The organism is Alistipes sp. AM16-43, from assembly GCF_003435745.1.
GTDB lineage: Bacteria > Bacteroidota > Bacteroidia > Bacteroidales > Rikenellaceae > Alistipes > Alistipes onderdonkii.
On record NZ_QTUQ01000002.1, the window covers coordinates 610,113 to 667,783 of the forward strand.

The window sequence follows — 57,671 nt, forward strand, 5'->3', positions numbered from 1 at the left end:
CTCCGATGCCCGGTTGCCTATCAAAAATCTACTCCGCACTTTGGCTACAGCAGTTCGGTGCCGCAGGGAAAGACCTGCATGGGGTACGGTTCAGCAACCGTTTCATGCGACAACTATTTTTCCGGCGTTTTATATCCGATCAGCCGGGGCTGCTTGCGGGCCTGCGGGGTTTTGACAGACAGGGCGGCGATTGCCTGATAGATATTGTCCAATTCCTTGCGCATATCTTCCGACAGATCGTTTATGGCTTCGGCGTTGTCCTCGTCGGTACGCTCCAGCAGGGCCAGTTTCGCGCGGATTTCGGCCAGTTCTGCCGTGACGGTCGTCGTCGTAGCGATATAGTTGCGCATGGCGACAAAGGCCCGCATGACAGCGATATTCACCTGAATAGCGGCGTCACTTCTTAATACGCTCGAAAGCATGGATACACCTTGCTCGGTAAAAGCAAAAGGCATATATCTCGTGCCTCCTTTGTTTGAGGTCACAAATTGTGACCTCAAACTGTCTTTCAATGAGTTATACTCATCTATGGTTATTTCAAACATGAAATCCGCGGGGAATCGTTCGATATTACGGCGTACCGCCTGTTTCAAAACTTTTGTTTGAACTTGGTACAGTGGTGCCAGGTCGAAGTCGAGCATCACGCGCTGGCCGCGGATTTCGTAGATTTTATTTTGGATAAGGGTTATATCATTCATAAGTTCGGGTTGTGTGAGGTGGGCGTTTCCGGTTTATCCGGCTTTCTGCCGGGCGTAGTAGTCGATCTGCGCCGTGAAACCCTTTTTCACGGTATCGCAATTCTTTCAATGCTTGTTTTTCAACGTCTTTGCAACCATTTTATCAAAATCCGACACAAAATGCTCGTCCTGTATCGGGCGGAATTTTTCGTATTCGGCCTTTGCGTGGGCCTTTGCGTCGGCACTCGAACGTGTCCCTTTGCCCGTCAAAAGCGTATAGCCATGTAACGAAAGTATTGCATTGACCTGTTCGACCCAGCCCTGCATCGAGATCGGGCGGCCGCGTTTTACGCTTAATTCGGCATTGTCGAGGCAGATGTTTACCAACTGGTTCAACTCGCTCAATTCTTCGCGGGTCATGTAATTCTTAGCGACATAGGTATCGGAAAGCTGAATTTTCCCGCCCTTGCCCACGTCGCGCCACGTTTTCAGGCCCATGTGTTCTTTGCGGCTGTCTGCGCGGTCGATGATGATTTCGGCGGCGGTCTGGCCGATCACGGCATATTCGAGTTTGTTCTGTATCGAGGAATAGAAGTCGAACGTGATCTGCGCCGTCTTGTCATAGTCGTAACTCTGGGCGAAAATGTCGGTAAGTTTCTGGTAGAACATCCTCTCGGACGCCCGGATTTCCCGGATGCGTTCAAGCAGTTCATCGAAATAGCGTTTGCCAAACACCGTTCCTCCTTGTTTCAATCGTTCATCGTCAAGGGCGAAGCCCTTTATCATAAACTCTTTCAGCACCCCCGTCGCCCATTGCCGGAAGCGTGTCGCCTGCAACGAATTGACCCGATAGCCGACCGAAATAATCGCATCGAGGTTGTAGCAGTTCGTCAGGTATTTTTTCCCGTCGTCGGCAGTTATTTCCATTTTGGAAACAACTGCTTTTTCGTCAAGTTCGCGGCTGTCGAAGATATTTTTCAGGTGCTTGCTGATTGCAGGGACTTCCACGCCGAAAATTTGAGCCATTCCTTTCTGGGTCGTCCAAATGGTTTCGGCGTCGGCGTCGGCAATTACCTGTATGCTGGTTTTGCCGTCCTCCGAATTGTAAAACAGAAAATTCGTATAGGCTTCAATTTCATTTGCCATAGTAGCGGTTATTTGTTTTTCTGCCGGGCGTAGTAGTCGATCTGCGCCGTGCAGACCCGTTCCACGATGTCGCGCAGGCGTTCGACTTTCGGCAGCAGCGCGTCGATGTCCTCTTTCGTTATTTCAAAATCGGGATTATAGCGGGATTCGACATAAGCCCGTTCCAAAAGTTTGAAAAGTCGTTCTTCCTCCGGCGTGTCGCGTGGAAACGCTTTGAATATTTCGGTCGTAAACCGCTTGCAGCGATTCATCAATTCAGTAAGTCTGTGTTCTTTGGGGCTATATAAAGTAAATACTAATTCTATTATACGCAAAAGATTTTCTGTGGCTTGATGCAAGTTAAATGAAGCCATTTTATAATTCTTCCTATTATAAGAATCAATATTTAAAAGAATGAACTCAATCGCTTTCGGTTTGAAATTGTCATCATAATATTTCTGCGCCCGCTCCTGAATCTCGTCGAAATTCAACTTGCGGCGGCGGGCCAACTTGTATTCACCCGAATCATACAGAATAATTCCCTGTCGTTTTATCTCCGTTTCGAAATAGTGGGCTTTTGAGAGCGCATAGTTGAAGTCGTCTATCCCGTAATTGATAAATTGGGGCTTGGTATGGAAAGGTCTGTTCTTGTGCTGAAAAAAAGCGTCGGCAATTTTGTCATACAGCGAATACTCAATCGCCCCGATTGGCTTGCGCGTCAGGATCAGTATGTCGTAATCGCTCATAAAGTAGGTCGGTACGCCGAACTCGATGCGCTGGTCGTAATCGACATAGGTATTCCGGGCATAACTGCCGTACAGGATAACCATGCCGACATCCTTTATGTTCCGGCGAACCAGATCGACAAGCTGTTTCAGGTCGTTCCGTTTATTTTCGGGTAAGAAGTTGACGCTCTTTTTCATAACTACAAAATTATGAAAAAAGTTGGTAAACCGCTTTGACCTGTCCATATTTTCGCTATATTTGCTTATCATTCCTGCAAATAGTCTGCAAAAGTTTCCCAAAAGGGGTGGCACGAAGCCACTTAAAAGAAACTAAAACAGACGATTATGCGGAATTATCAGAACTCGGCATAGCCGACGGACATAACTATAAAGGGTAAACAACTCTTTATACCATACGCAAACGTGGAAACCTCTTTCGGGAGGGTTTGAAAGTTGGTATAATGGTTGTCAGTCCTTGTTATGTCCCGCATATTTTTTGCGGGGCACGACAGGGGCGCAGGACAGCTACCAACTTTAGGTTTTCCACGACCTGCGTATGGGGCTGACACCGCGCCCCCTTTTTTATGCCTATCCGGGGCGCGGAACCCAGCTTCGAAATTCATCCTACGAATTTATGGAAACCCGTCGCGCCCAAAATACAATAAATTATACGGATTGCACCCGCCCCCTGCTTGGGAGCGGGCGGAATCGGTATGACGATAGCGTCACCCGGTTGTCGGGTGCCTCTGTGATTTTACCGGAAAAGAAAAAGGTTGGAGCAGCGATTGTATCTTACAATTTCTGTTCTGACCTTTATTCGTTGGTGGTCGCAGGATATCTTACTATTTCTTTTTCGGCATCCGCTCGACTTCTTTACCCGTTTTGGGAGGCAAGTTGATAGGCATGAAAAACTCGGAAAGGGTTATATCGTAGAAAGTACAGATTTTGTGAAGGGACATCAAGGTTGGTACACGTTCCAGCATTGCGTAGCGATTGATACTCAACCCGACCTTATCAATCAAAAACTCTTGCGTATGGCCGTATTGATCCCGAAACTCCTTGATTCGTAAAGCGACTATTTCTGCCAATGCAGGATCTATATATTTTGCCAAAGTTATTTGAGAAAAGTTATTCTTTCGGTGGGTAGTCGAACAGTTCGACATCAAAAAACTCCCGAACCGAAATTTTGTAGTGCATGCAAATTTTAAGTATGGACATCACCGTAGGCACTTCGCGACCGACTTCATATTTATTGATGCCTAAATGAACGTTGTCGATAAGATTCTCTTGTGTTTGGGCATGCGTGTTCCGTACTTCACGAATACGTTGAGATAGTTTCTCAACAAATACTTCGTCTTTGAAATATCGTTCTTTTTTTGCCATGAACACAAAAGAATAGCCAAACCAAGAAAAACTTACATTCTCGCGAATACTTATTGAGAACTTTTTATTATATTTGTGAGCGTTCTTTTTTAATAACAAAAACTATGTTACATTTGCAGTACTTATTAGGCAAAGTGACATATTGTTAAGGTTAGGACAGACCTTTATACCTACAGAAAACTGCTACCCTGTTGTAGAAATACAACAGATTTCAATGATGGTGTAAAATTTGTCTGAAACCCTTGTCATGCCTGCGGTCGTGTGCCGCAGGCGGGCTTGGGCGTAAGGGCAACTACCATCATTAGGCTGTAGCAGGCCGTCTGTAGGGGTTGTACCTGCGTCCTCGCCCTTTTTATGGGCGGGTGCAAGCACACCGCATCCGGCCCACCAATACCGCGCCGGGTGCATCAAGGTTATCCGAAACCCCCGGCCCGCAGCTTCACACAGGAGCTTCGGGCGCAAGGACAGTTTTCCGATCCAAGGCTCGCGAGGCCGACCGTGAAAGGCTGTACCTGCGCCCATTTTCGATGGGGTCGGGAATGTTGAACAACAACTAACCCCGGCAATATGTTACGACAAATCAATCAGGAAGAGAGTATATTGATGTCTGTTGCTACCAACGGGTCAGCAGGCGTTACCGTGTTTGTCAGGGTTTCAGACAACAGGTATGCGCGCGTGCCTGCTGGAGCAGCCGAGCGAGATCGGTTAACTTGGGATAGTTATTATCCGGCTGCTCCTTTTTTCGGTCTATTCAGTCAATTCCACGATTATAACCGAAATGTTATTTCTTTACGCCATCATTCAGCAAACGGTAAAGTAAGTTTATTGCGATCCAATGAATTGATATACCCAAAATTGTCAGGCCCATTCGTCGAATTTCATAAGGCAATATTTTGGGTAGGGGGATGGGATCCGTACTCCCTCCCCCGTTTTTCGAATCGTTCGTCGAAAACTATTATATATAGTTTCAGCCGAGGGTCAACGGAACGCTGCCCCGCCGTACAATCCGGTGCGGCGGAGTTGGCAGCATGTGCCCGGGCTTTTGGGATGCGGCTTTGCCGCGCAAAACAGGAAATCCCGCCTTTCAGCCGCAGCTAATAAATCCTGTCTGAAAGGCCGGCCCTTTATAATCTGGTCTTGCCGTCCTGCTCCCTATGGAAACGGGCAGCCTGTTTGCGCGGCATCTACGGGGCGGGCGGATTCTCCGGCCTGCTCCGGGGGCGGTTTCCGCGTTGAATTCTTCTATTGAGTGAAGTTGCGTCACTGTGTTCAGCGGAACCGCCCCTTTTTTCATGCCGATACCCCCGCATGCGAATCGGCAAAACGGCACACGCATTGATGAACAACGTAAAACTCCATGATGAACGAAAACGACCTCGACTTCGAAAAAGTCCTGCGGGCAATCAATCACCTTTACATGATGCAGGTGTGCATCTGCATCGCCGCCCTGAAAGAGTTGCGCTCGGCGGAGCTGACCGACAAAAACATCATCCTCCGGGCAATTATGCGCGACATGCCCGACTGCGGCATCTGTGCCGATCTCACGGCCGAAGATTACGGCGTCGATTTTTGGGCCGACCGGGCCGAGTATGTGAACGAATCGACGTTCAATCTCTATGTCACGCAGGCCGAGGAGAACGTGCTGTGGAACATCGAGAAAAAAGGCCAAAAACCGGGGCGTCTGGCGGTTCCGCAGCAGCGGATCACCGTGCGGGGCGATGGAATGGGCACAGCCCCGGTTATTCCGCTGGCCTATCTGACGGTGTTGAGTGCCAAATTGGTGGCGATGGCTTTCCCGAACGAGCAGACAGCCGCGGAATTGTCCGACTACGACGACGAGCGGGTGATGATCGTCCTGGGCGAGCGTTTGCAGACGATATTGGAAGATTTGGCCGGGATGCCCGACGGGGATGACGGCGCAAGCCCGGTGTGTTGAGCCGCGCCCGGAAAAAACGGGGCGGCCCCGAAAGACCGCCCCGCCGCTGAAAAGTTGGCGTCACTCCTGTTCGACAGGTTCTTTTTTAACCTCTTCCGGCTCTTTCCGCCGGACGGGCTGTTTTTTCACTTGCAGTTCGCGTTCGAGCAGCTTGTCCACCAGTTTGCGTTTGGCTTGCTGGGCCTCGAGCGGTGTGGGCGGAACGTCCGAAACATCCATTTTCAGATAATCCAGATAACTCTGATACGAAATGCCGAAGATGTAGCATCCGAGCCGCTTCCAGACCCGTTTGTGGCATTTGGCCTTGTATTCGGGCTCGTGATACATCCGGTCAAATTCCTGAACCGCCTTGACCCGCAGGCGCATGTAGTAATTGTTGTAAGACATAAAATAAATAATTTTAGTTATTCGAGCGATATTGCTCACTAAAATTTACGCAATTAATTGCGGTTCAGGTTAAAAGAGAAGTCCCTTAATTCTTCGCGCGTGGAAAGTCTGCAAAACAGGTATTCGGCGGGCAGAAAAGTCCAATGATTATACTTTTTCAGATCCGCCGAGGAAGTTTCCAGACAGATGCGGCCATCGGCGTCCCGGTCGTTGACGATTCCCCACAGCGACGTTCCGCTTTCGCAACCGGGGTCGGTCGCATGGAACAAATAGACATCGCCAATACGAAATTTGCAGGTTTTTATAGTCATATCAGGTTCGTTAGATTTCTATGGCGGCAAAGGTGATAATCATAAAACGAATCTCCAAGCCGTGTAGTAACTGTAACGATATTAAAAGGAGCGAGGGGGTTAAATGAAAAATCCGGATGCGAATTGCATCCGGATTTTTATTATTCGGCCGACCATCTGCGATTGAATTCTTCGGTCAGGCGGACGACCTGCCCAAACAAGAGCGTCAATTCCTGAGTATATTTCTCCAGCCGTGCCAGTAAAGCCACGGCACGGCGGTCGTTGAAATTGGTGTGGATGGCTTTGACGGTCTGGTTGTAGTTGACCCCGACTCCTTTCCCCAAGCTGCGCAGGCAAGAGGCCAAAATTGCGGTCGCCCCGGTGCCCGGACAATAGCTATCAGTGTCCGATCCTCCCAATCCCACAGGCGGGGCAAGCCGTCAAAACGCCGGATATTGAATCCGCATACCCAGAGGCAACTCTAATTCCCGTTTACCAAAACGGCAAACAGCCGAGCATGTAACACAATGGAAAACAGCATGTTAATTTTCAGAACGAGTTAACATACATCTCATTTCAACCCCGGCGGACTTGAATTACACCCGCAATTAGGTAATTTTGTATGAGCACAAAAAACTCCCGGCGGACGAATGCTCCGACGGGATTTGCGGAACTTGCGAAACGAATGAACCTGACCTACCAACCTGCGGAGAAACCGTCGATGCAGCTCATACGCCCTTTCCCGGGGGCGGGACGGATCGTCCCGTCGCCGCCGTGCGTTTTGTCCCCGACCGTCCCGCATCGGGTTCGGGCCGCATCTCCCGCACCGTGGGACACGCCCGGGGAATTCCGGATAAAAACCGCCGCAACCAACGCGTCAACCTATTAAATATATACCCTACTAAAACCAACATTCATGAAAAACTTCTACTGCAAATGCCGGTTACACTTATGGCTCGCCTGCCTGACGGCAGGAATCGGGCTGTCAGCGTGCTCTGACGGCGACGAGGGGGGGGGAATTCGGGATACCAACCCGACAAACCCATCGAACTCGAATCGTTCTATCCTAAAACCGGGCCGATAGCGACCCAGGTAATCATCAAAGGCAAGAACTTCGGCACCGACGCCAAAGCCCTCAATGTCTATTTCAACGAAAAACGCGCAGCCGTAATCTCCTCGACGGGAGACCGCATGCTCGTCCTTGCCCCCAAGCTCCCGGGCGAAGAGTGCGTCATCTCGGTCTCCGTGGGTGAGAACGAGCAGAACAAGGTACAGTTCGACGAACTGTTCGACTACATCATCCAGACCAATGTTTCCACGATCGCCGGGGGCATGAAGGGCACCACCATGCCCGAAGGAACCACCTCGCTGATCGGGTCGTATTTCTCGTCGAAGCCCGAATCGGGAATCGCCGTCGACAAGCACGACAACCTCTACGTCCGCTTCAGCATAGACGACGGAGCCAAGCACCGCGTCTACATGATGAACGAGGAGGCCGGAAATATCAAAGTCCTCAACGATTTCGGCATCCTCGTAACGGGTATCCTCCTGAGCACCGACCTGGCCACAGGCAATGTATATTGGTACCACACCAACATCGGGAACAAGGGATACGGATATTTCGATCCCGTCGCCGACTACGCCAACACGAACATGGGAGACATCAAGTGGGATCACGACCTGTTCTATACCGACGGCAATTTCGCTCCCGTATGGAATGCCATCCAGACTTTCATGATGTGCCCGGCCGACAATAAATTCTACTTCTACACCAACGAGGGCGTCGTGGCCCGCTGGGATCCCGCCACCGGAAAGGGCGAGGATCTCACGCCTCCCGGCCGCTTCATAGACTCCCAAGGAGACATCATGGGCGTCGTCTTCGATCCGCGCGACCCCAACATCGTCTATTTCGCCAACCAGGGCCAGCACTGCATCTACAAGCACGACATCGCCGCTGGCACCATCGAATTGTGGGCCGGGCGGAAAAACACGGCGGGCTATCTGGACGGGCCGCTCGCCGAGGCGCAGTTCAACTACCCCTGCCAGATGTGCGTAGACCCCGAAGGCGAGGCTATCTACGTAACAGACAGGGAGAACCACTGTATTCGTAAGATCACACTTTCGAACGGCTACGTCTCCACGTTCGCCGGGACGCCCAAATCGTCCGGCTATGTGAACGGCCCTGCCGACGCGGCCAAATTCAACAAACCGGTCGGCCTGGCCATCACCGCGGAAGGCAACCTCTACATCGGCGACAGCGAGAACTATGCCATCCGCCGCATAGCCATCGAATAAGTGGGTTTATTCACCTAACAATCCTAAACAGACATGAAGCGAATTCTATTGATATGCGCCTTCCTGTTCGCGCTCGCGGTACAGGCAGGTGCCCAGAGCAAACAGCAACAGCAGCAGCCGGTCGAGGTGAACGGACTGGTCGTGGATTCGGACGACGTCCCCATCGTCGGCGCCACGGTCTATATCAAGGACGAGCCGGGCATCGGCTCCATCACCAATTCGGAAGGCCGGTTCAAACTCACCGCCAAAATGTACAATACGCTGGCCGTATCGTTCATGGGGTACGAAACCGCCGAACAGATCATCACTTCGGCGGCCGACGTCAAGATCACCCTCCGGGAAGGCAACCAGATGGAAGAGGTCGTCGTCATCGGTATGGGTACGCAGCGCAAAGTCAGCGTGACGGGCGCCGTGGCGGTGGTCGACACCAAAGACCTCGAACTGCCCGCGACGAATATCGTCAACACGCTCGGCGGCCGCGTCCCGGGCGTGATTTCCATCCAGTCGAGCGGTGAGCCGGGGCGGAACATCTCCGAATTCTGGGTGCGCGGCATCGGCACGTTCGGCGCCAACAGCGGCGCCCTGGTGCTGATCGACGGCCTGGAAGGCAACCTGAGCCAGATCGACCCGGCCGACGTCGAGAGCTTCTCGGTGCTCAAGGACGCCGCCGCAACGGCCGTCTACGGCAGCCGCGGTGCGAACGGCGTGGTGCTCGTGACCACCAAGCGCGGAAAACAGGAGCAGCTCAAAATCACCTTCCGCTCGAACTACACCATCTCCGAGCTGCGCCGCCTGCCCCGCTACGTGGGTGCCACGCAGTATGCCGAAATGGCGAACGAAGCAGCCGTAGCCTCGGGCATGAGCCCGATCTACAACGACACGCAGATGGACATCATCCGCTACGGGCTGGATCCCGACCTCTACCCCGACATCGACTGGCAGGACGTGATCCTCAACCCCACCTCGTTCCAGCACACGCAGTATGTCAGTGCACAGGGCGGCGGCAACATCGCCCGCTATTTCGCCAGCCTGGGCATGTCGCAGGAATCGTCGGCCTACAAGAGCATGGACGACAGCAAATACAACAAGGGCGTCGGCTACGACACCTATAATTTCCGCACCAACATCGACATCAACCTGACCAAGACGACGCAGATCTACCTGGGTGCCATGGGCTTCATGTCGGTGAACAAGCGTCCGAGCATGGGTAAGAAGTACAGCCGCACCGACACGTCGCTCACCGACTGGATCTGGGATTCGCAGTCCAAGACGACCCCGCTGATGTACCCGCTGCGCTATTCGAGCGGCGAGCTGCCCGCCTCGGGTTCGGACAGCGACATCCCGCCCCACGTGCTGCTCAACTACACGGGCAACACCGTGGAGAACAAAAGCCGCACGCTCTTCAACATCGGCATAAAACAGGATTTGTCGATGCTCACCGAAGGGCTGAACATCGAGGCCACCGGTTCGTGGGATTCCCAGTCGCTCTACGGCGAAAGCCGCTACTCCATGCCGGCCCTCTACCTGGCACGCGAGCGCAACCAGAAAGGCGAGCTGATCCTTTCGGAACAGGTCACCGAGGCTTCGGTGCAGTATAACTCCGAGGCATGGAACTGGCGGAAACTCTATTTCGACGCCAAAGTCAACTACGACCGCACCTTCGGAAACCACCGCGTAGGCGGCTTGTTGTTCTACTACCTGGAAAGCACGACCGAATCGGGTGCCGACAGTTCGATGAACGCCATCGCAAGGCGTTACCAGAGCCTCTCGGGGCGCTTCACCTACGGCTTCAAGGATACCTATTTCCTCGACGTGAACTTCGGTCTGAACGGTTCGGAGAACTTCCAGAGCGGCCGGCAGTACGGATTCTTCCCGGCCGTGGCCGTGGGCTGGGTTCCCACGCAGTACGAATTCATGAAGCGGATCAAGTGGATCGGCTTCATGAAGATCCGCGCCTCGTACGGTATGGTGGGTAACGACCGGATTTCCAGCGTGCGCTTCCCCTACCTGACGATCATCGAAGAGAAGACCGACGGCACGCCGTGGGGCGGTTCGGGCGTACTGACCGAGAACCGCGTGGGCGCCGACAACCTGGCGTGGGAGAAAGCCAAGAAATTCGACATCGGTATGGATCTCCACCTCTTCGGCGACCGCTTCACCATGACGGTGGACTATTTCCGCGACCGCCGTGAGGGCATCTTCCAGGAACGCGCCCAGATTCCGGACTACGTGGGCGTCATCAGCATGCCCTACGGGAACGTCGGCAGCATGACCAGCTGGGGCGGCGACGGAAACTTCGAATATTTCCAGCCCCTCGGCAAAAACTTCCACTTCACGCTGCGCGGTAACTTCACGCTCTCGAAGAACAAGATCAACAACTGGGAAGAGGCCACGCAGCCTTATCCCTACCTGAGCAAGACCGGGTTCTCGAACGACGTGCAGCGGGGATTCATCTCCCTGGGACTCTTCAAGGATCAGCAGGACGTGGACATGAGCCCCGAGCAGTTCGGCACGGTACGCCCGGGCGACATCAAGTACAAGGACGTGAACGGCGACGGCGTGATCACCGACGACGACAAGGTGCCCCTGTTCGCCTATTCCGGCATCCCGCAGTTCATGTACGGATTCGGCGCCGAAGTCCGCTACAAGAACTGGACGCTCAACGTCCTGTTCAAAGGTACGGGCAACAACTATTTCCTCTACGGGGACAAGGACGGCTCGAAATTCGACGGTTACATTCCCTTCAACGGCGGATACAAGGGCAACGTACTGGCCCTGGCCTACAATCCGGCCAACCGCTGGACTTCGGCCGACTACTCGGGCAACCGGGCGACCGAGAACCCCAATGCGCGGTTCCCGCGCCTTTCCTACGGCAACAACGCCAACAACACCAAACCCTCGACCTTCTGGAAAGGCAATGCCCGCTATCTGCGCCTGCAGGAACTGAGCCTGAACTACAACCTGCACACGCCGGGACTGCGCAAAGCGCTCGGCCTGCAATCCATCGACTTCCAGATCATGTGCGAGAACCTCGCGGTATGGGACGGCGTGGAGATTTTCGACCCCGAGCAGGCCATGCAGACCGGGCACGCCTACCCGATCCCGCGCCGCTTCTCGCTGCAGATTTACCTGAACTTCTAACCCGAATCTCTCCTAAGAACATAAACTACCATGAAAAAATCATTCATCATACCCCTCGCGCTGGTCGGCCTGCTCACCGCGTCGTGCAACTTCCTGAACGTGGACGACTACTTCGAGGACACCTTCTCCGAAGAGCGTATCTTCGAGAGCCAATACAACATCGAGCGCTATTTCAACGGTGCGGTGAACCAGCTGCCCAAAGAGGGCCGCATCTACTACTGGTGCAGCGTCCCCGGCGCCACCGGGTCTGACGAGGCCGTCAGTTGCGGGACATTCTACAACGGCATCCTGGACGTCTCCTTCCCCGGCACGGAGCTGACCACCGACAAGATCACCTACACCGAGACGGGCGGCTGGGACTGGAATTTCAATGTCTGGCCCAACTGCTACAAGGTCATCCGCAAGGTGAACACCATCCTGCCCCACATCGACGAGGTGCCCGACATGAACGCCTTCGACAAAATGGAGTTCCGTGCACGCGCACGTTTCCTGCGGGCTTATGCCTACTACTGGATACTCCAGAACCAGGGCCCCATGATCCTCGTGGGCGACCAGGTTCTCAACACCAACGAAACGCCCGACTATTACCAGGCCGAGCGCAGCACCTACGACGAATGCGTGGATTACATCTGCTCCGAGCTCGAAGCCGCTGCGGAAAGCCTCGAAACCGAGCAGCCGTTGGATCTCTTCGGCAGCCCGACCAAAGGCGCCGCGCTGGCGCTGGTCGCACGCCTGCGCCTGCAGGCCGCGAGCCCGCTTTTCAATGGCGGAGCCGCCGCACGCCGTTATTTCGGGGCTTTCAAGCGTAAATCCGACGGGGTGCACTACATCTCCCAGACCTACGACGAAAGCAAGTGGGCCGTGGCAGCCGCCGCGGCCAAGCGCGTCATTGACCTGGGCATCTACCGCCTGCATACGGTGCCGGCCGATGAATACACCCTGCCACTGCCCTCGAACGTCCCCTCCGATCCCTTCCCTGCGGGTGCGGGCGGCATCGACCCCTTCCGTTCCTACTCGGAAATGTTCACCGGCGAAACGACGAACGTGACCAATCCGGAGCTGATCTGGGGCACGACACAGAACATCACCGACCAGCAGGACGTCGTATTCCCGCTCAAGTTGGGCGGCAACAGTTCGATCAGCATCCCGCAACGCATCGTCGACGCCTACCGCATGGCCGACGGCCGCGACATCAACAACGCGAGCGCCGAGTACCCCTACGAGGATCGTCCCTACGACCAGACCTGCGTCACCGCAGCCGACAAGCAGCTATCGAAGAACTACACCCTGCCCGGCGGCACTTACAAGGCCTATGACAACCGCGAGCCGCGGTTCTACGCGAGCATCGGTTTCTCGGGCACCCTGTGGCAGATGCAGTCTACGACCTCGGAAGAGATGCGGAACAAGATCGTCGAGTACTACAACGGCGCCAATGCCGGCAAAAACCAGGCGGGCGTGACCAACATCTACAACCTGACGGGATACACCTGCTACAAGTACGTCCACCCGCGCGATGCGCGTACGGGCAGCAACGCCCGCACGGTTCAGAAGACCTTCCCGCTGATCCGCTACGCCGAAATCCTGCTCTCCTACGCCGAGGCGCTGAACAACCTGACGAAGACCCACGAGGTCAACGGCCAAAGCTACTCGCGCGACCTGACCGCCATGGCCGAGGCTTTCAACCAAGTGCGTTACCGCGCCGGGCTCCCGGGCGCCGATGCCGGCGAACTGGTGGACGCCACCAATTTCAACGAGCTGATCCGGCGCGAACGCATGGTCGAGTTCCTCCACGAAAACCGCCGCTACTACGACATCTGCCGCTGGGGCATTTTCGAGGAACTGGAACGCGAGCCGCTGACAGGGCTGAACGTCGAAGCCGGGAAATGGGAGGGATTCTACGCCCCGACGGTCATCTCGTACCGTACGATCCGCGAACGGACATTCAAGTCCAAATACATGTTCATGCCGCTGCACCGCAACGAGCTGCGCAAAGTACCGAGCCTGGATCAGAACCCGGGCTGGGAGAAATAGTCAATTCCAAAAAATTCAGAAGATGAAAGCATTCAGCAAAATAACGATACTCGCCGCTGCGGCCGCCTTCCTCTGCTCCTGTGAAATGGAGTATTACAAAGAGGAGCTTTACCGCAAGGAGATATTCATTGTCAGCGGCGAAAACAACATCCTCGGGCAGGAGTTCGAATACGGGGAGAAGGGCTTCCAGGGAGAGCTGGCCATCTATGCCAGCGGCACGACGGGGCTCGACCAGAACGTCACCGTCAAACTCGGGCTGGACTTCGAGGCAATCGGCGAGTACAACAAACGCAATTTCGACACGAAGTTCGAGGAATACGCGATGGAGCTTCCCGCCGAATACTATACGATCGACCCCATGAGCGTCGAGATGGAGGCCGGCAGCTGTTCGGCGAGCCTCCCGATCAACGTCAGGGTCGACGAGCTGCTCCCCGACCAGACCTATTTCATTCCGCTGCGCATCGAGTCCGTATCGGCCTGCATGCCCTCGGCCACCAAGAATTTCGTACTTTTCGAGATCCAGCGCAGGAACGACTACGCCACGACCAAGAGCAGCACCTACTACACCATGACCGGCACCACGCAGACCGGCTGGATCGTCGACAACATCTTCGGCTCGAACACCCGGCGCCAGGCGATCAACTCCTCGAAGCTGGTCATCCCCGTGGGTGAGCGCTCGGTGCGCATCCTCCCGGGCGCCACGGCCGCCAACGACAAGGTGACGACCCGCAACAACAGCCTGCGCGTGACGGTCGACCCCGAATCGTGGGTGAACGTCCCCGTCTACGTCGAAGGCGAAATCACGGACGAGGTCGTACCCATGCAGCGAGTCTCCATAACCCCTTATCTCGACAGCCAGGATGCCATCCGGGTCTCGGCCTCGCCGCTCAACGACTCTACCTACGACCCTGCGACCGGCACGTTCTACCTCTACTACCGTTACCAGCTCGCCACCGAAAGCGGGAATATCTGGCACGAAGTACGCGAGACGATGACCCGCTCCCAATACTAATCCTTATCGCAACGAACCATGAAAAGAAATATCATAGCATTCTGCATATTCTGCCTGTGTACGGGCTCCCTGGCCGCGTGCAACGACTTCGACAACCCGGCGATCCCCGACGACGAGGCGCCTGAAGTTACCCCGGCCCCCGTTCCGCCCGCCATCGACCCGTCGTGGAATTTGGTACAGATGCCCGACGAGGGAGGGCAGGATCCCCATGTCTTCGTCTACAAGGACAAGAAATACGATGCCCTCTTCACCCGTACGCTGGGCTGGAACGGCGGTGACGGCGTGCTCACCACGGCACTGCCCGGCGGCCATGTCTTCTGGTCGTTCAACGACAGTTTCTACGGCGTGGTGGACGGCAAGACCCGCGCCCGGGGCAGTTGCAGCTTCCCGCGCAACAGCCTGATGATCCAGAAAGGGGCGACGATCGCCTCCGGGCAGGAGAGCGACAACGACCTGGTGTGGCTGGCCGACTACGTGCAGACGGATAACCCCTCGGGCGAACGCTACTACCAGGCCCGCACCCACATCCGCCATCCGAAAGCCTCCCTCTCCGATGCCGAGATCCAGAAAGGCGAAATCGACCAGGACTACTGCTACTGGGCCGGCGATGCCGTCGTATATGACGACCCCGCGCACGGAAAGATCCTGCAAATGCTCTGGACGGGCGTGGAACCCGGGTCGCTGAAAAACATCGACGGGTGCCTGCGCGAATACAGCCTCGAAGGCGAGCCGGGCGACGGGCAGTACATGTCGGTGCTCTCGACCGACTACAATTTCAAATCCGACGGCCTGGGTTACGGCTCGACCATGTTCGAAGACACCGAAGGGGGACATATCTACCTCTATACGACCAAACAGGTGAACCTCGTTTCACGCGTGCTGGTGGCCCGCACCGAGACGCTCGACCTGGGCAGCCCGTGGTCGTACTACATCCGCGACCTGAGCGGCGACTACCATTGGCAGAGCTCCGTGCCGAGCAACGAGGAGATGGAACGTTCCTACATCACGGCCGAATCGGGCTCGATGCCGTGGGTCTTCGAAAAAGACGGCGTCTACTACATGTGCATGGAAGCCTTCCCCTTCGGCCGCGACATCTACCTCTTCCGCAGCCAGACGCCTTACGGCCCCTTCACCGACCGGACGCTGCTCTTCACGCTGCCCGCGACGCTCGACAAGCTGGGCAGCCCCTACCACCAGCGCTGGTACATGATCAACCTCCACCCGGCGCTTTCGCGCCAGGGCGAGCTGGTATTCTCGACCAACAGCGACCCGGCCAACTTCTGGGACAATTTCAACCGCGTGGGCAGCGCCGATTTCTACCGGCCCTACTTCTTCCGCGTATATAACTGGGAACACGTTTACGACTCGGACGACGATTCCGGCACGGGAACGGAGGAATAGCGATCCGCGCGCACTCCGTTCCCCCGCCGGAGCGGAGTGCGCACCCTCCCCCGTCCGAAAAAAACGCACGCCATGATGAAACGAATTTTCGCACTCTGCCTTTCGCTGCTCGCCAGCGGCGTCAGCGCACAGGAACGCATCCCGCTCGACAGCCGCAGCGGACATATCCGTTGGGAGGTACGGCCGTCGGAAGGCGACGCCCTGCCCGCCGTCCCGGCCATCGTACCCGGCTGCGTCTTCGCGTCGTACGTTGCGGCCGGCGTGGAAGCAGACCCCAATTTCGGCGACAACGCCTACCGCACGGACAAGAGCCGCTACGACCGCAATTTCCGCTACACGGGGCTCTTCCCAACGCCCCCGGTCGGCGAAGGCCGCACCCTGTGGCTCCGCTTCGAAGGGGTGAACCGCAAGGGTACCGTCCGCCTCAACGGCCATCAGTTGGGGCACCTCGACGGCTTCATGCAGCCGGGGGACTACGACATCACCCGGCTCGTGGCACCCGACGGGGAGAACCGCCTCGAAATCGAGGTCGAATGGGTGGGATACCCCGTGCCCAATTTCCGGAGCCCGACCTATATCTCCAGCGCCGGGTGGGACTGGATGCCCTATGCCCCGGGGTTGCTGAGCGGCATCACCGACGATGTCTACCTGTCTCTCTCGGGCGACGTACGCCTCATCGAACCGTGGGTGCGCACGAAGGTTCCCGACCGCGAACATGCGAAGGTCGAACTCCTTACCGACGTGGAGAACCGCTCTGACAAGGCCTGCGAGGGCGTGCTGCGGGGCGAGATCCGCCCCGGAGGCATCGCCTTCTCGCACCCCGTCCGCCTCGAGGCGGGCGAGCGGCGGACGATCCGGCTCACGGAGCGCGAGGTTCCCGGTCTGGCCGTAGAGCATCCGCAGCTCTGGTGGCCCAACGGCATGGGCGACCCCGCGTTGTACACCTGCCGCCTGGCGTTCGAAACCGACGGGCGGCAATCGGACGCACGGACAGTGACGTTCGGCATCCGCGAATACGGCTACGAGTGGCACGACGGCATATTCCGCCTGAAGATCAACGGCGAACCGGTCTATGTCAAGGGCGGCAACTGGGGCATGAGCGAATGGCTGCTCCGCTGCCGCGGCGAGGAGTACGACACCCGCGTCGCACTCCACCGGCACATGCATTTCAACATGATCCGCAACTGGATCGGCTCGACGACCGACGAAGAGTTCTACGATGCCTGCGACCGCCACGGCATCATGGTATGGGACGACTTCTGGCTCAACTCGCACCCCAACCTGCCGCACGACCTGGGAGCCTTCCAGCAGAACGCCGTGGAGAAGATCAAGCGGCTGCGCAACCATCCTTCGATCGCCGTCTGGTGCGGCGACAACGAAGGCGTACCGCAGGCCCCGCTCGACGACTGGCTGCGCGGCGACGTCGCCCACTACGACGGCGGCGACCGCCTCTACCAGTCCATATCCAATGCGCAGGGGCTTTCGGGAAGCGGGCCGTGGGCCAATTTCTACCCCGGCTGGTACTTCACCGCCTACCCGATGCCCTACGGTTACAAAGGCCGCCCGGCATGGGGTTTCCGCACCGAAATCGGCACGGCGGTATTCACGACCCTCGAGAGTTTCCGCAAATTCATGCCCGAGGAGTCGTGGTGGCCCCGCAACGACATGTGGGACAAACATTTCTTCGGCAAGTCGGCGGCCAACGCCGCCCCGGACAAATATTTCGAGACCGTGGCCGAAAACTACGGCGAGGCAGACGGGATCGAGGATTTCTGCCGCAAGGCGCAGTTGCTCAACCTGGAGGTCAACAAAGCCATGTACGAAGGCTGGCAGCACCACATGTGGGACGACGCCACGGGCATCATGACCTGGATGAGCCAGCCGGCCTACCCGTCGCTCGTATGGCAGACCTACGACTATTACCTCGACCCGACGGGTGCCTACTGGGGCATACGCAAGGCGTGCGAACCGGTGCATATCCAGTGGAGCCATGCCGACAATTCGGTCAAGGCGGTCAATACGACGCGCGAACCGCTCGAAGCGACGGCCACGGCACGGGTCTACGACCTCGACGGGCGGCTCCTGCCGCAATTCACGCAGCAGCTCAGGGTCTCGCTCGCGGCCAATACGGCCCGCAGCCTGTTCGACCTGAATTTCTCGGAGGGCAACCTGGCCCGCAACCGGCCCGTGAAAGCATCCTCCTCATCGCCCGACGGCGCAGGTGCCGGGGCGCTCACCGACGGCAACGATTCGAGCCGCTGGGCGAGCGAGTACAACGACGACCAGTGGATCGAGGTCGATCTGGGCGAGCGCCGCGCCTTCACCGAAGTCGTGCTCCGCTGGGAGGACGCCCACGCCGCAGCCTACAAACTGCAACTCTCGGACGACGGCCGCACGTGGCGCGACGTCTATGAAACGCAGGACGCGCAGGGCGGCGAACAGACGATCCCGCTGCCGTTGCAGCAGGCCCGCTACGTCAGGATGCTCGGACTCCGGCGTGCCACGCAATGGGGCTACTCGCTCTACGAAATGGAAGTCTACCGCCGCGACGCGAAAGCGCCGAAACTCTCGCCCGTGCATTTCATCCGGCTGGAGCTCACCGACCGCGACGGGCGCCTGCTCTCGGACAACTTCTACTGGCGTGCGACCCGCCGCGGCGACTACACGGCGCTCAACACGCTCGCCCCTGCCAAGCTGCAGGTACGTTCGCAGCTGACCGCCGCAGGCGGCCGCAAGGTCATCCGCACGACAGTCAGGAACGTCGGACGTTCGGTGGCCTTCGCCGTGCACGTGCAGCCCTACCGCCGATCCGACGGCGAGCGCATCCTGCCCTACGTGGCCGACGACAACTACTTCACGCTCCTGCAGGGCGAAAGCCGGCAGATCGACTTTGAATTCGATGCCAGCCTGCTTCCCGACGACCGCTACACGGTTCGGGCCGAGGCTTACAACCGCTGAAAACGACAGCACAAAATTTCGAACCCATGAAAAGAACCCTGCTATACCTGCTCCTGCTGCCCGGGCTCCTTTCCGGCCCCTGCCTCCTGGCGGCCGGTCCGGCCGGCAATGCCGGGCACGGCGCGAAGCCCTGCCTGCGGCGGCTGACCTGCGAAGGGCTGACCGATCCGCTCGCCATCGACACGGCGACACCCCGCTTCGGGTGGCAGCTCCGCTCCGGGCGCCGGGGCGATGCCCAGCGCAGCTACCGGATCGAGGTTGCCTCGGACAGCCTGCGACTGCTGGCCGGAGACGCCGACTTGTGGGACTCGGGCTGGGTACGGTCGAAGCGTTCGGTGGGATTCGCCTACGAGGGGCTTCCGCTGACGGCCCGGACGCAATGCTGGTGGCGCGTCACCGCGCGCACCGAAAAGGGCAACCGGAAAGCCGTCTCCCCCGTCGCCCGCTTCGGCATCGGCCTGACCGACCCGGCATCCGTCTCGGGTGAATTCATCGGCTGCGCGGAATCGGGCGCCACGGCCGTGCTCCTGCGCCGGGCATTCACCCTCCCGGCATGCGGAGACGAAGCGTTGCTGCACGTCAATTCGCTGGGATACCACGAAATATGGGTCAACGGCCGCAAAGTCGGCGACGCCTGCCTCGCCCCCGCCCTCTCGCAGCTCGACAAACGCTCGCTGTGGGTGACCTACGATGTCAGTCCCTACCTGCTCGAAGGCGACAACGAGCTGGTGATTTGGCTCGGGCAGGGTTGGTACAAGCGCGGCACGTTCGGACGCTGGCAGCCCGACGAACCCTACACCGAACCGCTTGTGCGGGCACAGCTGGACATAGGCACCGCAAACACCTGGCAGACCGCCTGCCGCACGGACACCGCATGGCGTGCCGCGCTGAGCGGCTACCGCGACACGGGGTCGTGGAACGCCCTCGACTTCGGAGGCGAAGAGATCGACGCCCGGCGCAACCCGCGCTCGATGTCCCCCTCCGACCTGGACGCGCTGGCATGGCAGCCGGTAATCACAGCCCGGAAGCCCGGGCACCGGGCGACGCCGCAAATGGTCGAGCCCGACCGCATCCAGGAGCGGCTGACCGCCCGCGTGCTGGACGAGGCGGCACCCGGCGTATGGCGGATCGACTTCGGCAAGGTCGTCACCGGCTGGCTGGAGGCTCATTTCTCGGGGCTTCCGGACGGGGCGCGCGTCGAGATCGAATACAGCGACGAGACGGACGGCGACGGCAACCTCATCGACCAGCGGCAGCGCGACACCTACATCGCCCGCGGCGACGGCCGGGAGCGGTTCTGCAACAAGTTCAACCACCATGCTTTCCGTTACGCCGAGGTGCGCGGACTGGCGCAGAGGCCCCGCCGGGAGGATTTCCGGGCGCTCGCCATCCACACCGACTACCGGCCCGAGGCGACGTTCACTTCGTCGGATAGCGACCTGAACGCCATCCACGACATGATCGCGCACACGCTGCGCTGCCTGGCCTACAACGGGTACATGGTCGACTGCCCCCACCTCGAACGCGCCGGATACGGCGGCGACGGCAACTCTTCCACCGAGATCCTGCAAACCCTCTGCGGTGCGGCCCCGCTCTACCGCAACTGGGTGCAGGCATGGGACGACGCCATGCGCCCCGGGGGCAGCCTACCCCACGTAGCCCCCAACGCCGGTGCGGGAGGCGGCGGCCCCTACTGGTGCGGGTTCATCGTCATGGCCCCCTGGCAAACGTGGCTCAACTACGGCGACCGGACGCTGGTCGACCGCCACTACCCCGCCATGCGGGAATGGATGGGCTATGTCGAACGGTACATGAAAGACGGCTTGCTGACCCGCTGGCCCGACACGCCTTACCGGGACTGGTTCCTCGGCGACTGGCTCGCCCCGCACGGGGTCGACACGGGCAGCGAGGCTTCGGTGTCGCTGGTAAACAACTGCTTTGTCAGCGACTGCTACGCCAGGATGGCACAGATGGCCCGGCTCACGGGGCACGACGACGAAGCGGCCGCATTCGAAGCACGGCACGAGGCGCTCAACCGCACGATCCACGCCCGGTTCTACGACCCGGCGACGCAAACCTACGCCACCGGCTCGCAGCTCGACATGACCTACCCGATGCTGGTGGGCGCCACGCCCGATTCGCTCCGCGCCGGCGTGGAACAACGGCTTTTCCGATCGACGCACGACGTGATGAAGGATCATATCGGCGGCGGACTGGTCGGCGTACCGGTCATCACCCGCTGGGCGGTCAGATCGCACAACCCCGAATTCATCTACCGGATGCTCAAGCAGCGCGGCTACCCGGGTTACCTGCATATGATCGACCACGGTGCGACGGCCACCTGGGAGTATTGGAGCGGCGAGCGCAGCCGCGTGCACAACTGCTACAACGGCATCGGCACGTGGTTCTACCAGGCCCTCGGCGGCCTGCGCACGGACAGCAGCCACCCCGGCTACGAGCATGTATTCATCGACCCTCAGATTCCCGAAGGGGTCGAGTGGTGCCGGATCGGCAAGGAGACCCCCTATGGCCGGATCGACCTGGGCTGGAAGATCGCGGACGGCGAACTCCGGATCGACGTCACCCTGCCCCCGGGCGTCACGGCCACGGCGATCACACCCGCCGGCGCCTGCCGGGGGCGGCTCGACGGCCGCAGGCTGGCCCCGCAATCGCCCGGGACGAAGATCGCAAGCGGCCGCCACCGGCTGGTCTTCGGCCTCGCCCCGCAAAACGAAGGGCAATGACCCCAAAAGCCACGCACGGACGAAAACCAGCCGACGATACGAAAAACCGCCACCGACCCATAAACGAACCCTAAAAACCGCTTTTGCCTATGACGCAATGAACAGACACCGGAATTTCCCCGTTGCACACCGGATCGGCCCGCCGACCCGAAACATCCGATTCAACCGAACACCTAATAAACCCATCATTTTATGAAAAAATACGCAATCATCCTTACCGCCGCGCTCTTCGTATGCGCATTCTCCGGATGCGACGAAGAGGCAACCCTCCCCTACATCCCGGTCGAAAAACCGGACGACAACACGCCGCCCGAAGGAGACGACCCCGACACCTATACCGTCGCCTACCGGCTCGACAAGGTGCTGCTGTGCGCGCCCGAGAATCCGAACGGCACCGACATCTACGGCAAACTGGACTATTTCCCTTCGCTGCGCATGACGCTCAACGTGTCGCCGCTCGCAACCACCGTCACGTTCGACAACGGCGACATCCCTTTCGTACCGTTCCCCGAAGCGCTGTCCGAAGGCCCCATCCAGTGTGTGCTGGACAGCAACGTCATCCCCAACGTGCTGCGGGTCAAAGGTTCGGACACGGTCATCGCCACCTTCGACGCGGACGGTTTTACGACCCAGTTCCAACTGGACAGCAAACTCCTGACATACAAATACAAATTCAAGAGACTCTAATACCATCCGACCATGAAAAAACTCAACAGACATAAAATACTCTCCGCGGCGTGCATCGCCGCGCTGCCGCTGCTCGTAGTCGCCTGCCTCGAATTCGACGGCATCATCCAGCCGGGCCGGGCCCTGACCGATTCGGAAATCGAAGTGACGGCCCAGCTCCGGGTCTCGCCGGGCGAAGACGGCTCGGGAAAGGTCGTATTCGCCGTATTGGCCCCCAAGGCATGGAACCTCCGCGACAATGCCACGCTCTATTTGACCACCAAGGACTACAACGCGATCCAGAACCAGCCCGAAGTTGTGAACGAACAACTCACCCTGATGCCCGCCGAGGAAAAAGACCCCAAGAACGGCCTTTCGTGGGCGGACTCCTTCATGAGCGTCATCGGCCGCGGCGGCAACGACCCCCAGACGGCAATGGAGTGGGTCGTATGGCGTTCATCGACCAAATTCATATTCGATGACAAGATCGAAGTGGACGGACAGGAAGTCGAGACGGCCGACGTGCATGCCGACGTCAGGATCAAAATGAAGACCGGCGCCGTTCCCCTGACCTGCGAACTGGGTTACTCGTATTGCTACGACACGTTCGGCCTCAAACGCGACGAACAGCGTTTCGCCGAGGCATTCAAGCCCATCGAAACCTACAACCAGGTGTTTACCACCACGCCCTCGGTATTCCGCTACGGCGACGTCTTCGGCATCACCTTCTCCTACGGGGGCACGGCACTGAAAGACGCCGGGGAGGTATATCTTTGCGGCACGGCAATCCATGACGGCGGGCAGAAGGCCGAGGTCTCGGCCGCAATCCCGCGCAACCGCATGGAACTAATCAGTTCCCGTTTCGAGAAATACCTCTACCCGAAGGATTTCTTCGGCCTTCCGTCCGACGCCGTGATCGAAGAACTCTACTTCTATTTCATCAATGCCGACGGCAGCATCGTCGTCAAGGACGATGAAAACGGCGGGCAGGAGTTCTTCGTCGAACAGTCCGACGAATAACCGCCCGCCCGGGATACCACCCCTCAGAGACGCGAAGCCTGTGCCGCACCTTGCGACACAGGCTTCGCCCGTTTCCAGCCCTGAAAACGGCGGCGGAATCCCCCGTCCCCACGCCTAAGGGCAGCCCTGCCGCCCCACCTGACGGCGATCTGCCGGGACAAAAAAATCCCCGGGCGGCGATGCCACCCGGGGAAAATCATGCGGCACGAGCGACCGCCCGTCGCAAATTACTTGCGGTAAATCTTCGTATAACCGTAGATAGCCTCGTCACCGAGCTCCTCTTCGATACGCAGCAGCTGGTTGTACTTGGCCATACGATCCGAACGCGATGCCGAACCGGTCTTGATCTGACCCGAGTTGGTTGCCACGGCGATGTCTGCGATCGTCGAATCCTCGGTCTCGCCAGAACGGTGCGACGTAACCGACGTGTAACCTGCACGGTGGGCCATCTCGATGGCGTCGAGCGTCTCGGTCAGCGTACCGATCTGGTTTACCTTGATCAGGATCGAGTTGGCGCAGCCGGTCTCGATACCCTTCTTCAGGAAATCTACGTTGGTCACGAACAGGTCGTCGCCCACGAGCTGGCATTTGTCGCCGATCTCGGCAGTCAGCAGCTGCCAGCCTTCCCAGTCGTTCTCCGACATACCGTCCTCGATCGAGTCGATGGGGTATTTCGCTACGAGCGACTTGAGGTACTCTACCTGCTCCTTCGAGCTGCGCTTGGCCCCCTTCTCGCCTTCGAACTTGGTGTAGTCGTACACGCCGTCGGCGTAGAACTCCGACGAAGCGCAGTCCATGCCGATCGACACATCGCCGCCTTCGCATTTGCGGCCGGGCTTGTAACCGGCCATCTTGATTGCCTCGAGGATCGACTCGATAGCGTCCTCCGTACCGTTCAGCGCGGGAGCGAAACCGCCCTCGTCACCGACCGCCGTCGAAAGGTTGCGCTTGTGGAGCACCTTCTTCAGGTTGTGGAACACCTCGGCGCCCATGCGGATAGCCTCCTTGAACGAGGGGGCACCCACGGGACGGATCATGAACTCCTGGAATGCGATCGGGGCGTCCGAGTGCGAACCGCCGTTGATGATGTTCATCATCGGGACGGGCAGCGTCTTGGCGTTCGCGCCGCCGATATAGCGGTAGAGCGGCATGCCGAAATAGTCGGCAGCGGCACGTGCAACGGCCAGCGACACGCCGAGGATGGCGTTTGCGCCGAGCTTCGACTTGGTAGGCGTACCGTCGAGCGCGATCATGGCCTTGTCGATACCCACCTGGTCGGCTACGTTCATGCCGATGATGGCCGGGGCGATCACCTCGTTGACATTCTTGACGGCGTTCAGTACGCCCTTGCCCAGGTAACGGCCCTTATCGCCGTCGCGGAGCTCGAGCGCTTCGTGCTCGCCCGTCGATGCGCCGCTCGGAACGGCTGCGCGTCCGAATGCACCCGAAACGGTGCGAACTTCGACCTCGATGGTCGGATTGCCTCGCGAGTCGAGGATTTCCCTTGCGTGAATCTCTACAATCTGCATAGTTGTAAACGTTTGAATTTATGGTTTGAAATAATGACTTCCTTTTTTGCACCGCAAAGGTACAAAATAATTGTGAATTGAGGTTTCCTAATTGTTATTTTTTTCACGAACGGCGCCTCGGGTTTCGGGGGAATCCCATAAATTATTATCTTTGTCCCCGAATGCACCCCATATATCTCTAAACAACTATCAATTAATGCGAAAAGTCCTTTCCTTTTCCTTGTTCCTGATGCTGGGACTCGTCATCTCCCAACTCCTCCCGGGGGCGCTCGGTGCAGGATACGCAAGCTTCAAAGCCTGCTCCGACACCCTGCTTTACGTCTGCCTGGGGTTCATCATGATCAACGTGGGGCGCGAATTCGAGATCGACAAATCCCGCTGGCGCTCCTACACGGCCGACTACTTCATCGCCATGGCCACCGCGGCGCTGCCCTGGATACTCATCGTACTCTACTATATTTTCGTCCTGCTGCCGCCCCCGCTGTGGGGCAGCGGCGAAGCCTGGAAGGAAAACCTGCTGCTGAGCCGTTTCGCAGCCCCGACCTCAGCCGGCATCCTCTTCACGATGCTCGCGGCGCTGAGCCTCAAGCAAAGCTGGATCTACAAAAAGATACAGGTGCTGGCGATTTTCGACGACCTGGACACCATCCTGCTGATGATCCCCCTGCAAATCCTGATGATCGGCCTGCGGTGGCAAATGTTCGCCATCATCGCCATCGTCGTCGTGCTGCTGGCCGCCGGCTGGCGCTGGCAGGCGCGGTGGAACGTACGGCAGGACTGGAAAACCATCCTCGGGCTGGCCGTCGTGGTCTGCGCCCTGACGCAGGCGGTCTACATCGCCACGGCGAAGCTCTACGGCCCCGAAAACAGCATCCATATCGAAGTGCTGCTCCCGGCTTTCGTCGTGGGTATGCTCATGAAACACAAGCACATCGACACACCGACGGAGCAACGCGTCTCCACCGGCATATCGTTCCTCTTCATGCTGCTGGTAGGCCTCAGCATGCCGCTCGTCACGGGCGCCCCGGCCGACACCGCGGCCGCCGCCTCGGTCACGGGATCGCAACCCATGATGCCGTGGGGCACCCTCCTCCTGCATGTCGTGGCGGTATCCGTGCTTTCGAACCTGGGCAAGCTGGTGCCGCTCTTCTTCTACCGCGACCGTAAGATCAGCGAGCGCCTGGCGCTCTCGATCGGCATGTTCACCCGCGGCGAGGTGGGCGCAGGCGTAATCTTCATCGCCCTCGGATACAGCCTCGGCGGCCCGGCGCTCATCATCTCGGTGCTCACGCTGGTGCTGAACCTCATCCTCACGGGCGGCTTCGTGGTCTGGGTCAAGAAACTCGCCCTGCGCAGCTACACCCCCGAACCGGAAGCATAACACGCCCTCCGGGGACGCCCCTGAAAATACTACGAACTAAAAACGACGACGACTTTGATCGAAATTACAGACACGGCCCTGCAGGCGGCTGCCGCCGAAGGGATGGACGCGTTCCTCCGGGCCTTTACCGACAAATACCGCGAGGCACTCGGCGGCGACCCCACGGCCGAGACGATCTCCCGGCTCAACGGCGAACAGCATTCGCTGCTGGCCTATCGGATCTTCCGCGACGAAGTGACCGAAGGCGGGTTCTGCCAGCTTATCCAGAACGGTTACGGGGCCTACATCTTCGGCAACCCGTTCGCCAGGGTAATGCGCCTGTGGGGCGCGGAACGGTTCTCGAAACTGGTATACGCCGCGAAAAAAATCTACGACGCCCACCGCGAAGACCTCGAAAGGGAGCGCACCGACGAGGAGTTCATGGCCATGTACGAGCAGTACGAAGCGTTCGACGAACTGGAGGAGGAGTTCGGCGAGATGGAAGAGGAGGTGACCGAAACGCTCGCCCGCTATGTAGACGGGCACCCGGAACTGTTCGCCACAATAGTCGGATAGACACCCCCGTAGGCACCGCAGCAATGCCGCGGGCGCTGCACCGCCACATCGCTACATCGCCGCTCCGCCGCAAACGGAAGGCGGCAGGGACGTTTGAGGCGCTATTGCCCGATCCTTTTGCAGACATCCACCCACTCCGCACACCGGGAATAGCGTTCCAGCTCCGCGACCGTGAGTTCGATGGCGCTGTTGCTGCTCCCGCATGCCGGGAAGACGGTTCCGAATCTCCGTAAGGATTCGTCCAGATAGACCGCTACCCCGTCGTTCACCCCGAACGGGCAGACTCCGCCCACGGCATGGCCGATATGCTCCTCCACCTCCGGCGGGGTCAGCATCCGGGCCTTGGCATGGAATTTCGCCTTGTATTTCGCGTTGTCGATCTTACAGTCGCCGGCCGTCACGATCACGATATACCCCTCCCCGACGCCGAACGACAGGGATTTGGCGATCCGGCCGGGTTCGCACCCCAATGCCTTCGCCGCCAGCTCGACCGTGGCGCTCGACACGCCGAATTCCAGCACCCTGCCCGCAGCGCCGTATTGTTCCAGATAAGCCCTGACCCGTTCTATTGCCATATGATTCTCCGATTTGCTGTTTTCGTATATCCGTCCGCCCGCTGCCCTGCGCCCGTCAGCGCATCAGCACCGACGAGTCGCCGTAGCTCAGGAAACGGAAATCGTGCGAGAGCGCATAGTCGTAAATGCGCCGCCAGTCTTCGCCCGCGAATGCCGAGACCAGCAGCAGCAGCGTCGACTTCGGCTGGTGGAAATTGGTGATGATGTTGCGCACGATGCGGAACTCGTACCCCAGCGGCGCGATCATGATCTGCGTCGCAGCCTTGATCCGGTCGAGCCCCTTCGCATCCATATAAGCGAGCAGCTCCTCCAGCGCATCGCGCCCCGTGTAATCCGCCGGAATGTCGTACAACTCCCACTGCCCCACGGGGCCCGGGCCGTCGATCGGAACCCCCGTGTGGATACGCCACGCCAGCGCCGGAAGCGATTCGAGCGTCCGTACCGAGGTCGTCCCCACGGCCGTGACCGCGCCCGGCTTGGCGAGCAGCGCCACGATGGTCGCACGCCGCACCTCGAAATGCTCGGTGTGCATCGGATGCTTCGCGGCGTCCTCGTCCTTCACGGGCAGGAACGTCCCCGCCCCGACGTGCAGCGTCACCTCCTCGAACCCGAAGCCGCGCGCCTTCATCCCCCCGATCAGCTCCGGGGTAAAGTGCAGCCCCGCCGTAGGCGCCGCCACAGATCCCTCGAACTTGGAATAGACGGTCTGGTAGCGCGTATAGTCGATCTGCTCGCTCTCACGGTTCAGGTAGGGCGGGATCGGAATCCGGCCGAGGTACTCGAGCAGCTGTCCGAAGGTCATCGCCGCCGACCATTCGAAACGCACGGTGTGTTCGCGGCCGCGGTTCTCTGCAATCCATGCCCGCAGGTGCTCCGGACGGCCTTCGTGTTCGAAATTGATCTCCACATAGCCCTCCTTCCATTTCTTGAGGTTGCCCACGATGCACGACCATTGGCAGGTTCCCGTGACGGCGAACGCCCGCTCGTAGTCGGCCGGGTCGTGGGGCTCGAGGCAGAAAACCTCGATCCGCGCCCCCGAAGGCTTGTGCATGATGATCCGCGCCCGGATCACCTTCGTGTTGTTGAATACCAGCAGCTGTCCCTCGGGCAGCACGTCGCCCATGTCGGCGAAATGCGCCTCCGAGATCTCCCCGCCACGGTACACGAGCAGCTTCGAAGAGCTCCGCTCCGCAAGCGGGAATTTGGCGATCCGCCCGTCGGGCAGGTCGTAGTCGAATCGGTTTATGTCGATATGTCGTTCAATCATGGGCACAAATGTACGTATTTTTTAAATCCGCTGCACCGCCCGCGCCCGAAAACCGGATGCCGGGGCATGAAAAGGGCCGTACGAAGAAATCGTCCGGCCCTTTGTCCGAATCATCCGGAGCTTTATCCAGCCTGCAGGCAATCGGCTCCGCGGCCGGCGGGACACCCCCGCCCCGCAGCAGCCCGGGCCTATTCCACCACGACCTCGTCCACGAACAGGAATCCCTTGCTGCCGGCGCCCGGGTGCCAGGCCGGGATCGCAGCGGCATTCTGCGCGACCACCTTCAGGTAACGGGCCGACGTTTCGGGAAACTGCATCCGGTAACGCCCGATGCCGTCGGCATCCCCGGCCTTCGCTTCGGGCACCGCGACCGAGGCCACCTCGGTAAAATCCGTCCCGTTATCCGAAACCCACACCGTAACCGACGAGGGCGGGAATATCCAGTCGCCCTTCTCGGCGAGCGTCTCCAGCTCCACCGACCGATAGGACTGCTCCCCGCCCATGTCGATGGTCACGTCGAGCGGCTCGTCCAGATACCCCAGCCAGGCACCGCTCGTAAAGACCGGGCGGCTGTGGTAACCGTCGACCAGCAGCGAAGCCCCTTCGAAGGTATAGCTGTCGTTGGGCTTGGTATTGAGCACCGCAGGGCGCCCTGTCGACTTGCTGAATGCGAACTCCCGCGAATAGGAAGCGTTCTCGCCGCCCTCGCGCAATGCCGTCGCCCTGAAGCGGGCGCTCTTGCCGATCTCGACCGGCCCCGTGTAACGCGGGCTGGCGGCCGTGGGTTCCGAGCCGTCGAGCGTATAGTGGATCGGAGCGTCGCCCTGCGTGGTGAGGGTCATCACCACGGCGCCCTTCTGCGGGTCTACGGCATACGATCCCTTGATGCCGAAGATATGCTTGGCGAATGCGTACCCCATCTGCGAATAAATCCTGTCCATGCGGAACCCGTCGCGGAAGCGCACCCAGTCCTTCACCCCGGGCTGGCACCACTGCACCTCGCTCAGCGCCGCCAGACGCGGCAGGAGCATGTATTCCAGGTGGTCGTCAGAAGCGATGTACTCCGTCCAGAGGTTTGCCTGCACGCCGAGGATATGCGCCTGCTGCCCGGGTGTCAGATCGGCCATCGGGTCGAACGAATAGACTTTGTCGATGGTCACGCAGCCCCCGATTCCGAAGGGTTCGGCATCGGCGTCGGGCGACTGGTAGTAGTCGAAATAGAAATGCGAATTGGGAGTCATGATCACGTCGTGGCCGAGCTTCGCGGCCTTGATGCCGCCCGCGCTGCCGCGCCACGACATGACGATGGCGTCCGACGGCGCCTGTCCTTCGAGTATCTCGTCCCAACCGATGATGCGCCGGCCGCGTTCGGCCAGGTATTTCCCGATGCGGTCGGTCACGTACCCCTGCAGGTAGTGTTCGGCCGTATAGCCGTCCTTGTCCCTGAGCCCCAACTGGCGGATACGCGCCTGGCAGCGGGGGCATTTCTCCCAGCGCACCTTCGGGCACTCGTCGCCGCCGATATGGATCAGCTCCGACGGGAACAGGCCGACCACCTCGTCCAGCACGTCCTCCAGGAATTCGAAAGTCTTCTCCTGCCCGGGGCACAGCACGTCGTCGGCCACGCCCCAACGACCCCACACCTCGTACGGGCCGCCCGTACACCCCAACTCGGGGTAGGCGGTCAGCGCCGAAAGCATATGGCCCGGCAGGTCTATCTCGGGGATCACCGTAATGGCGCGGTCGGCCGCATACGCCACGATGTCGCGGATCTCGTCCTGCGTATAATAACCGCCGTAGGGCGTATTGTCGTAGTTGTCCCACTCCTTGCGGATCATGGTTTTCTTGCGGATGCTGCCCACGGTCGTCAGCTCGGGGTACTTTTTGATCTCGATGCGCCACCCCTGGTCGTCGGTCAGGTGCCAGTGGAAGCGGTTGAGCTTGTGGATCGCCATCACGTCGAGGTAGCGTTTCACCTCTTCGACCGAAAAGAAATGGCGCGCCACGTCGAGGTGCATGCCCCGGTAAGCGAAACGCGGGGCATCCTCGATGCTCACGCACGGCAGCACCCACTCCTCGCCGGGCGCAGGCTCCGTCCCGTAAACCGCCGCGGGCAGCATCTGCCGCAGGCTCTGCACGGCATAGAAAAAGCCGGGGAAACGCGACGCACGGACTTCGACGCCCTTCGGGGTGACATCGAGCCGGTACCCCTCTTCCGGCAGCGTTTGGTCGAGGACGAAGCGGATGCCCGAGGCGGGAAGCTCGTCGGCGACAGTCACGGGGTTCTCCCCGCCGGAGGTTTTCGCCAGCTGCGCGGCGAATTCCGCCACGGCGCGCTGCGTCCGCTCGTCGGCACGGCTGTCGCACACGACGCCTTCGCCCTTGACGGCGAACGTCCCGTGCCCGGGTTCGAGGTGGTTGGGATAAGGTACGATCGAAATTTTTGGATCGTGGGTGGCGCAGGCGGACAGACACACGCCTGCGGCAAAGGCCAGTAGCAATTTTTTCATAGAATAATCAGGGTTGTATCGTGACAAAAGTAGGAAAAAATCCGGATATGGCCCGCTGCGGAGGGAAATATAGCCGACAGAAACGGGCATCCCGGGGAGATCGCCCTGTTTTTGCACAGGTTTTTCCCGGCGGAAGACCCGATTACCGGGCATTTTTTATAACTTTGCGTCGCATAATTGCTCACAAAACTATGAAAACCGACTTTCTGGTTATCGGTTCCGGCGCAGCGGGGCTTTCGTTCGCGCTCAAGGCCGCGGCCCACGGGCATGTCACGATCGTCACGAAGGGCGAAATGAACGAGTGCAATACCAACTACGCACAAGGCGGCATCTGCTCGGTGACCTATGCTCCCGACACCTTCGAAAAACATATCCGCGACACCCTGGTCTGCGGAGCCGGCAAATGCGACGAGGCAGCCGTCGAGCTGGTCGTGAAACGTGCTCCGGAGCTGATCCGCGACCTGATCGAATGGGGCACACGCTTCGACAAAACCCCCGACGGCCGATTCGAACTGAACCGCGAGGGCGGGCATACCGAACACCGCATCCTCCACCACGAAGACCTCACGGGCGCCGAGATCGAACGGGCGCTGGTCGAGTCGGTTCGCCGGCACCCCGGCATCACGGTGCTGGAACACCATTTCGCCATCGACCTCCTGACGCAGCACCACCTGGGCGAATTCGTCACGCGCCATACGCGCGGGCTGGCCTGCTTCGGCGCCTATGTGCTCAACCTCGCCACCAACGAGATCGAGACCATGCTCGCCAAGTTCACCGTCGTCGCCACGGGCGGCTGCGGCAATATCTACTCCACGACCTCCAACCCGGTCGTCGCCACGGGCGACGGCATCGCCATGTGCCACCGCGCCAAGGCCATCACCGAGAACATGGAGTTCATCCAGTTCCACCCCACGACGCTCTACAACCCCGGCGAGAAACCCAATTTCCTCATCACGGAGGCCATGCGCGGTTTCGGTGCCATCCTTCGCCTGCCTTCCGGCGAGGAGTTCATGGACAAATACCACCCGATGAAATCGCTGGCGCCGCGCGACGTGGTGGCCCGCGCCATCTACCGCGAAATGACCAAGCGGGGCTCGGACTTCGTCTACCTCGACGTCACGCACAAAGACCCCGGAGCCATCCGCAGTCACTTCCCCAACATCTACGAAAAATGCCTTTCGATCGGCATCGACATCACCCGCGACTGGATTCCCGTGACGCCTGCGGCGCATTACTGCTGCGGCGGGGTGAAAGTCGACACCAACGGCGAGACCTCGATCAGGCACCTCTACGCGCTGGGCGAAACCTCCTGCACGGGGCTGCACGGAGCCAACCGCCTCGCTTCCAACTCGCTGATCGAAGCGGTGGTCTATGCCGACCAGGCCGCACGCCACGCTGCGTCGCTGCTCCCCAAGGTCGACATCCAGGAGGGCATCCCCGACTGGGACTTCGAAGGCACGCAGCACACCGAGGAGATGCTGATGATCATCCAGTCGAAGCGCGAGATGCAGACCATCCTGTCCAACTACGTGGGCATCGTCCGCTCGAACCTCTCGCTCAAACGCGCCATGCGCCGCCTCGAGATACTCTGGCAGGAGACCGAGGAGCTCTATAACAAGACCAAGCCCAACCGCGAATTGTGCGAGCTGCGCAACATGATCGCCGTGGCCTACCTGGTAATCAAACAGGGCCGCGAGATCAAGGAGTCGGTCGGCTGCCACTACAACGCCGACTACCCGAACAAGGAAAAGGAAGTATAGATAATAAAGGAACTATAAATAACAGCGCCCTGTTCCGGCGTTCCGCCGGACAGAAGTCCCCGCCGAGGCGGGGATTTAGGGGTGGGGCAGACTTGTAAACACGGCCAAAGGCCGCGACGACAGCGCCCGGCAGCACCCCTGCGGCAACTATAAAAGAGACATTTCAGGTTCATGACATTACAGGAAGAAATCACACGCCGCCGCACCTTCGCGGTCATCGCCCACCCCGACGCGGGTAAAACCACCCTCACCGAGAAGCTGCTGCTCTTCGGCGGGGCCATCCACGTCGCCGGGGCGGTCAAAAGCAACAAGATCAAGAAAGGCGCCACGTCGGACTTCATGGAGATCGAGCGCCAGCGCGGCATCTCGGTCGCCACGGCCGTGATGGGCTTCGAATACAAGGGCACCAAGATCAACATCCTCGACACCCCGGGACACGAGGACTTCGCCGAAGACACCTACCGCACGCTGACGGCCGTCGATTCGGTCATCATCGTCATCGACGGCGCCAAGGGCGTCGAGTCGCAAACCCGCAAACTGATGGAGGTGTGCCGTATGCGTTCGACGCCGGTGATCGTCTTCATCAACAAACTCGACCGCCCCTCCAAGGAGCCTTTCGACCTGCTGGACGAGGTGGAAAAGGAACTGCGCATCCGCGTGCGGCCGCTGGCCTTCCCCATTTCGAACGGCCCCACGTTCCGCGGGGTCTACAACCTCTACGAAAAGAACCTCTCGCTTTTCACGTCGGACGAAAAACTCACCGCCGACGCCCAGACCGCCGAGATTTCCGACCTCGCGTCGCCGGAGCTGGACAGCTACATCGGCGCGAAATTCGCCGAACAGCTGCGCTCGGACGTGGAGCTGGTCGAAGGTGTCTACGACGAGTTCGACCGCGAGGCCTACCTGCGCGGCGAGCTGGCCCCCGTGTTCTTCGGCTCGGCGGTCAACAACTTCGGCGTGCGCGAACTGCTCGAATGCTTCGTCCGCATCGCCCCCTCGCCGCGCCCGGCGCCCACCGCGACCCGCACCGTGGAGCCCGCCGAGCCGAAGATGACGGGCTTCGTGTTCAAGATCCACGCCAACATGGATCCCAACCACCGCGACCGCATCGCCTTCCTGAAAATCTGCTCCGGGACGTTCGAGCGCAACCATAACTACCTGCACGTACGCAGCGGCAAGCAGCTCAAGTTCTCCTCGCCGACGGCCTTCATGGCCGAAAAGAAATCGGTCATCGACTTTGCCTACCCGGGCGACATCGTCGGCCTGCACGACACGGGCAACTTCAAGATCGGCGACACCTTCACCGAGGGCGAGAAGCTCAAATTCACGGGCATCCCGTCGTTCGCCCCCGAGCAGTTCCGCTACATCGAGAACGCCGACCCGCTGAAATTCAAGCAGCTCGCCAAGGGCGTCGACCAGCTGATGGACGAAGGCGTGGCGCAGCTGTTCGTATCCTCGCTCAACGGCCGCAAGATCATCGGCACGGTCGGGGCGCTCCAGTTCGAAGTCATCCAGTACCGACTCGAACACGAATACAACGCCGCCTGCCGCTGGGAGCCGATCTCGATCTACAAAGCCTGCTGGATCGAGAGCGACAACGCCGCGCAGCTGGCCGATTTCAAGCGCCGCAAGCACACCAACATGGCCGTCGACAAGCACGGCCGCGACGTATTCCTCGCCGATACGAGCTACGGGCTGGCGCTGGCGCAGGAGAATTTCAAGGACATCCGCTTCCACTTCACCTCGGAGTTCTGATCCAGGGGGGGGGCTGTCCGATCCGTAAAAATTCCGGCGGGAACCCATGTGGGATCCCGCCGGAATTCTCTCTTCCTGCCGGCAATACGCCCGCCCCGGCCGCGTCAACCGCGATGCCGCAGGCAGGTCACAGGCACGGACATCGCAGACAGGTCGCAGGCATGGACGCCGCACGCACGGACATCGCACGGCCTGCCGCCGGGCTACTCGAAAACGGGAGCTTCGGCACTCCGGGCTGGTACGTGCCCGCGCACCTCGGGCCACCCGTCATTCCACTCGATCCGGTCGAGCAGCAGGTAACGCGGCCCGCCCACCTCGAGCCGGGTGTGGTAGAGCATCCAGTCCTGCCCCTTGTCGTCGGTAATGAACTCCGCATTATGCCCCGGGGCGACAAACCCGTTGCCGTTGCCCACGACCAGCTCGTGGTGCACGCCGAGCATGTCGCGCCCCGCACGATCGACATAAGGCCCCATCAGCGACCGGCTGCGGCCGACGACCACATGGTAATCCTTCATGAAATCGCCCGTCGAGACGATCAGGTAATAGTACCCGTCCCGCTTGTGGATGTAGGTGCCCTCGTACTGGTCGCCGGCGATCTTACGCTTCCCGGCCCCGGGTTTGAGCGACAACCCGTCGTCCGCAAGTTCAATCGCCCAGATGCCCCGGAAACTTCCCCAGAACATGTACTTGTGCCCGTCCTCCTCGATGTAGAACTGGTCGATCGAAATATCGACCCCGATCTCGTCGCTGCCGATCAGTTTCCCGTGGTCGGTAAAGGGCCCGACAGGCGAGGGGCCCGACGCCACGCCGATGGCGTGCTTGTTGTTCTCCCCCGGCTGGGAATAATACAGCACATACCTGTCGCCGATCTTGTTGATGTCCGGCGCCCAGAGGTTGGCCCCGGCCTTGTCGGTTATCTGCGGATGGTTCCCCGCCGTAAAGACCTCGCCGACCTTCGTCCAGTTCACCAGGTCGGACGAGCGCAGGATGGGGATGTTGTTCTTTCCGCTCTCGGTCGCATAGAGGTAAAAATTCCCGTCCTCGGCGCGTATTACCGTGGGGTCGGCCACGAGGAATTCCCGGAAAACCGGGTTCTTGTAGCTCTTTGCCCCGGGGTTCCCGGGCAGGGGATCCCCGTCCCCGCTGCGGGCGGGTTCGGGCGTGCCGCAGGCACAGGCCACGGGCAGGAACAGCGCCGTGAAGGCGAGTGCGACGAAATAATTTTTCATAGCGTATCTCATTTACGAATTCAACGATATTTTGCCGGAACCGGCAAACAAAGATACGAAAAATACACTGTCTTCGGCCGGGCGGAAGGGGATTTTCCGTTTCCGCCCGGCCGGTGCGGCACGGCGGCAATAAAAAAAGCCTGCTGGAAACCAGCAGGCTTTCACCTATATATCCGCCCGTTAACGCATCGGCACCTCGATGACCAGCACCTGGGCGTCGGCCGAAGCCCTGATCCCGAAGCCGTCGGTATCCCAGACCCCCATGCCGTCGCGGCGGCCGAGCACTTCGCCGTCCACCTCGACCAGCCCTTCGATCACGAAGACATAGGCCCCGTTCCCGGGCGTATGCATCCGGTATTCAACGTCATGCCCCTTGTCCAGGTCGAGCGTCGAGAACCAGGCATCCTGATGGAGCCAGCCCGTGTTTTCGCCACCGCGGCCTTCGGGGGCCACGATCGTCCTCAATTCGTTACGCTTTGCCGGCGCCAGCCGGATCTGGTTGTAACGCGGCGTATGGTTCTCCGCATCGGTCAACACCCATATCTGCAGGAATTTCACGGGCTCCGTGTCGCTGGCGTTCATTTCGCTGTGCGTAATGCCCGTCCCGGCCGACATGACTTGGATCTCGCCCGGGCGCAGCTCCTGCATGTTCCCCATGCTGTCGCCGTGCTGAAGCGCACCTTCGAGCGCAATCGACACGATCTCCATGTTATCGTGGGGATGCGTCCCGAATCCTTCGCCCGGGGCGACCGTATCGTCGTTGAGCACCCGCAGGGCGCCGAAATGGATTCGCCGGGGGTCGTAATATCCGGCAAAACTGAACGTATGGTAGGTATCGAGCCAACCATGGTTGGCGTGTCCGCGCGTCTGTGCGCGGTGAATCGTCTTATTCATAGCAATGATTTTTTTATTATACAATCGGTTGGGCGTGAAGCAAACTCCGCGCCAGCCGCGCCTGCGCGCAGCACCTGACGGAATCCGCAGGCTACACCTTCAGAAAGACGTTCTTTCTGTAAAGGAAATAGAGAAACAGCCAGCAGACGGCCACATAGCCGGCACTGTCGACCACGGCGGCAAGTGCCTCCGGGCATTTCGACGCCACGCCCCCGAGGAAGAAATCGGATATGCGCCCGAAGCCCACGATACGCTGGGCCAGATAGATCGTGATCGAATTGAGTCCCACGACGCGGAAGAAGAGCGTCCAGCGGCGCCATCCCCTGACGTCGATCAGGTAGTAGAACAGGGCGAACATCGCCAGCGAATAGGCAGCCACGACACATACGAACGTACTCGACCACAGCGATTTGTTCACAGGCACCACCCCGTTGAAAGCCAGCCCTGCGACCAGCAGCGCCACGGCCGCCGCAATCATCCACGACGCCTTGCGGCCGCCCGACAAGTCCTGCCGCCGCACGAATTCCCCCGTAAACATGCCCAGCATGGCCGTCACCACGGCGGGCACCGTACTCAGCAGCCCCTCGGGGTCGAATGTCTTGCCGTACAGCTTACCCGGCAACAGCAGCCGGTCGACATACCCTGCCAGGCAACCCTCCCGGGTCAATGGCCCTGCGCCCGCGACGTCGGGTGCCGCCACCAGCGCCGACAACAGGCCGTAACCGACCAGTATGGCTGCGGCGATCGCAATGCGCGCCTTCACCCCGAAATTGAGGTACAGCACCGCGGCTATGCCCCATGCAAGGCCGATACGCCCCAGTACGCTGGCAATACGCAGGTTTTCGAAATCAAGCCTGAACAACCCGTTGTAAACCACCCCCAGCAACACCAGCGTCAGCGCGCGGCGGACGATCTTTGCATAGATCGTCCCGGTCGACAACCCCAGCGAACGCTGCTTGGAAAGCGAAAAGGGGAAGCTCACCCCGGCAATGAAGAGGAACAGCGGAAAGATCGTATCGTGGTGGGTGAAGCCGTCCCAGCTGGCATGCCCCATCTGGCTGGCAATGCTGTCGGTCACAGCGTTGGGCCACAGGCCGCACACGGCGACGACGAGCGAGGCGAACCCCATGATAAAGAGCATGTCGAACCCCCTCAGGGCATCGAGCGACTGCAATCGTTCGGACGGTTTCATAATTCGGGTGCTGTTCTTCCGGCCCGATCCTTGTCAGTGATCCTTCTTCGACCGGCCCTATTATACTTTACACAAAGATAATAAGAATTTCTGATATATCCAAATATATCGGGGCCCGGCGGAGCGCATCCGGCCGGGCCCCTGCTTTTTCCACCGGCAACTACTCCAGCTCCAGATTGCTCACCCGGCCGGTCACCCCGAACGGGAAGTCGGGGTAGACGTACAGCCCGAAACGCGGCTCGGTCTGACCGTGCGTGTAACCCCAGATGCTGGCGTAATCCTCCGCGTCCTCGCCCATCTTCTCCAACTGGCGCAGATAGGCCGCCACCGACTTGTTCTCCACGATGTAGATCTCGCCCATACGGTCGATGATCGGGCTGTGGCGGCGCGTACGGTCGTGGTCGAAGCGCAGGATACGCTTCCCCTCGGCCGTGATGCCCACCAGCCGGAAGGTCATGCTCTTGCCGATGGCCGGCAGGTTGAGCACACTGCGGTCGGTGGCCAGGAACGGCAGCCGGTGTTTCTTCATGAAGCGGCGGATGCGCCCGGCCGTGTCGCCCTCGCCGGTCAGCGCCGCATCCAGTTCCGCGGTCTGCTCAGCGGTCATCCGCCCGAAGAGCTTCTCTTCCTGCTGCTCCTGCATCGAACGGCTGTTGGGCGTGAAGACGGCGTAGTTTTCGCCGAAGCCCTTCACCGAGAAGGTATAGTAACAGACCACGCCCAGCGAGTTGAGCACCTGCCTCAGGCGGGTGGTATGCCCGCGGCGCGATGCCGCGACGGTATATACCAACTGGTTGGTGATGAGCCACCCGGCGGAAAGAATCTTCCGGATAGCCTCCCGTGCCTCGGGCGTCACCTCCAGCGGCGACTGGAAATGGGTCTGGATGACGAACTGCTTCACGCCGATGGCCGAGGCCTTCTCCCGGAACTCCTTCAGCACCTCCACCAGCTGGTCGTCGATGCGCATCGGCAGGTAAGCCGGCAGGCGCGACCCCAGCCGCACGCGCTGCAACTCGGCATATTTTTCACCGTCGGGACGCGCCTGGTTGGCCTTGCGCTTGCGGCAGGCCATGCGGTAGACCGCCTCGAGGATATTGCGCAGCGTCTTGTTCTGGCTCATCAGGGCGTCGCCGCCCGTGATGAGGATATCGCGCAGTTGCGTGTCCTCCTCGAAATAAGCCATCAGGCGGCGCAGTTTGTGATCCCAGCTCTCCTTGGGGCGCAGGCTCTCGAACTCGAAATTGAGCCGTTCGCTCTGAAAGTCGTACATCCGCTGGCACGAGGCGCACAACCCGCCGCAGGCACGCCCCATCGTATCGGGGATCAGGATCGCCACTTCGGGGTAACGGCGGTGGATATTGTGCCCGTCGGGCAGCAGCCACCCGGCCGCATTGGGTTTTCCGGCCTCGACGACGTCCTCCTTCTCCCAGGCGCGGATATTCCCGTAGGTCTCGACCAGCTGCGGCGAATAGAGGATATAGCTGCGGATCGCCTCGTCGTCGTACGCTTTGCCGGTGACGTCCAGCAGCGAGAGGTAATAAGGCGTGGCGAAGAACGGCATCCCCTTCTTGCGGGCCTTCGACAGCAGGTACATGGTCTCCGCCGAAAGCGAGTTGCCCAGAAACCGGTTCAACTCCGAAGGGCTCTTCACGGCCATCGCCAGGTGGAACCGGAAATCGCCCCACCAGACGCCTACCTGACGGTATTTATCCTCGTAGGTCATCCCCTCCTCGAAACGGAACCGCGAAGGGGTCGACTTGCGGTTCTCGATCTTCTGCACCAAGAGGTGGAGCATACGCTCCCTGTTCCGGGCGCGCACCTCCGCCACCTCGGGATCGAGCCCCGTCGGCCAGCGATCGCTGCGGATACGGACGCGCTGCGGCGTGAGCGGCTGCAACTCCAGCCCCTCAAGGCGCTTGAACTGGAAAAACAGGTCGATGAACAGGTCGCAACGCATCTCCGGGTTCTCCAGCCGCCCCGTGAGGAACTGCCACAGCAATTCCAGCGTCCGCACGGGCATCTGCTCACCGGTCGAAAGTTCGCTCACCTCCCGCCCGTCGTAGCCGATCAGCAGGCGGATCTGTTCCGCCGCCTCGCCCTGCGCCGCCGCATGCCGGGCGACGAACTCTTCGAGCCGGGCCCGGAACTCCCCGGCATCGCGGCTCGCATCGGCCTGGGCAACAAGTCCCGGCAGCTCCTGGCGGAAAAGCAGCCCGAGCTGGTAAAGCGTGAATGAAAGCATTTTCCTTTGTTTCATAAGCACTATCGTTTATTTTTTCGTTATAATTTTCGGATGCGGGCGGCAATGTCCCCGGTACGGTCGTCAGCGTACAAAAAAAGGCACGGCGCAATAAAATCACAGATACACCCGGAACCGCAGGCTCCCCTGCAAATTCCTCCGCATTCAGACGATATACCCGGGAAAAATAACAGCCCTCCGGGCGAATATCAACAGCCGCCGCTCACGGGCGAGCCGGCAAGAATCGACGGCCTCAAGGCAAAAAAACGACGGCCGCCATACGGAATCCGCTACAAAGATAAGAAGAACTCGCAAAAAAACGGCAAAATTTGGATAAATAAAGTAAGTGTTTGGTATTGAGGAGAGTTAAGCCAAATTCTTCTATACCTTTCCAAATCGCTAAAATGCAGGATAATGAAAGGTTAAGAGAAAGATTTGCTACTTATCCGTTGCCTTTTTTAGCCCCGGATAATCCGGCAAAATAACGCTTAACCACCTGCGGTTTTACCGTTCACCATGCAAAGAACCCTATATTTTGCCCGTAAAGATAACCGTTTTTTTCCGTTTTTCATGGAAATACAGGTTATGTTATCGGCATCCGGGGTTTTATTCTTTGTTCCGCTATAATTTTCATAACTGTAAATAACTCTATATCAAGTAATTTTGCAACATAAAAAAAATAGAGTTATGAAACAGACGGATGTAACGGTTACGTTCTACCTCAAAAAGAGCGAAATGAATGACGAGGGACATTGCCCGGTCATGGCGAAACTTGCCGTCGGCAAATTTTCAGAAGCGGCTTTTAGTGCGAAAATGTCCGTACCCGTTGCACTGTGGGCATCCGGACGTGCCACGGGTAAAAGTAACGCCGCGCGGGAAATCAACCGGCAACTGGACGATTTGCGAGCTTCAGCCATTTCCATTTATGACGAACTGTCAGCCACCCGTGAGAATGTAACGGCTGAAGAAATAAGGAATCTGTTGTTGGGGACGGCTTTCGGGCAGGAAACCCTGTTGGGTTATTTCCGGACGTTCATCGAACATTTCGAAAAACGTGTCGGCGTGAACCGGGAAAAGGGAACAGCACAATCTTACCGCTATGCTTGTAACTGTGTGGCTGCTTTCATCCAGGAGAAATACAAGTTGTCGGATGTTCCTTTCACGGCCCTGAACCGTTCATTCATCGACAACTATGACCTCTACCTACGCACGGAGCGCCGCTTTGCCCTGGGAACTATCGTGTTGCTTGTCACACGGTTGAACACGATTGTCGGGGAAGCCATCGCGGAAGGGATTATCACTGCCGACCCGTTCGCGGGGTATGAAGCCGAACATCCCGAGCGGGAACAGAAATACCTTACCGCCGCAGAGTTACAACGGCTGATGACCACACCCCTGCACGACCCGAAACTCTACCATATCCGCGACCTGTTCCTCTTCTCCTGCTACACGGGTATCCCTTACGGGGACATGTGCCGCCTGACGACGGAGGATCTGGAAGTGGCCGAGGACGGTGAGGTATGGATCAAGACCGCCCGCAAGAAGACGAAAATCGACTATGAAGTGCCGTTGCTCGACATACCGTTGCTCATCCTCGACAAGTACCGGGATATGGCCCCGGAAGGAAAACTGCTGCCGATGTACAGCAACAACGAACTCAACCGGACACTGAAACGTATTGCCGCCATTTGCGGAATTGAACGGAAGCTCGTCTTTCACTGCGGACGCCATACCTACGCCACCGAGATCACGCTTTCGCATGGTGTCCCGCTTGAAACCGTCAGTAAAATGCTGGGGCATAGCCGCATTTCCACGACGCAGATTTACGCCAAAGTGACCGATGACAAGATCGACATGGATACCCGGTCTTTAGAGGAAAAGATTGCCGGCCGCTTCTCCGTAGCTATTTAATCTATCATTGACAATCAAATTCACAACGATTATGGAAACGAATAATAAAGAGATAAAACGCCGCAGCACGTTCTCCCTGCTGTTCTACATCAACCGCACGAAAGTCCGCAAGGACGGAACATGTAAATTGTTATGCAAGGTAAGCATCGACGCCAAGTCGGCCCCGATCAATATCAACGCGTTTGTCGATCCATCGCTTTGGAATCCGGAAACCAAAAGGGCGAACGGACGAAGCGAGAACGCCCGAACGGTAAACCAGGCAATAGAGAAACTGACCGAAAAAATCACCGGACATTACCGTCATATTCGTAAAAGCCTCGGTTTCGTGACGGCCGAGCTGGTCAAAAACGCCGTGGAAGGAATCGGGCAGAAACCGTTCACCCTCCTTGCCTTGTTCCGCGAGCATAACGAGGAGTTCCGCAAGCGTGTCGGCGTGGATCGCAAGGAAGAAACTTATGAAAGTTACGAGAACTCCTATAATATTTTAGCCTCCTTCGTGAAAAAAAGGAAGGAAAAGGAGGATGTAGCGTTGCGGAGCCTTGACCGGGAGTTCTACGATGATTTTGAAATATTCCTGCGTACAGATCGTGAAATGAAACCCAAGACAGTACACGAGCATCTTTACCGGTTGAAAAAAATGACCAAGCGGGCTGTCAGTCAGGGTACACTCCGGCGCGACCCTTACGGGAAGCTGCACCCGGAACTGCCCCGGCGCAAGAGCCGCCATTTGAAACTCGAAGACCTCAAAAAACTGATGGAAACTCCCGTCGGTAAACCCAACCTCCAGCGGGTGCGGGACTGGTTTCTCTTCGCTACCTTCACGGGGTTGTCCTACGCCGACCTGAAACGCTTGTCCGAAAAAGACATCACGCAGTCGGACGACGGAACGTACTGGATACACATCCGGCGCCAGAAGACCGAAACGCCCTCGGCCATCCGCCTGCTGAACGTGCCGTTGCAGATCATCGAGAAATACCGCCACGAGCGTAAAAGCGACAGGATTTTCAACCTCTATTGCCGGGGGTATCTCATCAAGCTCACCAGAGAACTGGGACGGACATACGGCTTCGACATGACCTTTCACAAGGCGAGGCACAATTTCGGGACACATATCACGCTCTCGCTGGGTGTGCCTATCGAAACTGTCAGCCGCATGATGGGACACAAGAGCATTTCCACCACGCAGATTTACGCCAAAGTGACCGACCGCAAGGTGGACGAGGACATGAAACGTCTGAAAGAACAGACCAAAGGCCGGAAAATAAATCTCTACGAGGAGGACGAACCGGAAACGGCAGATATTATAACGGTAAACGGTTGAACAGTATAACAAAAATTGATAAATTTGTATGACTATGACGACAAGAGAACCTATCAGCATTGAAAACGGGCGGGTGGAAATCCACACGCCGGAGAACCGTGTATGGCTCACGCGCCACCAGATTGCCGACCTGTTCGGAGTCTTCGTTCCTGCCGTGGGGAGCAACATCCGCTCCATACTCAAAAGCGGCATACTCCGTGAGGAGCGGGTTTACCGCCGGGAGCGCAACCGTGACGGCGGTATTGTCGAGCTGTATTCGCTCGAAATGATCGCCGCGCTGGCTTTCCGCTTAAAATCCGGGAATGCCGAAGCCTTCCGACGGTGGCTTGTCCGAAGGGCCACGACGACCGCCGTCGTCTGGCAGCTCCCCGGCATGAACACGATATTGAACTGAAAAAGAAGAACGGCCGTGATGGCCGTTCTTCTTTTATACCCATTCCTGTCCCCCGATACATTTCTTCCGGGAATCTTCCAGAAATTTCTGTATCTCGGATTCCATGTATAGTACCTTGCCCTGAATCAAATAATAGGGAATGATCCGCGCCGTGCGGTATTCCTGCAATGTACGCCTGCTGATTTTCAGCAGCCGGGATAATTCCTCGTCGGTGACGAACCGCTCTCCCTTGAGTGTCCGGCCTCCGGAGGATTCCAGTTTATCCAGTGCCTTGCCGGCCTTTTCCAAACGCCGGAAGAGATCCGCCACACGCGGATCGTGCTTGTCGATGAAATAATGGCTCATAACGCGGCGGTATTAGGATAGTGCGACGATTGCAGCAGTTTCCCGACATCTTCCGGTTTGTAGAAGATTTTGTGACGGATGCGGCTGAAAGGCAGCAACCCTTTCTCCCGGTAGGTTTGCAGGGTACGTTTCGATATCCCCAGCACGTCACAGACATCCTGGTTGTCCAGCCATTTTTTCAAACTCACGTCCTCCTGCCTGCGGCATAACGCCTCGGCTTTTCTTTCAATGGCTTCCACGTGCCCTGCCAGCGCGTCGAAAGCCTTCACGTCCATACTTATTATTTCCATGTTCTGTTTCATTTTTTGTTTCCCGGATGCCCAAAAGTACACAAATGGACAGTATCTTGTTATCAGCCAGTGGTATATGGACGTATCCGTCTTAAAAGTGGCAGCGAGTGGCGCCACGTCCGGCGGAAACGATCCTCCGCCGATACGGGATCGGCACGCTCCGATACGCCAATCGCCCGTGAAAGGAAATGTTCGCGGGCGATTTATCATTCCATGCAGGGTGAGCCGTGAACCGACTTTCGCGAGCGTTCACGGCATATCGTTTTCTCCCCGTTTCTCTCCCATAACCTTTTCCTCTCTTTTTTTCATGCCGCGGAGCGCGGTATGGAAATCTGTTGTCAGTAGCAAAGGTAGTTACGGGGCTCACGCTGCTGCAAGATCGGGCCGCGGGGCGGTTTGCCGCAAAATCTTCCTCTTTCCCTGCGGGCGAGCGTATTTTCCGACAAAATCTTGCAGCAGCTATCCCCGACACCTTTTGATGCTACCGAAACAGATTCCATCCATACCGGCTCCGCTACGGCATAAAAAAAAAGTCAAAGGTTATGAGAAACGAAGAGAAAAATAAATGGAAACAGAAATCCTCCAACCTTCCACTTGGCATAAAGGCAAAGGTCGGGTTGGCGGTAAAGGTCGGGGCGGTGGCTTTGGGCTTCCACGTGTGGGGTATCGACTTTATTTGGGTCGTTTTGGGCTTCACGTTCTGTTATGACATCCTGCGGGGCATTTTCTCCTGCCTTGTTTCTCTCGTGGCTCTAACCGGCTTTTTCTATTTCCTATTCACTCACATCTTCTAAATTATTACAGGTATGACAAAGTACATTTCATTATTCGGAGCGACTACCACGGACACACGGGTGCAGGTAGTCAAGGAAAACCAGGTAATCATCGGTATCGGTGCGGGTGCGAGCAGAAAGCGTTACGTCGTTTACAAGGTGGAACACACCGCCCGTGGCTACGTGTACCACATGGTCGATACCGAAACAAAGGAAATCAGCCAAACGGACATTCTGCGACCCCTCTCGCAAACATTCGGTATCGGCAGGTACTACGACGACGTGAACCCCGAGTTCATGGACGCTTTCGAGGTGGCTTTGCTCGTGGGGCAGGCGGAAGAGCAAGCCACGGCGCAGGCCATCGCCGCCGCCAAAGAGAAAGCCGAGCATGACCGCATAGCGGAAATAGGAGCGCAGAGGTTACGCCGCATCATGCCCGAAGGGGTGCAGGGCGTAATCATCGCCGAACTCAACGAAACGGAATACACTGACCCCTCTTACGAGTGTTCGACCACCCGAAGCGTGCGTACCGTCATTCTCGGCTTTTCGGCCACCTCCCGCAACGGCTTCGGGGAGTTGAGAAAGGCGGCGGCCAATTTCCCGCAAACGGCGCACCTCTCCGAATACGACCCCAAGAACGAACACCGCTATCCCGTTTTCACGCTCGGCAAAAGTCCGAAATACGGGTGGAGTGTCTGCAAACTGACCCACTACACACGTGAAGGGTACATCGACAGGCTGGCATATATCGCAGGAAACGAGGAGAATATATGTCTGCCCGAGCCGAAAGACGAAAAACGGGCGGAACGCACTGAAACGAGCGTGCAAGGCGGGTTTATCATCGTGGACTATTCCGAGAAGGCGATAGCCGTATTCGGGGACACCAAGCCCGTCAAGGACGCCCTTCACGCACTCGGGGGACGCTTCAACGCACGGCTGACGCATGACGGGCAGAAGAGAGCGGGATGGATTTTCCAAAAGACCAAAGAGGACGAGGTGCGGCGGCTTCTCGGAAAGGACGAATAAATGTTGAACACGGGGCGGCTCGCCGCCCCACAATACCAAAAAATCATGGCACAAGGAACAGATTATTTCAAACTGACGATACAGAACTATCTCGACGCACGGGCACGGGAGGACGAACTTTTCGCACCCCGATACGCCAACCCGAAAAAGAACATTGACGATTGCTGCACTTTCATCATCAACCAAGTACGGCAGAGCGGTTGCAACGGGTTTGCCGACGAGGAAATATACTCTATGGCACTCCACTATTACGACGAGGAGGACATCGACATCGGCAAACCCGTCAGTTGCAAGGTAGTGGTCAATCACACCGTTGAACTGACCGAGGAGGAAAAAGCCGAGGCACGGCGGAACGCCATACGGAAGGCCGAGAGCGAAGCCTACGCCAAGTTGGCGAAAGCCAAGTCCAAACCCAAGAAAATCGAAGATAACAAACTAATGCCCAGTCTATTTTAGTTATGAAACCGAGAACAAAATTCCAACAGAGCGTTGTGGCGGCAAGCAAACACCTGCCGCCGCTTACCCCCGCACAAATCGAATGGGGGTACAAGAACTGCATCGAGCATATCGGACGCCGCACGCCGAAAGGACTTATCACCTGCACCGAGTGCGGCCACACGTGGCAGAGCGAAAACGGAGAACTCACGGACAATCTGTTAGGGTGCGAGTGTCCGCACTGCCACACCACGCTGAAAGTGGAAACCACCCTGCGCCGCAAGTTCAACGATTACGAGTATTTGTGCATCGTAACCCGCTGCAAGGGTTTTCAAGTCCTGCGCTTCGTCTATATCGAGTGTTGGGCGAAAGTGGGACAGACACCCGTTTACACCCATATCGAAGCCGTACAGCGGTGGATTGCCCCCGACGGACGCTCCGCAACCTTCGCACGGCTGCGCCCGATGGGCTTCTTCGTTCACGGGTGGAGTTGGTCGAGCGCATTGGAACTGCGGGCGGAGAACGACGGGAAATACAACATCACGCCCACACGCATCTATCCCCGGCAACGGCTTATCCCCGAACTGCGCCGAAGCGGTTACGGCAAACAACTCCCCGATGTAACCCCTTTCGACCTTATCCACCTGCTGCTCTCGGAGAACAAGGCCGAAACGCTGCTTAAAGCGGGACAAACGGCACTCGTGCGATTTTTCGCCCGTTCCTCCCGCAATATCGCCGACTATTGGCCGGCCATCCGTATCGCCATCCGTAACGGGTACGCTATCGGGAAACCGACGGAATGGTGCGACTACATCGACCTGCTGCGATTTTTCGGGAAAGACCTGCATAACGCCCATTTCGTGTGTCCCGCAGACCTGCCCGCAGCGCATGACCTCTACATGGCTAAAAAACGGCGGCACATGCAAATGGAACGGCGGCAGGAGGAACGGCGCAAGGCGTTGGAACAGGAAGCCTCGTTTGTCAAAGCCAAAGGACGGTTTTTCGGAGTGGAGTTTTCCGACGGGGAAATCTGCATCAAGGTATTGGACAGCGTTGAAGCCATACGGCAGGAGGGCGAGGCCATGCACCATTGCGTGTTTACCAACGAATACTATCTGAAAGCCGACTCGCTCATACTCTCGGCCACAATCGACGGCAAACGTATCGAAACGATAGAGGTGTCCCTAAAACGCATGGAGGTCGTGCAGAGCCGTGGCGTGTGTAACAAGAATACCCCATACCACGGGCAAATACTGAAACTGATGAAGGGGAACATGTCCCTTATACGGAAACGAATGACAGCATAAAAATCGGGGCGGCGAAAGCCGCCCGCAAAAACAAAATAGAATGAACCAAATAGCATATAAATTCGTGTCGTGGGACGTTCCCGCACTCGAAAGCCTTGCAGGCTCAAAAGCGTACATATTACGCAAACGGCTCAATGACGGGGGAACGCTCACCCGTGAGGAGAAAGACTGGATTACCCGTGAGGTAAACCATAACACCTATTTCAAGGACTCCATTCCGCTTTTAGGGTATCGTTTCAACTTTGTCGATGTACTGAAAACATTCGTGGTAAAGCAGTACGGGCATTACACGGAATACAAGGGCGTGGACAAGACGAGCATACGCTCCATGTTGTACGGCAGAGTGGAAAGGATTGTCGAATTATAAAATCGGGGCGGCGAAAGCCGCCCTACAAAAAAAAATATAACAATGAAAATCATCTATAAAAGCTACATGGCACGCCCGCTCAAACCCTTCGGGGAGTGGGATTGGGAAGTTCGGGAAGCAGTCAAGACGGCCCTTGCGCTCGTCGAGGGGAAAAACGGGTTCAAAACCCATTCCGAGATATGGCGAAGGTGCAACCTCGTCATTACCGTGGGACACAACATCTACACCACGAGTATCGAGATACGACCACCCGAGCAGGACGTGATACGCCGCAGGAGCAACTGGCATAACGGCTACGCCTACTACTGCAACGGCGTGTTCTGGGCGAACATGAGCAGGGTTAGAGTGGAACTTGTCTGATTAAAAAATTTCGGGGCGGCAAAAGCCGCCCGTAAAAAGCGAGAATATGAAAACGAATGAAGTAAACAAGGAAATCTCCTATGAAACGCTGCTCGTAACCTTCGGCGAGGGTATCGGGCGGCTCAACACCATGTTCGACGACCCGCAGGTGTGGGGCGTTGCCACGCTGAAGCAGTGGATCGACGGGTATGAAACTACGCGCTTCACCGAAATCGACGACCGAACGGCGGTTATCACATCCGAATACAACATGGACAGCGTGAAGGAATGGCTGCAAAAGAACACACCGATTATCAACCTGGAAAAACGATAAAATCATGCGCAAGTACAAATTATTCATCGGCTACCGGCTGCTGGGAGAGTTTTCCGGTATATGGGAAGCCAAAAATTTCGCCGCTGAAAGCGGCATGAGCGGAATTTTCTCGCTCGTGGGAGAAAATTACCGGGACAGTTGGTACGAACCAAAAAAACAGGACAAGAATGGAAACAAAGATTAAAGACATCACGGGAGCGGAAATAACCGTTACCGACTTAAAAGAGGCGGTACGCCAATGCCGGGAGTGCCTCGCAAGTCCCTACCTGATGCCCTCGGGGCATACCGTGGGGGAAAACCATGCCTACATGTTGCGGCAACTGCTCGCCCTGCAAAGGCGGAAACGGGAACACGGCAGGCAACGGCCGTGAAAATACGACGCGAAAAAAATCGGACGATAACAACCGTCCGATTTTTTTGTTTCCCGTCAATCGACCGCCGTATGGTCGCCCAGCTTCCCGTGCAGTTCACGCCCGATATGTCCGGCAATGCCACGGGGAGAAATTTCAGAGATTGAACCCCACCCGCCATGCGTGTATATGCACGTCTTGAGCGGTTCGGTACGGGAAAGGTAGAACAGATAGCCGTTGCGGAGCAGGATGCCCACAAACACCGAGCCGACCTCGATGTCGGCGATCTCGTCAAAACGTATCTTCCCGTCATTGTATAATACTGCCGTGCCATCCGCATCGGGAATGACGAACAGATCGTCTTCCATGACAATCCCGTGCAACTCGATTAGCGACCCCAGGCATTCACTCGCCGATACCCGGTCGTAATCACCCTTTACCTCATTTGTCGATTTCGTTTCCATATCGCTTTTCTTTAGGTTCAGACAAATACCATACGAAAAAGGCGTGAGAATACGTTAAATACCGGCATTGAGGTACAGCCAAGCACCCATCCACTCGATAGATAATTTCTCCCCACGCCGCTATCGCATACGCTTGACGCATATAGACACGACGATGAAGAAGAGAACTACCCATTATTTTGCGAGCGGATTAAAATTTGGCTGTTTTCAATGCCCCACCATAATGTGTTCCTTCCGTATGTAAATCGCCCGGCGGCACGCCGCCGGAGGATTCGATTGCAAATATAACGATTTCATTCGGGTATCGGCGACAACACGTGCGATTTTTAACAACCTTCCTGCCAAAGAACTACCCGCCGTCCTACAATTTCGGCCCCCGGGCGGGTTTGCGGGGCGCGACCTTCGGCTGCGCCTTCTTCTCCCTGGGCGGTTCGACGATCCGCAGTTTGAGTTTCTCCGTCTTACGGTCGTAACGCACCTCGCAGCAGTCAATCTCACCCGCAACCGACGTCCACACGTTGTTCACACGCACCGCGCCGCCCGAGTAGAGGGTCTTGTATTGTTCGTATTCGAGCGGCTGCCGCAATTTCGCGTCCACCTGACGGTGGAACGAGTAGATATTACGTCCCTTTGCTATTTCGTCGGGAACGTAAACCCGCAACTCGGGATGGGCGGCCTCGGCATAGAGGCACAGATCCGCCGTGCGAAGCTCCCTCGGAACCCACTGGATCATCCTCGGGTCGCCCCGCACGGCCGTATCGGCCACGAGCGGCGTGATGGCCCTCTGGGGAATGTCGTACAGCACCCCCGCATCCTTGCGAACGGCCTCCAACGCCACCTCCTCCGTTACAAGCCGGCGGTTCAGGTGCAGGACACTCATCAACCGGTGTATCTGCTGCGGGTCGTCCTGCTCGCGGAACACCTGCAAGACCAGGGCGGGGTCGCTCAACGCGCTGATAACCGAGAAATCGGTTTTGTCCTTCCCGTAGGTACGCTCGAAAGCCTCCCGGCTCATCTCCGGCGTCCGGGCTTCGCGGGGGACGCCTTTCAGGTTTTGCGGGTTCTCCCGCACCAGGCTCATGTATAGATCCGGGCTTTTCATGCTCTCGGGCAGGTGGGCGATGGCATAGGGACTGCGCCGTATGGCCTCCATGCACAACTCCGGCGTTTTCCACTTCTCGGGGACATATTGCAGGTAGCTCCCGTCGTGCCCGACGGCCCGGCGGCACATCTCCTCGTTCTTGGCGTGGTCGGGAAGGTTGTAGAACAGCTCCGGCTCCAGGGCGAAAATTTCCCGGGCCACCCTCGGCGTGAGGAACCAGGGGTTCATGTTCTCCAAAAAATCGAAGGTCTTATCGTAATTCGTGCAATAGAACCCCAACACTTTCAGGTGTATCTCCTCGAAGGGGATATAGCGGAGGACACGCAGGTCGTCGGTACGGGCCAACGCCCGGTTGCAGACCTCCGGCGTGAGCTGTTCGGGGTTGAAAAAGCGGATGGCCAGGGGATCGCGCTCCAGCGCCATCCCGCACAGACGGTCGGTTTTCAGATGTTTCGGAACGTACTCCAGTGCCAGGTAGTTCGAGGACACGGCGGCCTCGCAGACCCGTTCCGTGCGTAATTCCTCCGGCACTTCATGGAGCAGGATGCCGTCCCCGCTGACGGCACGCAGGCAGACTGCCTCCGTGCGCAGTTCCACCGGCACGAGCGAAAGGCAGGACGCGTCCATCCCCACGCCGTGAAGGGCCAGTTCCCCGGTCATGACCTCCGGGGCAATGGAGGCGAAAATCTCGAACTTGTCCACGAACGACATCCCGAATTTTTTCAGCCCTTCCAGGCATATATCGGGATACGGAATGTAAGGGAGTATCTTGTAATCGGCACTGTCCACCGCTTTCAACGCCGCACGGCATATTTGCGGCGTCCTCAATTCCCCGGGGACGGCCTCCAGCACCAGACCGTTGCGCTTCACGGCCGCCATGCACAGTTCGGGGGTCTTCAACCCCTCCGGAACGTAATACAGCGCGTAGCTGTTGCTATCGACGGCGGCACGGCACATTTTCGGTGTCTTCAGACGGTCAGGGACGAATTTCAGTGTTTCGCCCCGGTGGCCGGCCGCGGCAAGACAAAGTTCCGGCGTTTTCATCGCTTCGGGAACGAACTCGATGTTGAAAGCCGATTTCTTGATGGCGAAACGGCAGACTTCCGCCGTTTTCCGATCCTCGGGCAGCGTCTCGAAAAGGTTCTCGCGCCACGGGTTCTCGTACACCCCCGTATCGAGATAGGCTATATCTATTCTCTCTTGCTCTGTCATGGTTTTCAGTATTTATGGAAAGCGCCCGGGTGACGGGCGCTTCTCTTGGTTAGACATATTCCGTTATCGTTCCGTTTCCTCCGTCCCGTTCTCGCTCTGGAACGTGAAGGAGGTCTTCACGACCTGACCCGTGTTGTCCTCGACATAGACGTCGATGGTCTGCTGGTCATCGCTGCGCGATGTGTAATAGAGGCGGAACACCTCACGGTCGAGCGGATAGCGGTCGTTGGGCAGGAACACCGTACCGTCGTCCATCCTCAACTCACCGCGCCCGTCGGGCTGGAAATAGCGGATCGTGTAACGCGCGCCGTCATATCTCCCCTCCCGCACGAGCGTGCAGCGGATTTCAGCGGTTTCACCAACGGAGATTCGCTTCTGAACGGGCATCGTTTCCAGAGAGAACGTGTACGCCTGCTGTATATCCAGCCCGTTGTCGCAGGATGCGCATAAAAGACCCAGGGCGGCGATCCAGACCGCCAGGGCCAATATCTTTTTCATCTTTTTCATGTCGCTTGCAAGTTTAATGGATTATGAATTTCACGCCCAGGCCGAACTGCGCGTGGAAATGTCCCGTTGTAGTGCCCCATAGGATACGCTCACGCCCCGTCAGCGAGAGGATAATCCTGTCGGTCAGGTACGCATCGACCTCCAGCGTGACGGCCCCGCCATAGAGGAAACGGTCGCGGTGGCGGAGCGTAGAGCCGTCATAGAGCTGCCTTTCGCCCCGGTTCACACTCTCGTAACCGGCCAGCGCCGAGCCGCCGAGGTAGAAGAAAAAAGTCCTGGACGGGTCGGCGAGGAACTTGTAATAGTAACCTCCCTCGGCCGTGAACTGCGCCACCGGGATACGTTCCGACTTGTAGGGGTAATAACGGTTCAGGAACTCCGCGCCGAACACCCACTTGTCGGCATTCTTCGCGTAGCGGCTCATGGCCAGCCCGAACCAGTAGCCCGTTTCGCTGCGGCTGTCCCGGGTATAGAAGCCGTCGGCCATGCCTCCCCGTATTTCCAGCCCGCGCATGGCGGGCAGGGCACGCTGGGCGTGCGCCCCGTCCGAAAGGAGGAGGCATAACCCCAGCGTGAGAATGAATATCGCCCGTTTCATATCACTTTACCTTTAACTCGTTGATAACACGTGCGCGCACCAGGTCGGCATTCTCCACCGTGAAAGTCTGGTGTCGCCCGCCCTGCTGCTCGTGCAGTTCCACGACCAGCTGCTTGTCGTCGGCCAGCGTGAACTTCGGGAGCGTGAAGACCATGCGCTCGGTACGCTTGCCGCCGATGACCTGCACGTTGTTGTACGCACGCACGGGCCATACGACCTGCTCCTGGATGGCCGTGCGTTTGGCCACCTTCTTGTCCGTAATCTTGAACGTCAGGTAGTCCACGTTGAAAGGCACGTTGGAGGAGTTTTTCAGTTGGAGGTGGAAATAAAGCAGGTCGTTATGCACGTAGATACCTTTGAGGAGGTATTGTACCCCGAAACGCTTGCAACCGATATGCTTGATCTCGCGGCGGTCATTCTTGTAAATGGACTGCATGATCAGTTTGACCAGCAGCGGAGATTCGCATCCCAACTCCTGCAAATAGATGTCCAGCGCATTATTGGGGCGGTTTACCGCCTCCCCGCCATGCAGGAAGTCCGCCATCTCGACCGACAGTTTCACCGGCTCGTCGGCATACTTGACATTGAAGCTGTAATAGGCCCCGTCCTCGGTAATGACCGAAAGGTTGCTCTCGCGCGAGAAATCACGCAGGGCCGCCTTTACACGCAGCACGTTTTCCGTGCCGTCGGCTTTCGCCGCCAGAAGATCCGAAGACCCCAGATCGACGTAACGGATGGCCGAGGGGAAAATCACATGAACGGTCTTGCTGAACGTCACCTCCAGCGCGTAGGGCGGGATAACCCGGTTGAAGGTCAGCGGACGGGTAAGACCGTCGTACAAATCGCCCGTGGAGGGCTTTTCCTGCGCGTGGGCAGCGAACATGCACCCGATAAAAGCGAGTGCCAGAAGAATCTTTTTCATACTCGATAATTTTTTGATTGTTGATAAAAATGGATTTTTTCAGTGGTGTACGGAAGTACGTCGTTTGTACCCTTATTGAAGGGGCGGGAGCAGCAGGACGCTGTAACCGGCCTTGAGCGTGACCTTGACCGAGCGCATCTTCTTGCTCACGTATTGCGACACGCCCTGGATGGCGCTGCGCCCCAGGTCGGAGAGCAGTTGCGAACCGGCATCGTCCGTGATCGTGATACTGCTGCCCATGCCCGCACCCATATTGGCGGCGATCTCCTTCACGGCATTGAGTTCTTCCGACCCCGGCACGGGAATACCCTCGTTGCCGTTCGTGTCATAGACCGACAGATCGACCGGAACGACCGCCCCGCCGTGCTGGACAGCGCTGACCTTGACCGTCAGCCGTTCGCCGTTGATCCTCGCCGCCCCCGTTACGGGCGTACCCGAGGGGATGAGCAGCTCTCCCGCCATCATCGGTTCCAGCAGCCGGAAAGTAACCTCCCCGCCATCGGTGAGCGTCACGGTTTGCTGCACGGCGGCACGGATACTGTTGCGCTCGGGCTCGCGAAGGTCGCTCCCCACCGTGTTGAAACCCCAGTTCCGGGGCTTGACGAACTCACGGGCGAAGACCGAATCGGGCAGCGGGGCGGCGAGCAGCGACACGATGTTACGGCGCACCTGGCGCACGGGCTGCACGGAAGCCTTGCCGGAAACGGAGGCTTTCTGACGCGGGGCTTCAGGGGCTTGACCGCCATTCATGTAGCGGGCGGCGATCTCGTAGGACTTCTCCAGCAGCGCCACCTGCTCCTCCTGGGCCGTTTTCTGCGCCTGCTGTTCTTCCAGGCGGCGTTCCAGTTCCTCGATGCGGGCCTGCATCTCGCGCTCTTCCCCCGTTTCACCGGCGGTGTCCTCGTAGAAACTGCCTAACTGGCGGTTGATGTCGGCATAGGCGGCACGGGAAGTCCGGAAAGCTCCCGACGAACCGCCGGCAGGGCCGGAAGACTTATCCGGCACGGCAGCGGGCATGACGGGCTCTTCCTCCTCGTCCTCCATCCCGAACGCGAAATCCTGCAAGGAGCGCATCTTTTCCCGCTCCCTGCGCCGCATCTCCTCCTGCACGTAGGCATCACGCTTGTCCGAGAGGATACCCTCCGATTCCGGGGTCGGCAGCTCCGTGTTGAAACCCGCCGAAGGCTCCTCCCGTTCTTTTTCGCCGGGGGAGAAGATCAGCCACATGCACCCGGCAAAGGCCAGGAAAAAGAGCGGGAAGACCACCATCTTCTTCCGCATCTGTATCTGCCGGGGCGTGAGTTCCTTTTTCCCCGCCTCCGGCTGTTTATTCTGTTTTTCGTTCGTCGTCATAATTGAAATCTTTTAGATGTTTTACACTGTCGGCCTCCTGCCGTTGTCTTAATTCCAGTTCCAGCCGCTCGATATGCCGTATCTGCATCCGTTCCCCGGCTCCCTTGCCGAAGCGGTAGATGGAAGACACGGTAAAGTAGAGCGACAAGACGGAAAAGAACAAGAGCAGCGTGAGGATCACGATAATCCGCTTATCGGGCGAGAGCGCCCCGCAAGCGCGGCGCAGGTGGTCTTCGACCCACTCCCCGAAAGCCTTTATTCTCTTCTTTGCCATAACCTTATCTTTTTAATGTACGTAAATCGCGGTTCTCCAGAATCTCGAATTTCTCCATGATGAAACCCTGCGGGTTATTGTCCGAACGCCCCGAGTTGATCAGCTCGCAGCGCGTGACCAGCGAACGCTCGGTGATGTTGCTCTCGCGGACAATCATTTGCCGGGCATAGGTCATGGCCCGGTAGGGATAGGCGTTGAAGTCGCACACCACGGAGTCCACCTCGATACGCTGGCTGATGTTCCCCGACACCACACGGTTGTAGTAACCTTTCTCCTGCATGTCCTGGTAATAGGCGAAGGCGCTCTTATCGACCAGGAACAGCGCGCGGTTGATGTTGCTCTCGATGGCCGCACGGTCGGGCGAGAGGGTGAAGAACAACTCGTGAAAACGCCGGATATGTTCGCGCGCCTCCACGGGGCGGTTCTGGCTCAAATCCTGCGAGAGCGCCAGCATCAGCGACTTGCCCCCGTCCAGGACGTAGATCTTCTCGCGCTGCTTTTCGGCGAAACGGAAGCTCGCGACCACGCTGAACACGGATACCAGCGCGCACAGGCAGAGGAACACGATACCGAAAAGCCGAATCTGCCTGAAACTTGTTTCGATGTTTTTTAATGACTTGAATTCCATTGTCCAAATTGTTATGAATGATTATTGTTACCTTGTGTTGCCAGGTTGCGCCCGTTGGGGGCACTGCCCGAAGCCGGGCCGCCAACGCCGCCGTTACCGGAGGAGGAACCGCCACCGCCGCGACGCCCGAACGTGCGGCCGATCATGTTGCCGGCGATACCGCCAGCGACACCCGTGGCGAATGCCCCGGCCTTGTTGATACCGCCCATAGCCCCGCCGGCTCCGCCCGACTGGATCACCCACTCGGCAACGGTGGGGATCGTGAAATAGCCTATGATACCTATAATCAAAAAGATAATATAGACACCGCTGCCGCTGTCGGGAATGTAGTTGGGGTCTTGCAGGGCCAGGACGTCCGCCTGGAGCATCAACGTCTGGATCTTGGCCAGCACCGCGGAGAACAGGTCGGCGATGGGAAGCCAAAGGTACACGCTGATATAGCGGGAAATCCAGCTCGCGAGCGTCGAGTGAAAGCCGTCGTAAATGGAGAGGGCGAACGACAAGGGCCCCAGAATCGACAGCACGACTAAAAAGAATGTCCGCAGCGTGTCGATAGTAAGCCCCGCGGCGTTGAACAACAACTCGAAGAAGTCCCGGACAAGCTGCCGGAAACCGGCCTTGATGTCGTACCACGTGCGTTCGGCCCACATGCTGATAATCTCGCCCAAATCCGTGATACCCATATCCGCAAGCCGTTGTTCATACACCTCGTCGTCCACTAACCAAGCCTTGCCCTCGCGCC

Annotated in this window: 54 protein-coding genes (1 of these 54 only partly in view); 27 read left to right on the forward strand and 27 right to left on the reverse strand. The window is 58.2% G+C overall.

The window, feature by feature from the left end; translation table 11 throughout:
* Positions 1–113: 113 nt before the first annotated feature.
* The 5 genes from DW189_RS05710 to DW189_RS05730 all read right to left on the reverse strand — a co-directional run bounded on the left by DW189_RS05710 (position 114) and on the right by DW189_RS05730 (position 3,910).
* Entirely contained in the window at positions 114–698 is a 585-nt protein-coding gene (locus tag DW189_RS05710; protein ID WP_117507154.1) for an ORF6N domain-containing protein, read from the reverse strand.
* A gap of 105 nt (positions 699–803) precedes the next feature.
* A complete protein-coding gene (locus DW189_RS05715) occupies positions 804–1,823 on the reverse strand; it encodes a virulence RhuM family protein (protein ID WP_117507155.1) in 1,020 nt (339 codons plus the stop codon).
* 8 nt (positions 1,824–1,831) lie between these two features.
* Entirely contained in the window at positions 1,832–2,725 is an 894-nt protein-coding gene (locus tag DW189_RS05720) for a HEPN domain-containing protein (RefSeq protein WP_117507196.1), read from the reverse strand.
* A gap of 644 nt (positions 2,726–3,369) precedes the next feature.
* Positions 3,370–3,639 carry a helix-turn-helix domain-containing protein gene (locus DW189_RS05725; protein WP_141417863.1) on the reverse strand — a complete coding sequence of 90 codons (270 nt, stop codon included), beginning with the start codon at positions 3,637–3,639 and terminating at the stop codon, positions 3,370–3,372.
* 16 nt (positions 3,640–3,655) lie between these two features.
* A complete protein-coding gene (locus DW189_RS05730; protein WP_141417862.1) occupies positions 3,656–3,910 on the reverse strand; it encodes a helix-turn-helix domain-containing protein in 255 nt (84 codons plus the stop codon).
* Positions 3,911–4,477: 567 nt separating this feature from the next.
* On the opposite strand from DW189_RS05730, the gene DW189_RS14230 reads away from it, so the two are divergent.
* Together DW189_RS14230 and DW189_RS05735 are read left to right on the forward strand one after the other, a co-directional pair.
* Positions 4,478–5,008 (forward strand): hypothetical protein, encoded by a 531-nt coding sequence (locus DW189_RS14230; protein WP_141417861.1) that lies wholly within the window; start codon positions 4,478–4,480, stop codon positions 5,006–5,008.
* Between the two features lie 259 nt (positions 5,009–5,267).
* On the forward strand, positions 5,268–5,846 hold the full coding sequence (locus DW189_RS05735) for a hypothetical protein (RefSeq protein ID WP_117507158.1): 579 nt from the start codon (positions 5,268–5,270) through the stop codon (positions 5,844–5,846).
* Between the two features lie 60 nt (positions 5,847–5,906).
* Here the strand turns inward: DW189_RS05735 and DW189_RS05740 are convergent, their stop codons facing one another.
* From DW189_RS05740 to DW189_RS05750, 3 genes are all read right to left on the reverse strand, one after another.
* Positions 5,907–6,233 carry a hypothetical protein gene (locus DW189_RS05740; protein ID WP_022331826.1) on the reverse strand — a complete coding sequence of 109 codons (327 nt, stop codon included), beginning with the start codon at positions 6,231–6,233 and terminating at the stop codon, positions 5,907–5,909.
* Between the two features lie 53 nt (positions 6,234–6,286).
* Entirely contained in the window at positions 6,287–6,544 is a 258-nt protein-coding gene (locus DW189_RS05745) for a hypothetical protein (RefSeq protein WP_117507159.1), read from the reverse strand.
* A 140-nt stretch (positions 6,545–6,684) separates the two neighbouring features.
* The gene (locus tag DW189_RS05750; protein WP_117507160.1) at positions 6,685–6,867 is read right to left on the reverse strand and encodes a hypothetical protein; all 183 of its coding nucleotides are present in this window, start codon (positions 6,865–6,867) and stop codon (positions 6,685–6,687) included.
* Positions 6,868–7,567: 700 nt separating this feature from the next.
* Here DW189_RS05750 and DW189_RS05755 point away from each other — a divergent pair.
* The 9 genes from DW189_RS05755 (at position 7,568) to DW189_RS05795 (ending at position 23,791) form a co-directional block, all read left to right on the forward strand.
* On the forward strand, positions 7,568–8,818 hold the full coding sequence (locus tag DW189_RS05755) for an IPT/TIG domain-containing protein (protein ID WP_259295433.1): 1,251 nt from the start codon (positions 7,568–7,570) through the stop codon (positions 8,816–8,818).
* Between the two features lie 33 nt (positions 8,819–8,851).
* Positions 8,852–11,959: a SusC/RagA family TonB-linked outer membrane protein gene (locus DW189_RS05760; protein WP_117507161.1), complete on the forward strand. Its 3,108-nt coding sequence runs from the start codon at positions 8,852–8,854 to the stop codon at positions 11,957–11,959.
* 30 nt (positions 11,960–11,989) lie between these two features.
* Complete coding sequence (locus DW189_RS05765; protein WP_117507162.1) at positions 11,990–13,990, forward strand: RagB/SusD family nutrient uptake outer membrane protein; 2,001 nt, start codon at positions 11,990–11,992, stop codon at positions 13,988–13,990.
* Positions 13,991–14,012: 22 nt separating this feature from the next.
* A complete protein-coding gene (locus DW189_RS05770) occupies positions 14,013–15,002 on the forward strand; it encodes a BT_3987 domain-containing protein (protein WP_117507163.1) in 990 nt (329 codons plus the stop codon).
* Positions 15,003–15,020: 18 nt separating this feature from the next.
* Positions 15,021–16,403 carry a DUF5005 domain-containing protein gene (locus DW189_RS05775; protein ID WP_117507164.1) on the forward strand — a complete coding sequence of 461 codons (1,383 nt, stop codon included), beginning with the start codon at positions 15,021–15,023 and terminating at the stop codon, positions 16,401–16,403.
* Positions 16,404–16,475: 72 nt separating this feature from the next.
* Positions 16,476–19,361 (forward strand): discoidin domain-containing protein, encoded by a 2,886-nt coding sequence (locus DW189_RS05780; protein WP_117507165.1) that lies wholly within the window; start codon positions 16,476–16,478, stop codon positions 19,359–19,361.
* Positions 19,362–19,387: 26 nt separating this feature from the next.
* Entirely contained in the window at positions 19,388–22,105 is a 2,718-nt protein-coding gene (locus DW189_RS05785) for an alpha-L-rhamnosidase (RefSeq protein WP_117507166.1), read from the forward strand.
* 192 nt (positions 22,106–22,297) lie between these two features.
* Positions 22,298–22,792, forward strand: coding sequence for a hypothetical protein (locus tag DW189_RS05790; RefSeq protein ID WP_117507167.1), 495 nt, complete (start codon positions 22,298–22,300; stop codon positions 22,790–22,792).
* A 12-nt stretch (positions 22,793–22,804) separates the two neighbouring features.
* Positions 22,805–23,791 carry a DUF4961 domain-containing protein gene (locus DW189_RS05795; RefSeq protein ID WP_117507168.1) on the forward strand — a complete coding sequence of 329 codons (987 nt, stop codon included), beginning with the start codon at positions 22,805–22,807 and terminating at the stop codon, positions 23,789–23,791.
* 227 nt (positions 23,792–24,018) lie between these two features.
* Here DW189_RS05795 and eno read toward each other — a convergent pair whose 3' ends face one another.
* Positions 24,019–25,320, reverse strand: coding sequence for a phosphopyruvate hydratase (gene eno, locus DW189_RS05800; protein WP_022331817.1), 1,302 nt, complete (start codon positions 25,318–25,320; stop codon positions 24,019–24,021).
* Positions 25,321–25,516: 196 nt separating this feature from the next.
* On the opposite strand from eno, the gene DW189_RS05805 reads away from it, so the two are divergent.
* Together DW189_RS05805 and DW189_RS05810 are read left to right on the forward strand one after the other, a co-directional pair.
* Positions 25,517–26,701 carry a sodium:proton antiporter gene (locus DW189_RS05805; RefSeq protein WP_117507169.1) on the forward strand — a complete coding sequence of 395 codons (1,185 nt, stop codon included), beginning with the start codon at positions 25,517–25,519 and terminating at the stop codon, positions 26,699–26,701.
* Between the two features lie 54 nt (positions 26,702–26,755).
* A complete protein-coding gene (locus DW189_RS05810; protein ID WP_055204206.1) occupies positions 26,756–27,256 on the forward strand; it encodes a DMP19 family protein in 501 nt (166 codons plus the stop codon).
* Between the two features lie 101 nt (positions 27,257–27,357).
* Here DW189_RS05810 and DW189_RS05815 read toward each other — a convergent pair whose 3' ends face one another.
* From DW189_RS05815 to DW189_RS05825, 3 genes are all read right to left on the reverse strand, one after another.
* Positions 27,358–27,831, reverse strand: coding sequence for a YbaK/EbsC family protein (locus DW189_RS05815; RefSeq protein WP_055210718.1), 474 nt, complete (start codon positions 27,829–27,831; stop codon positions 27,358–27,360).
* A gap of 55 nt (positions 27,832–27,886) precedes the next feature.
* Positions 27,887–29,098 carry an S-adenosylmethionine:tRNA ribosyltransferase-isomerase gene (locus DW189_RS05820; RefSeq protein WP_117507170.1) on the reverse strand — a complete coding sequence of 404 codons (1,212 nt, stop codon included), beginning with the start codon at positions 29,096–29,098 and terminating at the stop codon, positions 27,887–27,889.
* Between the two features lie 188 nt (positions 29,099–29,286).
* Positions 29,287–31,608, reverse strand: a complete 2,322-nt coding sequence (locus DW189_RS05825) for a family 20 glycosylhydrolase (protein ID WP_162851423.1) — start codon at positions 31,606–31,608, stop codon at positions 29,287–29,289.
* A gap of 191 nt (positions 31,609–31,799) precedes the next feature.
* Here DW189_RS05825 and nadB point away from each other — a divergent pair, with 191 nt between their 5' ends.
* A complete protein-coding gene (gene nadB, locus DW189_RS05830) occupies positions 31,800–33,368 on the forward strand; it encodes an L-aspartate oxidase (protein ID WP_117507172.1) in 1,569 nt (522 codons plus the stop codon).
* Between the two features lie 171 nt (positions 33,369–33,539).
* Positions 33,540–35,123, forward strand: a complete 1,584-nt coding sequence (locus tag DW189_RS05835; protein WP_022332025.1) for a peptide chain release factor 3 — start codon at positions 33,540–33,542, stop codon at positions 35,121–35,123.
* A gap of 203 nt (positions 35,124–35,326) precedes the next feature.
* Here the strand turns inward: DW189_RS05835 and DW189_RS05840 are convergent, their stop codons facing one another.
* The 4 genes from DW189_RS05840 to DW189_RS05855 all read right to left on the reverse strand — a co-directional run bounded on the left by DW189_RS05840 (position 35,327) and on the right by DW189_RS05855 (position 40,695).
* The gene (locus DW189_RS05840; protein WP_117507173.1) at positions 35,327–36,352 is read right to left on the reverse strand and encodes a family 43 glycosylhydrolase; all 1,026 of its coding nucleotides are present in this window, start codon (positions 36,350–36,352) and stop codon (positions 35,327–35,329) included.
* A 180-nt stretch (positions 36,353–36,532) separates the two neighbouring features.
* A complete protein-coding gene (locus DW189_RS05845; RefSeq protein ID WP_117507174.1) occupies positions 36,533–37,246 on the reverse strand; it encodes a pirin family protein in 714 nt (237 codons plus the stop codon).
* Between the two features lie 91 nt (positions 37,247–37,337).
* Complete coding sequence (locus DW189_RS05850) at positions 37,338–38,438, reverse strand: acyltransferase family protein (protein WP_032135381.1); 1,101 nt, start codon at positions 38,436–38,438, stop codon at positions 37,338–37,340.
* A gap of 160 nt (positions 38,439–38,598) precedes the next feature.
* Positions 38,599–40,695 carry a KamA family radical SAM protein gene (locus DW189_RS05855; RefSeq protein WP_117507175.1) on the reverse strand — a complete coding sequence of 699 codons (2,097 nt, stop codon included), beginning with the start codon at positions 40,693–40,695 and terminating at the stop codon, positions 38,599–38,601.
* A 669-nt stretch (positions 40,696–41,364) separates the two neighbouring features.
* Between DW189_RS05855 and DW189_RS05860 the strand changes: the two genes are divergently transcribed.
* From DW189_RS05860 to DW189_RS05870, 3 genes are read left to right on the forward strand one after another with little or no spacing between them, the layout of a single operon-like run.
* Complete coding sequence (locus tag DW189_RS05860) at positions 41,365–42,588, forward strand: site-specific integrase (RefSeq protein WP_117507176.1); 1,224 nt, start codon at positions 41,365–41,367, stop codon at positions 42,586–42,588.
* A gap of 31 nt (positions 42,589–42,619) precedes the next feature.
* The gene (locus DW189_RS05865; protein WP_007568639.1) at positions 42,620–43,909 is read left to right on the forward strand and encodes a site-specific integrase; all 1,290 of its coding nucleotides are present in this window, start codon (positions 42,620–42,622) and stop codon (positions 43,907–43,909) included.
* Between the two features lie 28 nt (positions 43,910–43,937).
* Positions 43,938–44,303, forward strand: a complete 366-nt coding sequence (locus tag DW189_RS05870) for a hypothetical protein (RefSeq protein WP_007559043.1) — start codon at positions 43,938–43,940, stop codon at positions 44,301–44,303.
* Between the two features lie 33 nt (positions 44,304–44,336).
* Here DW189_RS05870 and DW189_RS05875 read toward each other — a convergent pair whose 3' ends face one another.
* Complete coding sequence (locus DW189_RS05875) at positions 44,337–44,648, reverse strand: helix-turn-helix domain-containing protein (protein ID WP_004295430.1); 312 nt, start codon at positions 44,646–44,648, stop codon at positions 44,337–44,339.
* On the reverse strand, positions 44,645–44,938 hold the full coding sequence (locus DW189_RS05880) for a helix-turn-helix domain-containing protein (protein ID WP_004319131.1): 294 nt from the start codon (positions 44,936–44,938) through the stop codon (positions 44,645–44,647). Before DW189_RS05880 ends, DW189_RS05875 begins: the two co-directional genes overlap by 4 nt.
* 542 nt (positions 44,939–45,480) lie before the next feature.
* On the opposite strand from DW189_RS05880, the gene DW189_RS05890 reads away from it, so the two are divergent.
* Genes DW189_RS05890 through DW189_RS05930 form a run of 9 tightly spaced genes read left to right on the forward strand, consistent with a single transcriptional unit; the run spans position 45,481 to position 49,890 of the window.
* Positions 45,481–45,732, forward strand: a complete 252-nt coding sequence (locus tag DW189_RS05890) for a hypothetical protein (protein WP_004303766.1) — start codon at positions 45,481–45,483, stop codon at positions 45,730–45,732.
* A gap of 12 nt (positions 45,733–45,744) precedes the next feature.
* Positions 45,745–46,737 carry a hypothetical protein gene (locus DW189_RS05895; protein WP_007559037.1) on the forward strand — a complete coding sequence of 331 codons (993 nt, stop codon included), beginning with the start codon at positions 45,745–45,747 and terminating at the stop codon, positions 46,735–46,737.
* A gap of 45 nt (positions 46,738–46,782) precedes the next feature.
* A complete protein-coding gene (locus DW189_RS05900; protein ID WP_009132163.1) occupies positions 46,783–47,193 on the forward strand; it encodes a PcfK-like family protein in 411 nt (136 codons plus the stop codon).
* 2 nt (positions 47,194–47,195) lie between these two features.
* A complete protein-coding gene (locus DW189_RS05905; RefSeq protein WP_040311991.1) occupies positions 47,196–48,479 on the forward strand; it encodes a PcfJ domain-containing protein in 1,284 nt (427 codons plus the stop codon).
* A 40-nt stretch (positions 48,480–48,519) separates the two neighbouring features.
* Positions 48,520–48,846 carry a hypothetical protein gene (locus DW189_RS05910; protein ID WP_004295437.1) on the forward strand — a complete coding sequence of 109 codons (327 nt, stop codon included), beginning with the start codon at positions 48,520–48,522 and terminating at the stop codon, positions 48,844–48,846.
* Positions 48,847–48,888: 42 nt separating this feature from the next.
* Positions 48,889–49,206 carry a hypothetical protein gene (locus DW189_RS05915; protein WP_004295436.1) on the forward strand — a complete coding sequence of 106 codons (318 nt, stop codon included), beginning with the start codon at positions 48,889–48,891 and terminating at the stop codon, positions 49,204–49,206.
* A gap of 46 nt (positions 49,207–49,252) precedes the next feature.
* Positions 49,253–49,519 carry a DUF6956 domain-containing protein gene (locus DW189_RS05920; protein ID WP_004295438.1) on the forward strand — a complete coding sequence of 89 codons (267 nt, stop codon included), beginning with the start codon at positions 49,253–49,255 and terminating at the stop codon, positions 49,517–49,519.
* A gap of 4 nt (positions 49,520–49,523) precedes the next feature.
* The gene (locus DW189_RS05925) at positions 49,524–49,703 is read left to right on the forward strand and encodes a hypothetical protein (protein WP_004295439.1); all 180 of its coding nucleotides are present in this window, start codon (positions 49,524–49,526) and stop codon (positions 49,701–49,703) included.
* A complete protein-coding gene (locus DW189_RS05930) occupies positions 49,687–49,890 on the forward strand; it encodes a hypothetical protein (RefSeq protein ID WP_004295440.1) in 204 nt (67 codons plus the stop codon). Before DW189_RS05925 ends, DW189_RS05930 begins: the two co-directional genes overlap by 17 nt.
* A gap of 56 nt (positions 49,891–49,946) precedes the next feature.
* On the opposite strand, the gene DW189_RS05935 is transcribed toward DW189_RS05930, so the two are convergent.
* The 9 genes from DW189_RS05935 to traJ all read right to left on the reverse strand — a co-directional run.
* Positions 49,947–50,333: a hypothetical protein gene (locus DW189_RS05935; protein ID WP_004295441.1), complete on the reverse strand. Its 387-nt coding sequence runs from the start codon at positions 50,331–50,333 to the stop codon at positions 49,947–49,949.
* Between the two features lie 361 nt (positions 50,334–50,694).
* On the reverse strand, positions 50,695–52,647 hold the full coding sequence (locus tag DW189_RS05945; protein ID WP_074784395.1) for a DUF4116 domain-containing protein: 1,953 nt from the start codon (positions 52,645–52,647) through the stop codon (positions 50,695–50,697).
* 63 nt (positions 52,648–52,710) lie between these two features.
* Positions 52,711–53,154 carry a DUF3872 domain-containing protein gene (locus DW189_RS05950; RefSeq protein ID WP_004295445.1) on the reverse strand — a complete coding sequence of 148 codons (444 nt, stop codon included), beginning with the start codon at positions 53,152–53,154 and terminating at the stop codon, positions 52,711–52,713.
* Between the two features lie 13 nt (positions 53,155–53,167).
* On the reverse strand, positions 53,168–53,752 hold the full coding sequence (locus DW189_RS05955) for a conjugal transfer protein TraO (RefSeq protein WP_117507177.1): 585 nt from the start codon (positions 53,750–53,752) through the stop codon (positions 53,168–53,170).
* A 1-nt stretch (position 53,753) separates the two neighbouring features.
* On the reverse strand, positions 53,754–54,674 hold the full coding sequence (traN, locus tag DW189_RS05960; protein WP_004295447.1) for a conjugative transposon protein TraN: 921 nt from the start codon (positions 54,672–54,674) through the stop codon (positions 53,754–53,756).
* 72 nt (positions 54,675–54,746) lie between these two features.
* Positions 54,747–56,027, reverse strand: a complete 1,281-nt coding sequence (traM, locus tag DW189_RS05965; RefSeq protein ID WP_017141464.1) for a conjugative transposon protein TraM — start codon at positions 56,025–56,027, stop codon at positions 54,747–54,749.
* Positions 56,002–56,301 (reverse strand): TraL conjugative transposon family protein, encoded by a 300-nt coding sequence (locus DW189_RS05970; protein WP_004295449.1) that lies wholly within the window; start codon positions 56,299–56,301, stop codon positions 56,002–56,004. Before DW189_RS05970 ends, traM begins: the two co-directional genes overlap by 26 nt.
* 4 nt (positions 56,302–56,305) lie before the next feature.
* Positions 56,306–56,929 (reverse strand): conjugative transposon protein TraK, encoded by a 624-nt coding sequence (gene traK / locus DW189_RS05975; protein WP_004295450.1) that lies wholly within the window; start codon positions 56,927–56,929, stop codon positions 56,306–56,308.
* Positions 56,930–56,940: 11 nt separating this feature from the next.
* On the reverse strand, positions 56,941–57,671 hold the 3' portion of the coding sequence (traJ, locus tag DW189_RS05980) for a conjugative transposon protein TraJ (protein ID WP_029429443.1). Its footprint extends 352 nt past the window's final position; only the last 731 of its 1,083 coding nucleotides appear in the window; its start codon lies off the right edge, out of view; its stop codon occupies positions 56,941–56,943.

Excerpts from the sequence above, each read along its gene's own strand:
- DW189_RS05710 (WP_117507154.1), bottom strand. The coding sequence starts at position 698 with ATGAATGATATAACCCTTATCCAAAATAAAATCTACGAAATCCGCGGC.
- DW189_RS05715 (WP_117507155.1), bottom strand. The coding sequence starts at position 1,823 with ATGGCAAATGAAATTGAAGCCTATACGAATTTTCTGTTTTACAATTCG.
- DW189_RS05720 (WP_117507196.1), bottom strand. The coding sequence starts at position 2,725 with ATGAAAAAGAGCGTCAACTTCTTACCCGAAAATAAACGGAACGACCTG.
- DW189_RS05730 (WP_141417862.1), bottom strand. The coding sequence starts at position 3,910 with ATGGCAAAAAAAGAACGATATTTCAAAGACGAAGTATTTGTTGAGAAA.
- DW189_RS14230 (WP_141417861.1), top strand. The coding sequence starts at position 4,478 with ATGTTACGACAAATCAATCAGGAAGAGAGTATATTGATGTCTGTTGCT.
- DW189_RS05735 (WP_117507158.1), top strand. The coding sequence starts at position 5,268 with ATGATGAACGAAAACGACCTCGACTTCGAAAAAGTCCTGCGGGCAATC.
- DW189_RS05740 (WP_022331826.1), bottom strand. The coding sequence starts at position 6,233 with ATGTCTTACAACAATTACTACATGCGCCTGCGGGTCAAGGCGGTTCAG.
- DW189_RS05745 (WP_117507159.1), bottom strand. The coding sequence starts at position 6,544 with ATGACTATAAAAACCTGCAAATTTCGTATTGGCGATGTCTATTTGTTC.
- DW189_RS05760 (WP_117507161.1), top strand. The coding sequence starts at position 8,852 with ATGAAGCGAATTCTATTGATATGCGCCTTCCTGTTCGCGCTCGCGGTA.
- DW189_RS05765 (WP_117507162.1), top strand. The coding sequence starts at position 11,990 with ATGAAAAAATCATTCATCATACCCCTCGCGCTGGTCGGCCTGCTCACC.
- DW189_RS05770 (WP_117507163.1), top strand. The coding sequence starts at position 14,013 with ATGAAAGCATTCAGCAAAATAACGATACTCGCCGCTGCGGCCGCCTTC.
- DW189_RS05775 (WP_117507164.1), top strand. The coding sequence starts at position 15,021 with ATGAAAAGAAATATCATAGCATTCTGCATATTCTGCCTGTGTACGGGC.
- DW189_RS05780 (WP_117507165.1), top strand. The coding sequence starts at position 16,476 with ATGATGAAACGAATTTTCGCACTCTGCCTTTCGCTGCTCGCCAGCGGC.
- DW189_RS05785 (WP_117507166.1), top strand. The coding sequence starts at position 19,388 with ATGAAAAGAACCCTGCTATACCTGCTCCTGCTGCCCGGGCTCCTTTCC.
- DW189_RS05790 (WP_117507167.1), top strand. The coding sequence starts at position 22,298 with ATGAAAAAATACGCAATCATCCTTACCGCCGCGCTCTTCGTATGCGCA.
- DW189_RS05795 (WP_117507168.1), top strand. The coding sequence starts at position 22,805 with ATGAAAAAACTCAACAGACATAAAATACTCTCCGCGGCGTGCATCGCC.
- eno (WP_022331817.1), bottom strand. The coding sequence starts at position 25,320 with ATGCAGATTGTAGAGATTCACGCAAGGGAAATCCTCGACTCGCGAGGC.
- DW189_RS05805 (WP_117507169.1), top strand. The coding sequence starts at position 25,517 with ATGCGAAAAGTCCTTTCCTTTTCCTTGTTCCTGATGCTGGGACTCGTC.
- DW189_RS05815 (WP_055210718.1), bottom strand. The coding sequence starts at position 27,831 with ATGGCAATAGAACGGGTCAGGGCTTATCTGGAACAATACGGCGCTGCG.
- DW189_RS05820 (WP_117507170.1), bottom strand. The coding sequence starts at position 29,098 with ATGATTGAACGACATATCGACATAAACCGATTCGACTACGACCTGCCC.
- DW189_RS05825 (WP_162851423.1), bottom strand. The coding sequence starts at position 31,608 with ATGAAAAAATTGCTACTGGCCTTTGCCGCAGGCGTGTGTCTGTCCGCC.
- nadB (WP_117507172.1), top strand. The coding sequence starts at position 31,800 with ATGAAAACCGACTTTCTGGTTATCGGTTCCGGCGCAGCGGGGCTTTCG.
- DW189_RS05835 (WP_022332025.1), top strand. The coding sequence starts at position 33,540 with ATGACATTACAGGAAGAAATCACACGCCGCCGCACCTTCGCGGTCATC.
- DW189_RS05840 (WP_117507173.1), bottom strand. The coding sequence starts at position 36,352 with ATGAAAAATTATTTCGTCGCACTCGCCTTCACGGCGCTGTTCCTGCCC.
- DW189_RS05845 (WP_117507174.1), bottom strand. The coding sequence starts at position 37,246 with ATGAATAAGACGATTCACCGCGCACAGACGCGCGGACACGCCAACCAT.
- DW189_RS05850 (WP_032135381.1), bottom strand. The coding sequence starts at position 38,438 with ATGAAACCGTCCGAACGATTGCAGTCGCTCGATGCCCTGAGGGGGTTC.
- DW189_RS05855 (WP_117507175.1), bottom strand. The coding sequence starts at position 40,695 with ATGAAACAAAGGAAAATGCTTTCATTCACGCTTTACCAGCTCGGGCTG.
- DW189_RS05860 (WP_117507176.1), top strand. The coding sequence starts at position 41,365 with ATGAAACAGACGGATGTAACGGTTACGTTCTACCTCAAAAAGAGCGAA.
- DW189_RS05865 (WP_007568639.1), top strand. The coding sequence starts at position 42,620 with ATGGAAACGAATAATAAAGAGATAAAACGCCGCAGCACGTTCTCCCTG.
- DW189_RS05870 (WP_007559043.1), top strand. The coding sequence starts at position 43,938 with ATGACTATGACGACAAGAGAACCTATCAGCATTGAAAACGGGCGGGTG.
- DW189_RS05875 (WP_004295430.1), bottom strand. The coding sequence starts at position 44,648 with ATGAGCCATTATTTCATCGACAAGCACGATCCGCGTGTGGCGGATCTC.
- DW189_RS05880 (WP_004319131.1), bottom strand. The coding sequence starts at position 44,938 with ATGGAAATAATAAGTATGGACGTGAAGGCTTTCGACGCGCTGGCAGGG.
- DW189_RS05890 (WP_004303766.1), top strand. The coding sequence starts at position 45,481 with ATGAGAAACGAAGAGAAAAATAAATGGAAACAGAAATCCTCCAACCTT.
- DW189_RS05895 (WP_007559037.1), top strand. The coding sequence starts at position 45,745 with ATGACAAAGTACATTTCATTATTCGGAGCGACTACCACGGACACACGG.
- DW189_RS05900 (WP_009132163.1), top strand. The coding sequence starts at position 46,783 with ATGGCACAAGGAACAGATTATTTCAAACTGACGATACAGAACTATCTC.
- DW189_RS05905 (WP_040311991.1), top strand. The coding sequence starts at position 47,196 with ATGAAACCGAGAACAAAATTCCAACAGAGCGTTGTGGCGGCAAGCAAA.
- DW189_RS05910 (WP_004295437.1), top strand. The coding sequence starts at position 48,520 with ATGAACCAAATAGCATATAAATTCGTGTCGTGGGACGTTCCCGCACTC.
- DW189_RS05915 (WP_004295436.1), top strand. The coding sequence starts at position 48,889 with ATGAAAATCATCTATAAAAGCTACATGGCACGCCCGCTCAAACCCTTC.
- DW189_RS05920 (WP_004295438.1), top strand. The coding sequence starts at position 49,253 with ATGAAAACGAATGAAGTAAACAAGGAAATCTCCTATGAAACGCTGCTC.
- DW189_RS05925 (WP_004295439.1), top strand. The coding sequence starts at position 49,524 with ATGCGCAAGTACAAATTATTCATCGGCTACCGGCTGCTGGGAGAGTTT.
- DW189_RS05930 (WP_004295440.1), top strand. The coding sequence starts at position 49,687 with ATGGAAACAAAGATTAAAGACATCACGGGAGCGGAAATAACCGTTACC.
- DW189_RS05935 (WP_004295441.1), bottom strand. The coding sequence starts at position 50,333 with ATGGAAACGAAATCGACAAATGAGGTAAAGGGTGATTACGACCGGGTA.
- DW189_RS05945 (WP_074784395.1), bottom strand. The coding sequence starts at position 52,647 with ATGACAGAGCAAGAGAGAATAGATATAGCCTATCTCGATACGGGGGTG.
- DW189_RS05950 (WP_004295445.1), bottom strand. The coding sequence starts at position 53,154 with ATGAAAAAGATGAAAAAGATATTGGCCCTGGCGGTCTGGATCGCCGCC.
- DW189_RS05955 (WP_117507177.1), bottom strand. The coding sequence starts at position 53,752 with ATGAAACGGGCGATATTCATTCTCACGCTGGGGTTATGCCTCCTCCTT.
- traN (WP_004295447.1), bottom strand. The coding sequence starts at position 54,674 with ATGAAAAAGATTCTTCTGGCACTCGCTTTTATCGGGTGCATGTTCGCT.
- traM (WP_017141464.1), bottom strand. The coding sequence starts at position 56,027 with ATGACGACGAACGAAAAACAGAATAAACAGCCGGAGGCGGGGAAAAAG.
- DW189_RS05970 (WP_004295449.1), bottom strand. The coding sequence starts at position 56,301 with ATGGCAAAGAAGAGAATAAAGGCTTTCGGGGAGTGGGTCGAAGACCAC.
- traK (WP_004295450.1), bottom strand. The coding sequence starts at position 56,929 with ATGGAATTCAAGTCATTAAAAAACATCGAAACAAGTTTCAGGCAGATT.